The organism is Thiobacillus denitrificans (genome assembly GCF_001530125.1).
GTDB lineage: Bacteria > Pseudomonadota > Gammaproteobacteria > Burkholderiales > Thiobacillaceae > Thiobacillus > Thiobacillus denitrificans_C.
The window spans coordinates 1-42,132 of sequence record NZ_LDUG01000033.1; the positions used below are offsets into that span (position 1 = coordinate 1).

The window sequence follows — 42,132 nt, forward strand, 5'->3', positions numbered from 1 at the left end:
CGGTGCGATGGCATTTCACGCATTGGTGACACTCTCCATCGGCGCGGTGCTGGTGGACCCCACCCATTTCCATCAATATCAGGAAGTGGCGCGCGCCGCCTCCGAAGCCAAACACATGGCCAAACGCGTCGACGGCAGCAGCCTGTTCATCGACCAGCGCCGCATGCCCTTCGGGCGCACGCTGGCCGCTGAAGAAGAAGAACAACAACTCGCAGCCTTATGAGGCACGCGCGATGCGCGCGCGTTTCAAGATTCAACCCGCCCCGATAGCCCGTATCTGATTCCAATCATGCCGAGCCCTGCCAGCAGCATCAACCAGGCATGGGGCTCGGGAACCGGCGCCATGGCCGTTTCGATCCATGGGATATAGGATGCCACCACGGTGCCGCCACCAATGGCGCCAAACAACACATTGCTGCCGGGCAGGCCTGTCGTGCTGCCGTTGAAGGCGGCGATGCCGGCGATCTTCCACACACCGTTGTCGTTGACGAAAACCGGGCTGCCGGAATCGCCGCCGGCGAACTGGGCTTCGAGCGTTTCACCGAGCGTGAGATTGGCCGCGATGGCCCCACCGAACACATTGCTGGAGGCATCCGCCCCGTCGAAATCGAGCAGGAAGATTTCCTGGGCCGATCCGCCGTCGTCGTCCGCCAGCAATCCATCGACCTGGTTCTGCCCCACCCGCTTGACGGCAGCATTGGCGCCGCTGGTGACGCCGTTCACGCCATCGCCCCCACCGCCGTAGCCCACCAGCGTCACGGTCCTGCTTACCAGCGCGCCGCCATACAAGCCGTAAACCGGCACGCTCGCATCGACCGGCGCGGCGAGCCGGATCAGGGCCAGGTCGTCGTGCCACATGCCGTCCGCCCCCGGCGTGGTTCCCGTAAATCCAGGAAACACGGTGATGGATTCGGCAGCGTAAACCTGGCTGCCCGCTTCCGCGTTCAGCATGAATGACACCTTGCCGGCCGGCGCGGCGCCGACCACGTGCGCTGCGGTCAACACGTAGCGGCTGCCAATCAGCGCCCCGGAAAACGTGCTGCCGTTGACGCTGACCGCGCCCACCCCGGCCCAGGGCGAAGCGGCGACATTGGCATCGGCCGGACCGCCGACAATGGCATGCGCCGGCAGCGTGACGAACAGCGCGAGACCGGCTGCTATAAAGGGTTTCATGGCAGATTTTCCTGAGTGCATGAATCCGTCTGGATGCCTCGCACGTGTTGCCTTGGGGAAGCCCTGAACAAGTCGTCACCCCGGCGGTGCGTGGTTGTTACAGCTTTAGCTGTTTACAACAACGGCCTGCCCCTTGCGGGTGAAAGCCGGGGTCCAGGTTCTTGATTTCACTGGATTCCGGCTTCCGCCGGAATGACAAATGTGGACTTGTTCAGGGCTTCCTTAGGCGAGGCGTCGCCACCTTGCACGGCGAAGTGGCGATTCCCTGGAATAAAAAAGCGGGCCGGTAGACAGGCTCGCAAACGGGTTCGACGATAAAACATGTCCAAACCCTCGGAGAAAAACGATGTACGCGCACCCGTGAGCCGCATGACAGCAATCGAATGCTAACCAGACAATATGAAGCCAGTCGTGCTGGCGTCCTTCCCCTGCATGAGCCGATTGGCTCATGCAGGGGAAGGACGCCAAAGAAGCGGCTCCCGAAGGAGCCGCAACGGAGTTTGCAGGAGAGACGTCCTGCTGCAATTGCCCTGGTGGGGGTGTGCTTATGCCTGGCGGCGGCGCAACACCGTGAAGCCGACCAGGCCCAGGCCGGCGAGCATCATGGCGTAGGTTTTGGCTTCGGGAACCGGAACAGCCTGCAGGACGCCGCCATAGCTGCCGCCCAGGGTGCCGGTGACGTTACCGGAAACGACGAACTTGTAGTCCAGCGCGGCAGGCAGGTTGGCGAACACCGACAGGGTGTAATCGGTCAGCGAAGTCTGGAAATCGCTGGCGATGATGTTGTTCAGACTGTCCTTGAACGCCACCATGAAATTTTCGATGGCGAATTCCTGACCGTCGAACTGCGGAATGTCGAGGTTGATGGTGACGGCAGTGCCGGCAGTAGCCGACTCGGGCATGATGTCGAAAATGTATTCGTCGCTGAAGGCAGCGCCAGCGGCGAACGAATTGCCGATGTTGACGGTTAGACCGGTCAGGTTCCCGATATCGCCTGGACCGACGGCGGCGGCGGACCCCACCGCTCCGGCCAGCGCGCACGCCAGCATGGTTTGAACAAGTTTCATATAAACCTCCAAAATAAAAGTCAGCAAGCAGGTGCATCCAACAGCGCGTGGTGTAACTGACAACCGGCTGTCTACACATACAACGCTTCTCCCAAAGCTGCGCAGACCCGGATGCTTGCCACACCCGCCTCGCGACGGGTGTAGCTTTTTCAGTACGCTCGCAGTGTCGCGCATCGATGTTGCAGGAGTTGGTGTTCATGGCGTGCCTGGCATGGCACGTTCGGGCCACATACCCGATCGTCGCCGGAACATTCGGACCATGTAAATTCAGCGCCGCTGTCATACGCCGCTCACCTTGCTGCGCGAGGATGGGAACTTCCTGGCCAAAAGGGGAATGCCATGAACACGCACGACACGACGACACTGGAAGCGCAGGCCGATTTGCTGGCCGAAGAAGCGTTGCACGAACTCGGCGACATACCGCTCGACGAGCCTGACGAATATGCCGAGCAATGCGATTACGCGGGCTGCTACCCGTGGCTGGAGGACGTCATCTGCGCCCATCCGTACGAGCGTCCGGTCCACCCGGTTCTTCACGACGAGGCTGCGGACCTGGAAGCGGATTTTTACTGCTGACCACGCTGCCACCGCACCTGCGTGCCTTGCCCACACAGGCGCAGTAGCCGACCCTCTGTCGGGTTTTTTTACATCGCGCCCGGCATCCGGCCCGGCTCGGCTCGCGCCTGAACCCGATCTTTCGATAAACCCGATTCATATCAATCGCCTGCCGCCGTCAGGCCGGCGCCAGGAACGATCCTTGCGTGCGCTTCCGGTTGTTGCCGTCGTCCCTTACGTCAACACCAAAAAAAGACCCGCCGTGAGGCGGGCCAAAGATGCGCGTGAACGCATTCGGTGAAACTTGCCCCCGGCATCGCTCGAACGAGCGATGCCGTTCAGGGGTGGCTCACGCCTCAAGGCTGGCGACTCAGCGCGCCATTATTGGTTTCATTGATGACGGCACGATTTATTTCGATGTGGCCCGCCGGCGCGCGGCGGCAAAGCCGACCAGACCCAGACCGGCCAGCATCATGGCGTAGGTTTCCGCCTCGGGAACCGCCTGAACGTACAGGCCGGACGAACTCAGCAGGCTCGCCCCTTCGGGCAGTACCAGGCTGTTGTCCAGGGAGGCCAGGCTGAAATCCGCCATGCCGCCATTCGAGGCGCTGACATCGAGCGTGGCCGTCAGCTGGAAAGGCGTGCCGTAGGCAAAGGCGAACTCGCCTTCAATGTCCTGCGACAGCGTCGATTTGCCGTTGCCCGACAGGCTGGAAGTCTGGCTGAACAGGGTTTGGCTCTGGTCGGCTTCGCTGCAGGCGTTGTACCAGGAATAGCAATACGTGCCGGTCGAGTAGCCGATATTCAGGCTGTAGCCTGCCGATCCGTTCTTGGCCGACACCATCATGCCGTCCAGCACGGACGCGAAACTTGCCGAGCCGAGGCCGGTTCCGCCGGATATCACGAACCAGTCGCTCCAGGTCGAAGTGGCGTTGGCGGAACTGCTGCCATAGTTGTAGCCATAGCCATTGCTGCCCGGAACCCATTTTGTTTCCGCATGCGCCTTGAGCTGGGCGACTTCCGCCGAAGCCTCGGCGTGGTAGCCGTAGCCTTTGCGATTCAGTTCCAACTCCACTATCGAGCCATCCGGGCTTGAATCGTATTCGCTGAAATAGCCGCTGCTCGCGCCTGCCGAGTAGTTCATGCTGCCGCTCACGTTCGATGATGCGTAAGGGGTGTTCAGGGAAGCAGCAGGTGGTTGGATGACAGCGTAAGGGTCCCGCAGTTCGAGTCTGACACCGGGGTTCTGGATGAGTCTGACACCGGGGTTCTGGATGCTGATCGAACCTGCGCCTCCAAAATAACCTGAGTTTCCGTTACCTGCTGTGAGTGTAACGCTTGCCTGGGCACCGGCACTGGCCATCACCATTCCTGCCAGGAGCAGGGATTGACGGACGCCGACCTGTTTTGCTGCTTTCACGCGCTTCATGATTTTCCTTTATTTAAAGTGATACGAGAGGGTTATTGGGCACAATAATGCCAAGCCGGCTCTGTGCAGCCGGCCCCTTCGCTGCTCTCCGCACATTTAGGGCACTTCTATAAATGCCGGTTTTGTCATTGCGAGCGAAGCGCGGCAATCCAGCGCATTGATTAAGCGGATATTTCTGGATCGCCGCGTCGCTACGCTCCTCGCGATGACAATTGATAGAAGTGCCCTTTATTGTTTTCAGGCGATGCGACGGCGCGCGGCGGCAAAGCCCACCAGGCCCAGACCGGCCAGCATCATGGCGTAGGTTTCCGCCTCGGGCACCGGTGTCACGGCCACCATGCCGGGGGTCAGGCCAACGAATTTTTTCTCCACGAACGCCAGCGAAGACGTTGCGCCTGTCGAGACCAGCAGCAGGTTTTCCACCGTCACGTTGATCGCCTGAACGCTGTCCCACGCGGACAGGTCGGTCGATGCCAGCGCAGTCCAGTTGTGCGTGGGCACGCCCATCTGGCTGAACGAAGCGGCGGGCAGAATGCTGGAGGTCACGTCGGTCAGCGGATTCGCGATATCGAAAACCCGGATCTGGCCGGCGACATCGGCCATGCTGCCCGAGCCGAGCAACAGATAGTCGCCCTTCTCGACCAGATCAAGCGTGGTGAACGTCCAGCCCGCATGCGCCGATACCTGGATATTGATGGTTTCGTTGGTCAGCGCGAAACCTGCGCCGTTCAGCGATTTGGCCTCGAAATCGACCGGGGTGAAATACAGCGTGTCGCCTGACACGCTGGCCGGCCCGAACAGGCCCAGCAACGCATCGTCAAAACTGAAATCGATGGTATTGCCCGCCAAGGTGACGGAAGCTGCGAGAGCAGCTCCGGAGAGAGTCTGGCTCAGCAGGAAAATGCCGGCCACCAGGGGTTTTACGCGCTTCATGGATTGCTCCTTGATTGAAATGGATGTTCGAAAACCGCTCAGCCTGGCGGCGGTTGCAACTGCCGGTTCGCTGGACGCAATCGCGCCCAAGCCAACAAGACTCAGCGCACGCCAATTGGAATCTGCAAAAAAAACGCAGCGCCGTACTGGCGTGCGCATGAGATATCGCGGGGCTGTTGCCCAGCGAAACAGAAATGGAGGGGGCATGGGAGATACCCCTTCCTGGCGCCCAGACACCGACGCCCACTGCTATTCACGCGCACTGCTTGTTACTTTATTTTGTGCAGCTTGTCGGGCCGGGATGCCGGTTCTTTCGTCCAGCCTGCCCTGCCCTGCTGCTTATCAACCACGTGTTATTCGCCTTGCGGCCAGTCTGTTCCCGCCTGCGTCTCAAGATCGGACACAGGCTCACCCACACGACGAAACGGAATCTGCAATAGGAAATGCGGCGCAGCACCGTTTCGGCGTGCGCATGAGATATCGTTGAAAAATCCAACGAAAACAGGAGATGACAATCCCTGTGAGAGGGCTTGTCCGGACATCCGACTGCCGATGTCCACTGCTTTTCACGCGCACTGCTTGTTGCTTTATTTTGTACAGCTTTTGTAATCCGTCGCGGGCTTCGAATCTAGTGTTCGGATGCTTCCTCGACTGTGGGGAATCTTATCGGGCCAATATGTCAGGGCTTCGTGTTGAAGTGTGGCCTGCGATGAGCTTATCGGCTCATATGACGGTGAGCCGGGGATCAGGCAAGCCGTGCCGCATCACAGCGAGCAGGCCCGCGCCCAGCAACAGCAGCGCCCATGGCGGCATCGGCACATCGCCGTCATTGACGCCGCTGGCCGAATTCACGCTGAAGGTCTGCATGACCGAGGGCGCGGCGCTGTACTGGCTGTCGCCCGGCTGGGTAGCTTCGAGCGTGCAGAGCCCCGCCGTCAGCAGGGTGACGGTATTGCCGCTGACGCTGCATACCGTGGACGTCAGCGAAGCGATGCTCACCGGCAATCCGGAACTGGCGGTGGCGGCCACGCTGAACGATGGGTCTCCCAGCGTTCGATCGGCGATGGCGGGAAAATTGATCGTTTGCGCGAGCGGGGTGACGCTGAAACTCTGCGTTACCGTGGGGGCGGCAGCATAGCTGGCATTGCCGGGCTGGTTGGCCGCGATCGTGCAGGTTCCGGAGGCGATCAAACTGGCCACATCACCCGAAACCGTGCATACCGTTTGCGTCTGGCTGCTGAACGTCACCGCCAACCCCGAGCTGGCCGTGGCGCTCAGGCTGAATGCCGAGTTCACGGGCATGTCGCTGATCGGATCGAAACTGATGGTTTGCGCTTGCAACAGCGTCCAGGCGAGCTTGATCGCCCCGCTCGCGCCCGACTTGCCGTCGACCGCGATGCGGTAGGTCGTCCCGGCCGTGGCCGCGAAGCTGAGGCCGCTGGCGTTGCCCGCCGAGCCATCGTTGTCGTTCGAGGCAACCGCGGCGAGCACCGACACGCCGCTGCCGGTATACACCGCCAGTACGGTATCGAAGCCGCTGCCGTGCGTGTCGAAGCTGGCCGTGCCGGACGCCCCCGGCGTCCACTGCCACCACACCGATTTGCCGCCACTGGCGCCCGCGTGAGGGGGCTCGCCCGACTCCTGCGTCGCATTCAGGTTCCAGCCTGCGGCCGTGCCGTTGTTGCCATCCAGCACAGCGGCCTGCGCGAACGCATCGTTGAGCGGCGGGCCTTGGGCGGCGAGCAGGTCGACACGCGGCTTGACGATGCCGTTGCGCGCATCCGTGACGGCCTTTCCGCTACCAGTGAGGCGACTCAGCCGGCCCGTCGCGGTATCGCCTGGAAACGCCTGCGCCAGCACCGCGACCGCGCCGGCGACCACGGGCGCCGACAGCGAGGTGCCGGCGACCGTGGCGCCGGTCACCGTGGTCAGCGCGCCGGGCGCGAGCAGGGTCAGAAAAGAGGCGCTATTGGAAAAACACGCCACCTTGTCGGCTGCCGTGACGCTGTCGGTACAATCCGGCTCCGGTCCGGTCCAGGTGAGCGCGCCCACGTTGGCATCGTAAACCGCGCCCACGGATACGGCTTCCGGGGTGCAGGCGGGGCTGGCGATGCCGTCGCTGAAACCGTCGTTGCCGCTGGAGACGATGCTCAGGATGCCGGCAGTGCGGGCGTCGATAAAAGGCTGACGATAGGGATTCTGGGCCTTGACGCTGCACGCGGTAGTGTATTTGATCCCGTCGCCCAGACTCATGTTGATGGCCACGATGTTGTAGAGCGCGCGGTTGCCGATGACCCAGTCGATGCCCTCGATGATATCGACGCTGCTGGCCGAATTGCCGCTGAACACGTCGATCGCCACGATGCCCGCGCCGGGCGCGACTGCCGTCGCGACGCCCGCCACCCAGGTGCCATGGCCGTTGGCATCGCGGGCATTGTCCTCGGGCGCGGTATCGAGCGCCGCCACCACGCGGCATCCGGCCGGCACGCCGGGCGCGGTGCAGGCGCCGAATTCGCTGCGCGTGTAATCGACGCCCGTATCGAGCACAGCCACCGCGGCGCCGCTGCCGGTGCGGCCCATGATCTGGCTCACCGGGGGCTGGCCGATCAGCGGCAGGCTTTCGGCCAGATGCGGATAAAGCCGGGTGTCCTCGAACACGGCCACCACCTCCTCGCGCGCCAGCAGCCGCAACAGCGCATCGGCGTCGCGGAAGCGCAGGAACGCCATGGGGATGTGCCGATAGTCCCGGCGCAGTTCCGTATCCCCCTCTGGCAATGCCGACAGCACCCGCGCCTTGAGCGCGCGATAGCGTTCGGCGCGCAGGGCGGTCGCCGTCGCGTCCTCGGCCTTGAGCGCGCGCCGGCTCAGATGGCGTTCAAGCTCGGCATCGATCGCGGCATCCCTGAACAGCACGAGCAATTCGCGCACCTCGCCCGCCTGCACCCTGCGCCAGGTTTCCGGCGCGATCTTGTCAGCGACGGCAGCCGGAACCGCGTCCGCCTGCGCCTGCCGGTATGGCATGAGCGCGATCGCCGCGAGCGTCAGCAGGAAAGCGAAACGAAACAGGGCCGCAGCCAGGCCCGTCCGCTTATCCGAAAAAGTACGCGCATCCATCCGGCCGCAGGCTAACCGGCCTTGATGACAGCCATGCGTCCTGCGGCATAAGCCGGCCAGGCCTTAGGGAAAGTCAAGTTTGTCATTGCGAGGAGCGTAGCGACGCGGCAATCCAGAATGTGTGATGAATCAATGCTCTGGATTGCCGCGCTTCGCCCGCAATGACAAGAATAGGGACTTGTTCAGGATTTCCTTAGCTGCGGTGGGATTCGAACGGCTTGTGCAACAGCGCTGCCGCGAAGGCCATCGCGAGGCTCAGGGCAAAACGCCCGCCTCCATTCATCACGTGCGTCCAGTCGACCCGCATCGAAGCTGCATCCGCGCCGGGATCGAGCGAGTAGCTCAGCAAGTCACTAATCGAGCTGGCCAGCACCAGCGGGACATCGAGCGCTTCCAGCACGAACAGGAAAGGCAGGCTCAGCAGCAGCCTCAGCAGGCGCGCACGCCAGTTCGGAAGCGGCCAGGCCAGTGCCGAAGCGACCAGCACGATCGGATGGATGAGCGCGGCATACATGGGCGTAGAAGCGTTCACCGTCAAGCCGGCTGGCAGTATATGACCCTGCACCAGCAGCGCGCGTTCGGCCATCACCTGGGTGTCGAATACGTATTCATGGCCGAGCGCGATGCCCAGATACACCACGCCAAAATCCGGCAGCGCCCCATCCAGTACGCGTTGATACACGGGCAGCCAGAAAACGGCGTAATGCCAGCCCCACGCCCAGGCCGCCCACAGCAAGACGGGCAGCCAGATCAGCAGGCGCAGGATGATGCCTGATGCGACGTCCCGCCCGGCACTCATGGCACGCGCGGCGTCTCGCGTCCCAGGAAGGCGAGAAAGAAAACCAGGCAGGCCGCCACCAGCAGCACCGGCAGTACCGTGCCGTGCAATATCCCGAACCAGACGCGATCGTGCAGGAAGGCGTGCCAAAGCATCACGATGCGCACCTGATTGAGCGCAAACACCAGCAGCGCGCCCGCAGCCAGGCCGAACAGGCGCGTGCGCCAGGCAAAGGGATAGGCGATGAAGGCCGCCGCCAGGAGGAACAGGGTTTCCATCCCTTCGCAACCGTTGAGGATATTGAGCCGCCCCGCCGCGGCCACCAGCCGGTGCCCTTCGGCATGCACCTGAAATACCGGCCACAACCGGTCGATGATCCATGCGGCCGGACGGACGGTGAGCTCGTCGATGAACACGTGCTCGACTGCGGTGTCCCGCCCCCTCTCCCATGCGTATTGCAGGGCGAAAAAAACGGCCAGGAAAACCAGCAGCACACGCCAGGGCTCACGCCGCCGCACTTGCGCGCGCGACTCGGCCTCGACGATTTCGGAATGGCTTGGGGGATGCATGAAGGCAATACCCGTGTTGTCGCCTTGTGTGGCGGTATCGCCGCCGGTGGAACCGGCAGCCAGCATGATCGTCCCCTGCCGGCAGGGTCCGAATGAAATCACTGCCCGTACCGCGTGGACTGTCGCCCACCCGCTTGCCAACACAGTGATTTTCATTCGTCACGCCGGCGAAGGCCGGTGTGACGACTGATGACGTTCAACTGGAATCCTGCTTTTTTAAATCCGCCGGCGCACGGCCGGCGATCCCATTCAACGTGCAAACAAATTCGCTTTCACAATGCGCGGCTCGATGCGAAACACGCTCGGGTCGCGCGGATTGACGAACACCTCGACCCAGTGAACGTTCTGGGCGCCGAAGTTTTCCACGCGCGTGACGTTTTCCAGCATCCGGCTGCCCGACGGCTTGACCGGCCCGGCGAGCGGCTTGTCGACACGGAAGTAGTGGCTGTCGCCATGCGCCAGCAACACCGGCTTGCCGAATGCCACGGCATGCTGGGTGATGCGATCGAGCACCTTGTTGAATCCCTGCCGTTTCAGGTCGGCGGCAGGCAAATCAAAATTGGGGTTGGCCTGCATCGCGATCATCACGCCGGCAGAATTGCGCGCGGCAGCCTGCGCGAACACCTCGTCGATCCACGCCAGCGCGGCTGTTTCGCGGGCCTGGACTTCTGCCAGGCGGTCGGGACGCGGCGCATCGTAGCTGTCGGCCGGGTCGATCTGGTTCCACGGGTCGAGGCCGTTGTTGCTGCCGACCACGTGCAGCGTCGCCATCATGGCCCCGTGGAATTCCCACATCATGTTTTCGACATAATGTTCAAAGCCCGCCATCGTTGCCTGGGTGCGCACCGGAAAAGCATTCTGGCCGCTCGTCATGCCGGGAACCGGATAATAGATTTCGCGGAATCTGGTCAGGCGTTCGGTCGGCAGGTAGTTGCCGTTGTTGGTGCGGTGGCAGTCCGTCCAGTCGTTGTCGCCGGGCGTCACGATCACGCCATCCTGGAGCGTCTGGAACTGGTCGAAGCGTTTTTGCAGCAACGCGTCGTCGCAGCGCTCGCTGCCCGCCTTGACGTCGCCGGTATGCACGACAAAACGCACGTGCGGCGCCGCATTGATGCTCGCGATCACGTGATCGAACTTCGGCTCGACCGCGCTTCCGTAGGGCACATCGCCGATCAGTGCGAAGGAAGCCGAACCATGCCGAAAGTCGTCTGCGCCGGCATGCGTACCCAGCGTCAGCAACAAGGTGGCAGCCAGCATACTGAGGGATTTTTTCATCATTGAAGCGCTCCAGAGTGGATAAAAATGAACCTTCTGGAGATTACCGGTGTCATGTTATTGGAGTGTGTCCCACCCAGGGCATCCACCTGATCCATTCGGCTCATAGGAAAACACTGAACAAGCCGTCACCCCCGGTGAATACTCAGAGGGCACAAGAGCCGGGGTCCAGCCATATGATTTGACTGGATTCCGGCGTGCGCCGGAATGACCGAACACTTTACAATCCGGCTGAACCCATGCCCATCGCCATGCCGCCGATCACCCTCTCCCTCATCCTGCTCAATGTCCTGATCTATGCGCTCGGGCTGACTACCGGCCCTGAGATCATCCGCGTATTTGCCCTGTGGCCGCCGGGGTCGGGGAATGCCTTCCATGTCTGGCAGCTTCTCACCTACAGCTTTCTGCACGGCTCGCTGCTGCACCTTGGATTCAACATGGTCGCCATCTGGATGTTCGGCGCCGCGCTGGAAAAGCGCTGGAACGACCTGCGCTACCTGCTGACCTACCTGCTCAGCGTCGTCGTCGCCGCCATGACGCAGATCGCCGTCAGCGGCTACTTCCTGCACGCGGCCGGCCCCGTCATCGGCGCCTCCGGCGGCGTGTTTGGCCTGTTGCTGGCCTACGCGATGTATTTCCCAAACCGGGTGATCAGTTTCATTTTTCTGCCTTTTATCCGGATTCCGGCACGCACGTTTGTGCTGGGCTACGGCGCCGTCGAACTCTTGCTCGGCGTCACCAACACCGCCGCCGGCATCGCCCATTTCGCCCACCTCGGCGGGCTGTTCGGCGGCTGGCTGGGGGTGCAGTATTTCCGCGGGCGCGGGCTGTTCGGAAAACGCTGACGGGCAGCAGCAAGCTGAGCACCCATCCTGTCTGGATCAACATCATTCCACTCGAATTTGCATGACGCCGGGTTTCCCTGTTATGCCCCTGAACCATTTTCAGGCGTAGGGCGGGAATACTTTCCCGCCACCATGGCGGGGTTTCCCCTGTCAGACCACCTCGAAATTGGACATCATGCCCATATCCTCATGCTCCAGCTTGTGGCAATGCATGACATACAGTCCGCGATAGGCGTCGAAGCGGATGAGCACGTCCACGGTTTCGCCATCCAGCAGCAGCACCGTGTCCTTCCATCCGCGTTCCCACGGAAGCACCCGGCCGCGGCCGCCGGTGCGTGACACAACCTGGAACGAAGCGCCATGGACATGCACCGGATGCGGCGCATTCCCGCCGGTCTTGAAGCGCCAGCGTTCGGTTTGGCCAAGCGGCACCTGGAAATCGATGCGATGCATGTCGTACACGCGGCCATTGATGCGGCTCATGCCGTCGAAGCTGAATTCCCGGGTCAGCACCGGATCGGCGAGCGCGGTAATCGTGGACAAAGCGCCGACGGGAATCTCGCCCGCGACCGTGACCGCGCGCGCGACCGCGAACTCCAGCAGGTCCCAGCCGGCGCTCAGGCAGCGAAGCATCACCCTGTCGTCCACCGCGAGATCGCGGAAATCGACGAGAATATCCAGCCGTTCACCCGGGCCGAATTCGAGCTCAACGACCGAAGCGGGCGCCGTGTCGAGCAGGCCGCCATCATTGCCGATCACAACGAAGGGCGCGCCGTTGCTCAAGGCGAGACGGAACACCCGCGCGTTCGCGCCGTTCAGCACGCGGAAACGGTAGATCGCGGTATCGACCACCAACTGCGGGTTGAGGGTGCCGTTGACGAGCGGCGTTTTCCCCAGAAACCCCGAGGATTTGGCGGTATACGTCAGATTTCCAGAACTGTCGAAATTCGCGTCCCGCAAGATCAGCGGTACTTCATGGAGACCAGATGGCAGGTTGAGCGCGGCTTCTTCGGCGTCGTTGACGATGAAGGCGCCCGCGAGCCCCAGCGCCACCTGCTCGCCCGTCTTCATATGCGGATGCGGGTGATACCAGTTGAGGCAGGCCCGCTGCTCGACGGGGAACTGGTAAGCATAGCTTGCGCCCGGCATGACGGCATCCACCGGATGGCCATCCGCGGCCGGCGGCACGATCATGCCGTGCCAGTGGATGGTGGTTTCGGCGGCAAGGCCGTTGGTGAACGCGATATCGGCCACGTCGCCATTGTTCGCCCGGAACGTCGGGCCGGGGAAGAATCCGTTGTAGGCAAGCACGGATGACAGCTTGCCGCCGCCAAGGTTGACGCTTGCAGGCGCCGCGGTCAGCGCCGCGCCGCCCGGCGCGATTGTCGGCGGAATGCGCAGCGGATTGCGGGCCGTCTGGCTGCCGCCACTGTTCCCGCCCTTTGCCGCGAGCGCGAACGGCGCGATGCCGGCGGACAGAAGGCCCGCCGCCAGCGCCGTCGTCCGCATGAACGTGCGGCGATTATTGTCGAAGGGTTTGTCCGCCATATCACGTATTCTTTTTCCGCCAGATTGCTTCATGAGGTCTCCATCACGCCTGGTTTTTGATGACGGCTTCCATTAAGGCTGTGCATCAGGCTTTCTTTTAAATCACCGCCCGAACAGCAATTGCCATGTCGCACCGAGAATGAACAGCGTATTCGTTACCAGATAACGCTTCCACAAGCGCCCCGGCTCCGACGCCAGGCGATGCAGCCATTCCAGTCCGTTGTCGCGCATCCAGGCCGGCGCCCGCCGCATCGTACCGGCGTGGAAATCGAACGCCGCGCCAACACCGATCAACACCGCATTAATTTTGCTGCGATGCTCGGCGATCCAGCGTTCCTGCTTGGGGCAGCCCAGGCCGACGAACACGATGCCGGCGCCGCTGGCATTGATCCGGTCCACCGCCGCTGCGTCTTCCTCCGGGGTCAGTGCACGGAACAGCGGCGCTTCCATCGTGATGCGCAAGCCCGGAAACGCCTCCAGCAAGCGCTGTTCCAGCTGCCCTAGCGTCGCCTCGGTGCTGCCGTAGCAATAAACCGGCAGACGGGCAGCCGCTGCACGCTCGCACAGCGCCCACATCAGATCCGGCCCGCTGATGCGCGGCTGCCCGTCAAACCCCTGACGCCGCAGCATCCACGCCACCGGCGCACCGTCCGGCGTCGCCATGTCCGAAGCATTGATGATTTTGCGATAAGCTGCGTCACGCCACGCGCTCACCACCACATGCACATTACAGATCGTCACGTAGCGGCTTTCACGCGCATGCGCCCAGCCGAGAACTCGAGCAGTCGCAGCTTCCCACGAGAGTGCGTCGATTTGCGCGTTCAGCACCTTCCCCGTAGTGCGCCCCCGGCTTTGCAGCGTCTTGATGCCGGAGTCCCCCGGCCATGCAACCTCGAAATGGTGTGGAGCCTCCGTCTCGTCTCTGACATCCAGGCTGTGCACCCAATCTTCTGACAGTGTTTTCTCAATATTCATCATTCTTCACTGCTCCCAATTTCTTCACAAATTCGCGCAGAATGGCGATGTCGACCTCAGACGAATCATCGTTTTTGCCATCGCGGTGCGCGCCTAAAACCTGGTTGCGATCTGTGCTGCGTCGCTTGATGCCACGCCCTTGGGGAGGGCAGCCTGTGCGTCCCTGTCCGGATCTGACAGAGCACAAACCAGGCGGGAAGACGATAAGCGGGGAAACTCGCTCGTTATCTCGTTATTGAGCAGAATGAAGATTAGCGACAGATTGTTACCCGCTCGCACAAGTGAAACCCAACCTGCCTGAGCCATATGGCTCATAGGGCGTTCATGGATTGCGGGAACGTCGAACTGTGCCGATCATCTGCCTTGCATGTAATGCAAAGGCTCTTTCACCGTTATGTATTGACTGCATGGTTGCCGTAGGTCGGGAGAGCATGGTTGTTGCTGCTTTAGCGGCTTTACAACTACGACCTCCTTCTTGCGAGGGATACTTTCCCGACGCAATGGGCGGAGGTGTGCGGGGGTGTCGGGAAAGTATTCCCGACCTACGGATAGCGTGTGATTCCAGGGCGTTTGCCAAGGAACAACGCATAACGGTGAAAGTGCCTATCGCAGCCGGCGCGTTCGCATGACCCGTTCGGTTCAGGGGACGGGGAGCGCAACCCGCTTGTCTGTCACGCGGCTTACGCTCACTTGTTTGCCGGAAAGGCAGGATTGGGGTCGTGGTGCAGGCACACGTGCCCGCTGGCTATCCGCCTGTGTGGCGTGGCGATGGATGACTTGAAGCTGGGGGCCTGCGATTTGAAGCTGGCCGGCTGGCGGTCAGCGAGTCCACTCAACGAGCAAACACATTCGCTTTCACGATCCGCGGCTCGACGCGGAACACACTGGAATCACGCGGACTGACGCACACCTCGACCCAGTGAACATTCTGGGCGCCGAAATTGTCCACCCGCGTGACGTTTTCCCGTATCCGGTTGCCAGACGGCTTGACCGGTCCAGCGAACGGCCTGTCTACGTGGAAATAGGGGCTGTCGGCCGGGTCAATCGGATAGTTGATGTCGCGGAATCCGGCCAGGCAGCCGGTCGGCAGATCGTTGCCGTTGTTGGGGCGATGACAGTCCGTCCAGTCGTTGTCGCCGGACGTCACGATCACGCTACCCTGAAGCGTCTGGAACGGGTTGAAGCGTTTTTGCAGCAACGCGTCGTTGCAACGCCCGCTGCCTGCCCTACCCCTGCCGCACCGGCCATGCGCGCCGGGCAATTTCATGGCTTATCCCTATCCCTGCAAGCACGCCCAGCGCATCGGCCACCCAGTCATCCAGGCCTGGCTGACGTCCCGGCAAGGCAAACTGATGCCACTCGTCCCAGCCCGCCAGCAGCAACATGCCCGCCATCACCCACGGCCAGGCATGGCGGCCCGTTGCAACCAGCAACAAACCGGACAGCACCGCATACCACCCCAGATGTGCCAGTTTGTCCCACGGCGCCGGTATCAGCCCAGCAGCCTCAGGCTGGCTGTTGCCCCAGAAATACAGCGCCAGCAGAACAGCCACCAGGGCCAGGGCAAATCGATGAAAGAGCACCGCATGTTTCATGCCGTTCATTCCATGTTCAGCCCGCCGGAATCTGCGGGCAAGGCGGCGCCACCTGTTTATGGGCATGAGGGGGATCTCTAAAAATCCGTCATGCCGCACTTGATCCGGCATTCCTTGCTTGATTTGACTGGACATACGATCTTTCACATCTTTAACCCATAGAAAGCCGGAGATTCCAGCCCTTGCCCGCAGGGGGAGAACGTAACAGAAACGCTGTTAACACGGACAGCAACCAAGGGGCACAGGGACAACGAAACAGGAATTCTAGCGCTCACCGCCACCTGCACATTGCAGATCGTCAGGTAGCGGCTTTCGTGCGCATGCGCCTAGCCGAGCAGGCGATTCAGCGCGGCGTCCCACGACAAGGCATCGATGTGTGCGCCGAGTACTGAGCCGGTTGTCCGCAGAGGCCGCATCGCTCAGCCTTTAGCCAAATCCGCAGCCAGGATCGTCACTATCCGCTCTGCCGCCTTGCCATCCCACAACTCAGGTCGGCGCCCTGCCTTGCCACCGTTCAGCCCTGCATACGCATCAAGAATTTTTTGCGGCTGCGTGCCAACCAGCACATTGGTTCCCTGCTCCACCGTCACCGGGCGTTCGGTGTTTTCGCGCAGGGTGAAGCACGGCACGCCCAGTGCGGTGGTTTCTTCCTGCAGGCCGCCGCTGTCGGTCATCACCACCGCAGCGTCTTTCCACAGATTGAGAAATTCCATGTAGGCCAGCGGACCGGTCAGGGTGATCCGGTCGCCCAGGTCGATGCCGAATTTATCCAGATTGGCACGCGTGCGCGGATGCACCGGGAAGATCAGCGGCAGCGTTTCACTGATCGTACGCAGCGCACCGCCGATTCCGGCGAAGGACTTCGCCTCGTCCACATTCGACGGCCGATGCAACGTCACCACGCCGTATCGCGGCTGGGCAGCCTTGTAACCCGCCGTGGCGAAGGCGCCTGCATCCGCATGCTTGAGCTTGTCGTGCTGATACAAAAGATTGTCCACCATCACATGGCCGACAAAATGAATTTTCTCTTTCGCCTGTCCTTCGCGCAGTAAATTTTCCACCCCGCTTGGCTCGGTGACGAAAAACCAGTCCGAAATCGAGTCGGTGACGATGCGATTGATCTCCTCCGGCATTGCCATATCGCCGCTGCGCAGGCCTGCTTCCACGTGCGCCACCGGGATGTGCATCTTCTTTGCCACGATCGAGCAGGCGATGGTGGAATTCACGTCGCCCACCACCAGCACTGCATCCGGCCGCTCGGCCAGGCACAACTGCTCGAAGCCCAGCATGATCTTCGCCGTCTGCTCCGCATGCGAGCCACCGCCCGCGCCCATGAATACATCCGGCGCCGGAATGCCCAACTCCTCGAAAAACACCTCGTTCATTTCACGGTCGTAGTGCTGCCCGGTATGAACAATCTTGAAGCGCAGCCCACCGTGTTGATTCAGCGCCCGCACAATCGGCGCAATTTTCATAAAGTTGGGGCGCGCACCCGCCACCAGATAAAGCATTTTCATCGGGCCAGTCTCGTCAGTTGATTCACAATACGGTTGATAAATTCATGGAAGGAAAACTTGCCGGTAATCATCGCGCGCGAGCGTTCGCCCATGCGTTCGGTCAGGCCCGGTGTATCCAGAATCGTCGCCATCTTCTTTGCCAGTTCTTCCGGCGTGTTCTCACGCAAGCGAAAACCGTTTTCCCCATCCACCACCAGATCATCCGCGCTGCCATCGGCAAACCCCGACACAATCGGCAAGCGGTGCGCCATCGCCTCGTTGATGCCCAGCCCACCCGTGCCCGGCAACACATACATCTCCGCCGCATCGAAATACGGCCCCACGCCTTCCACGATCGATCCGGTCAGCACCACATCGTCGCGCCCCGTGCACGCCGCGCGAACCGCTGCCAAATGCTCGCCATCGCCCACCAGCACAAACACCACATCACGACGTTTCATCAAATCCAGCGCTTCAAGAATCACCTCGATGCGCTTCTCCGCCAGCACCGCACCCACAAACAAAATGATCTTGCGGTCACCGATTTCGGGATGCTTGCCGCGCACCAGCGCCTGCGCCTCGGCCTTGGGCATGAGTTCAATGCGTTCCTCGTTGATCGTGTTGTGCATCACGGTGATCTGATCCGCCCGCGCGCCATGGCTCAGCGCGTAATCACGCGCATTCGAGTGGTAAGCCATGTGGTAATCGAATTTAGGAATAAATCGCTTAAGAAGGAAACCTTTAGCAACTCCAGGGTTGTATTCATAGCCACATTGCCAAGCGACCAATTTATTAAACCCCAGTTGCTTTTTCAATCCCATCAGCTGCCAATGAGAAACATTCCCCACATGGCTCAAAACAACGACGATGTCAGGTCGAATTTCACGAACTTTGTCTATTACCCCGAAGTGACGGCGGAAAATAAAGCTACCGATTTTGTATTCGCGGAATGTGAACTTCGATTCTTTTGCGATAACGGGTTCCCCCAACCCGACGCGCCCTTTATTGGCTTGATTCGTCTCGCCAGATAACAAATAAAGATCCAGTCCTGCCGTCGGAAGCGTTTTCTCCAAGCTCTTGAATAGTTCCTGGTGGTAGTGCGCTACGCGGTCAAATATGAACAATATTTTTTTCATGATGGTTTATTGATCCAGGTGGCCAGGTTTAACAATCCAGTGGTCATATCCCCTCTCGGAAAACACGAAAGTTCCATTCCGGATGCGCTGCTCGTGTTCTGCTACTAGCGACTCATCTGTAAATCTTCGCCCAATTTGACGTGCGGGGTTTCCCCCCACGATGGCATAAGGTTCCACGCTCTTGGTTACAACCGACCCTGCAGCCACGATAGCTCCGCGCCCAACACACACCCCAGACAGCACAACAGCACCAAAACCAAGCCAGACATCAGATTCAATCGCCACTTTTTCATCGCGGTATGGACTGGGTGATTTGGCACTACCCACCCACGGCGAAAAGCGCACCGGCACCCCAACAGTACGAAAATCGTGGTCATGCCGTCCCACCAAAGCCACACGGTTGGCAATCATCACGTAATCACCGATATCGGCATTGCACTCTATGTGAACATCCTTGCCGACATAAACATTGTTGCCAATGGTTACCCGGCAAGGCGCCCATATTCTGATCCGTGCCCCCAAGTGCAAACCATGGCCATGTGTCAGCACCTTCCGGAAAGCGAGTGCCTTGATTCTGGTTTGCACCCTGCGAGCAGCCGCCAATACCATCGCTTTAATCCCCATGCGTCACCTGACCCAGCAGCGCAAAAACCCCATAGGCCCGTTTTTCCCAGGACATCGCCCCACGAACATGCTCCAGTGCTGCCCGGCTCATCGCCATGCGACCTTGCTCATCACCAGCAAAACCACGCACTGCATCCGCAAGCCCCTGTACCACTCTCTCCTCGTTCTGATTTTGAGTTGACACAACAATGGCAGTCTCAGAAGTAACCAATGTCACAGGCCCGCCAATATCCAGACAAATCACCGGCAAACCAAATGCCTGCGCTTCAAGCACCACATTGCCGCTGGAATCGTGCAGGCTTGGGAACAAGAAGCAATGCATGGTCCGATACAGTGCGAACAATTCCTGCTGCGGCACCTGGCTTACCCAGCGGATGCGGTCGTGAATGCCCGCTGCCACGGCCACCTTGCGCAATTCTGACTCAAACGGGCCTTTCCCCAGCAGCGTGAACTCGACCGACACCCCTTGAGCGATTGCCTGCGCCACGGCGCGAATTGCCAGATGCGCCCCTTTCCAACCCAGCAAGCGGCCGGCAAACAGCACGCGCAGCGGCTCGCCCGGCTGCCGCGCCCGTGCCTGAATGCCGGCGGGCGCATCGATGCCGATTTCGGGATACACGATCGCACGACGGCGAAACGGCCACGGCAACGCCTGGCGGGTGTCTTCCGTCTTAGTAAGGATCAGCTTGGACTTGGCATAGGCCGCCCACAAAAACGGATCGAACAAGGCCGTCTTATTCAGCAGCGAACGCAACAACTCTTTCAATTTTTCGCGGCCGCGTATGGAACGCTTCAATGCCAGCGGCGCATCCTCGCCGCCGCCCAACGGGCCGAAGATAAAAGGAATGCCGAGATACCCCAGAAATGACGGATGGCGAAACACGCCGTAAGTGATGTGGATCGCCAGATCGAAGCCATGATCGCGATGCAGGCGCCGTGCAACCCCCAACAGCCCGAATTGCCAAAGGGTGTAAAGCACCTGCGCGGTCGTCGAATTCAGCGGCATGGCGCGCAACCAGACCGGCCGGTAATACACCACCGCCACGTTGTCCGGCAGTTGCACGCCGCCCGCCTCCACCAGCGGCCGGCGGGTCGCGTCCGTCACCACCGTCACTTCATGGCGCTTGGCAAGCTCGGCCGCCCAGCGCCAGCCGACACCGGGCTCGCTGCCGACGTTGGGCGCAAAGGCAAAAGCGCTGAGCAGGATTTTCATGCGGCGGGCCAGTTGCTGAAGAGCGGTGAAGCGGGATTCAGAACTTGTCGCCTATGGCCAAATAGCTGCCATAGATGAACAAGGACAAGCGGCTGCCGACATAACGCGAGACCCTGCCGCTGCCGTATACCCTGACCCGCGAAAATCCGGCCATTCTTAACTTGAGCTTGAGCGTGTCGGGAAAGTGCTGCGAAACATGCGCCCCGCCCAGAATGCTGTGCCCACGCAGCTTTCGTTTTATATCGCCGGGGTTCGGCGTCGTCAGCAAGAGCCGTCCACCAATCTTCAGCACCCGAAAAATCTCTCCCAGGGTCTGATCGACATCGGCCTGATAGATATGCTCGATAAACTCGCCCGCCACCACCGCATCATAGGTTCCGTCCTCGTTCGGGATCTTGGTGGAATAGCCATGCACCCCTTGCTCGTACACATCCTTGGGCAAGCGATCCAGGCGATCACGGACGGCATCCAGGCCATAAATCTGCAGACTGTTGTCCAAGCCTTTGAGCACGCTGCCACCCCTGCCTGTGTTGCAGCCGATATCGAGCACACTGCGCGCCCCTTTGGGAAGGAATGTGTGAAACTGGCGATAGCGATCTTCCGTAAACGGATCGTGCTCGCTTTCAGGCTGCGTCAGATTCAGCGCCTCGTAGTTTTTTTCCATCCCATTCTCCCCTACCCACTTTTATTGATCGTTATGCACACCGCATATCAGCGTTTCTGACTAAATCACGCACGGCCCAGAATGACCTTGGTATATCCCCACAAAAAATGCACCGGCCATAACATCCCGCCATGGCGCCAGCACATCGTCAGCCACGAACGCCAGGGCAAGCCCTTGCGCGAAAAAATCTGCTTCAGTCGCTGTTGTAAAGGCAGCGCCTTATCGCGGTGTGTTCCTTTCAACGAATTGCGGGAACACACGCCTACATATCCGGCAGTCAACACAATACGGATGCCCAGCTTGCGCGCCCGCATCGAATAATCGGTATCGCCCATGCCATGTTCAAACACCGGATCAAGATTGCCGAGCTTGCGGGCAATGCCATCGGGAACCAACACCAAGTTTCCGTTCACTACATCCACGTCCTGTGGCTGTGGGCCTGGGTGCACGACCGTCGCCAAAAATGGCCGAATGCGGGGAGACACATACCGCGCCCCGCCATAAGTTGTCCGTCCATTCACGGGGTCACTGATCGCCCCCACCACGATTGCCTCATCGGGTGCCGCCGAATCCCGCGCGGAGAGCAACAGACTAAACGCATCGGGTTGCAGCATCGTGTCATCGTTCAGCCAAAGGTAGGCCGGAAAACCCACCTGCATGGCAGCATCAAATGCGCGGTTCATGCTGCGGTTCCAGAAATAGCTGCCATCGCCGCGAAGGATGGCAGCATCAGGCAGCAGCGACTGCACCGCCTCCGCCGTGCCGTCGGTTGAGCCATCGTCAAACAGAAAAAGTTGGTAATCGACCCCGGCGCGTTGGGCTGTTATCGCCAGGTGCTGCAGGCATTCCACAGTTATCGCGCGCCGGTTATAGCACGCCATCAGCACTGCAAGCTGCGGTGGCCGAGCGCTCATTTCACCCCCTTACCGAGCGCAACCGTGCTCTGTGGACGCGACCTTGCTGTCAAATAGCGCGCTCCACTGAAAGACACCCATGCAATCAAAATCGCGCCTGCAATGACCGCAGGCCAGAAAACTGCCACATTGCCGGGAAACGGATTCGCCAAAAACCCGCCCAGCAACATGATCTGGAAATAGAAAATCCATTTGAAGTAACCACCCTCAATCGAAAAATGACTGAGGTCGAGCGTCGTCAAATAGAAATAGAAGTAAGGCAAGAACAACAAAGCGATGAGCTGCAAGAAGACGGCTTTGTTTCTAAGCTTCATGAGCCAAAAAAACGGCACATAAAAACAGACGATTGCCGCGACAAACCAATACTCCGTCGGCCACAGCAGATGCCGCACATAATCCGTCACGCCCCACTCAAACACAGCGCCCGTTACAACCGCTGCCGTTAGCGCAACCAGCAGCACTGAAGGGTAAATACGTGCCAGCCGCCTTTGCAGCCAAGGCCAGAACACATCGCCTTTCTTCCGATAGCTGGCTGCCAGCCCAAAACCTGACAGCATGAAAAACAACGAATTACCCAGTTGGCCACCCGTAGACATGGCAGGAACAGGGTAGAGCTTGTCCAGATGCGAATTCGTGATCAACAGGACGGCGATGAAACGCAGAAATGTCGTGTCCAGCATTACGCCCCACTCCTTGTTATCCAACCATCGGGACTTCTGAAGTTTGGCTGCTTCACGGGGTCCCCCAGGCCAGGTCATCCGACACAATCAACAATGGCGCTTCATCCACCCGAATGCGCCCGCTTTGATCAACATTTGTCATGCCACCCAGCAAGGTTTCATATTGCCGCGCTTGCCATTGGGCTGGCACCATCCAGTTACGCGTTCCGGTTGTGTTCCAAACCAGGCGCGCCTTTCGCTCACCACGGTTCATTGTGCAAATCCACAATTTGTCATCAGCCGTGCGGCACTCGTTGATCGCTGCCCCGCGCAACCAGCGTTCGGTTTTGATGTAGGCATTTCCAGCTAGGGTGATAGTTCGGCCCTTGCCTTCTGTCAACGCCATGGTGGGGATATCCCACGAATACCAGAAAAAACGATCCAGGCCGCTTGCCGCCCCAAGTATCAATGCGCGCGACGCATAGGCGGCGCCTTTTTCGACGTTCAGCACTTCGCCAAACACTTCCGATCCGGTTACCTTCGCTTCTCTGTCCGGACTCTCAACCACAAAGCCCGATTCGGTGTTCCAGATTTCGACGCCGCTCAAGCCATATTGATTGACCAAATTTCGCAACGCATGAACGACACCAGGGATCTGCTCGGGCGGGGTGACATAAATGTGATAGGCGATGACATCGCTGACCTTGCCGCCTCCCGCATCCAACCAGGCCTTAAGCCGCTTCAGGCCAGGTAGCCCCGAGTCCGCCGCAGGGGAAATCAGCATGGCTTCAGGGTCCACCTCATTCAGCACACGCTTGGCGATGGCTCCCATCTCAACCATCTGTTTAGCCGTACCCGTAAATCCTGCAACCGCTCGATAGGGGTCAATCTCACGAAACCTAGGTTCGTTCCACAGTTCGTAGTATTTTATTTTTCCCTTGTAGCGGGTCGCGACTGTGCGGATGTAATTTTCCCAATCCGCCATATTCTTGGGTTCAGCCGAGGCCCCCCAGCCGTTGGGCACTTTTTCATGCGGACGGGCAGCTGCCCAGGGCGGCGTCTGGCCCAGTGTCAGCATCACTTCTACGCCGTGGGCTTGCGCACGCGCAACAGCATTGTCCAGCGACTCGAAGCGCCACATTCCTTGTTGGGGTTCCAGACCGTACCAGGTTGTCTCACCCGTAATCACGCGCCAAGTGTGAAAACGCGCTGCGGGCCAGTAAGGCGTTGTCGCGCCCCAACGGACATGCATGCCAAAATAACTGTCTGGGACGGGATGCGCACCGGATGGATTCACCACCAGCATCTGCGCCCAAGCGGGCATGACCAGCGCCAGCCATACCACTAAGCCCCATACAGGCTTTATTTTTGAGCGAAGGCCGCAACGAACCCGGTTGCCCGCCAAGATAAGCAGTTCAACTAGTGTCATCTCGTCACCCCAGAATCCTCAGGTTTTGCTGCATTGGCTGCCAGACTCAGGAACAGCACGAATACGGCAAGATGGATAAAAAACATCAGATCAAGCGCCTGATTCCTGAAGGGCGTTTCCGAGACCGAACGTACAATCAAGACAACCACTAACGCCAGCGAGACACCTCGGGTTACGGTAAAAAAACGCACCCCGAGAGTAATAAGCGTACCAACATAAATGAACAAGCCAATGACACCGAGCACACCCGATTCGCCCAGCGTCTGGAAAAACTGGTTATGCGCCATGCCGACAATATATAAGTACTGCGGCGCATATTTCAGTCGGTATTCCACATCCCACAAGCCTGGCCCATAACCAAAAATTGGGTTGTCCTGCCAGGAATGAATGGTGATCGCCCAAATATTGGTCCGGCCTGTCAGTGAAGTCAGGCTGCTATAGCTTTCTGCATTCAGGCCTTTGAACCAGCCTTCCACACCCACTCCCCCTAGCAACACTGCCCCCGCAAAGCCCACCAAAATCACCAATCCACCAATAATGGCTGGTGTGGCGGAATGGCCTGCCTTGCTGGTTTTCATCGCGGATATTTTGTAGATGAAAAAAACGCCATAGGCCAGCACTGCCCCTGCCCAGCTTGTCTTCGACTGTGTGGCCACCAGAACCGCTACACTGACGAGCCAGCCCAGTTTCCGGTATAGAGAGCGATCCGCGCCATCGGCCATATCCAGCACCAGATAAACCAGCGCGGCCATACCTAGACTGTTGGAGTGGGAAAAAATCCCATGCAAGCGAAAATCAAATCCTGGAATCAAGGTAAGCGCGGTGCCCGTTGACCAAGTGGGCGCAACAATGCCGAACAACGCACTCAAAGATATATAGGTCAGCAACACCAACTTGAACTGCCTGACGTACCACATCCAATCCGCTGAAGGCCTTGCCAGGTAGGCCAACGTGAAAATCAGCGGCGCATGCGTCATGAAATGTGAAAAGGATGGCCGGGTACCCGCCACTGCACTGATGAATGCTGGTGCAATAAGAGCCAGGTATGCGATAAACAATCCGCTGCCATGTCTTTTGTCGATCTGCTTGCCCTGAAGGTTTTTGATTATCACGATCAAGCTGAATGCGAGAATCAGATAGGTCAAACCACGCGCACCCCACAGTGCCAGAAACTGGACAAAGCCCGGGGGGACCCAAACATCCTGCAAAATTCCGTTGACCCATTCGCCGCGCGGCGTACGAATATCGGTCAGCACCGGGATGAAGCCAAGCACACCGATCAACCCACCCCATAAAATCCTTTGGTCACGCTGCCCTGTGATGCGGAACAACCCCCAAAGCATGACAATAAAGGCCAGCGGGATTATTAAGGCGACCATAAAATAGGCCGTGATGAAGGCGTACTGCATCATTCGAAAGCTAACCTTTTAATTCTCAACGCAGAATCGCCCGGCGATACAGCTTCTGCGCTGAATAAGACAAACACACTCAGCAAACACCCCATCACCTTGCGGATCCTTCGTTCAAGGCCTGCTTGTAACAACGTTCATATGCGGCGACCACCGCAGCCGGTGAAAATCTTTGCAAGGCGGCGTCTTTAGCGCGCGCAGACAAATCACACAAAGCTCTGGGTTGATTCAAAATTTCCAGGGCGGCCTGGACGATGGCTTGCGGAGAACGCACATCCACCAAGAGCCCACTTTCTCCAATCACCCAAGGTACAGCGCCGCTTGTTTCCCCGCCCACTACGGGCACACCCAAGGACATGGCCTCGGCAATCGACATGCCAAAGGTTTCTTCCAGTGATGGGTGCAGTAAAAGGTCGGACTCGGCCAGTTTGGCAAGCAAAACAGGATAAGGCTGCGGCCCCATGAAATGCACGCCATCGGTTAAGCCTTTCGCCTGCGCCCAGGATTCGGCTTTGCCGCCCGGGCCATAGTCGCTGCCCATGATGCTGAGTTCGGCGGCAGGAAAGGCACGACGCAGCGTAGCAAAGGCGCGCAGCGCAGGCTGCGGATTTTTAAGTGCCCCCCAGCCATTGAGCACCATGGCAATACGTGGACGCAAAGGATCGTATTGCCGGGTAGATGCGGCAAGATGCGCCGGGTGTGTTGGCAACGGATTGGGGACGACAGTGATCGGAACGCGCGCGTAGCTATCAAGCTTTTGTTTGAGATAGGGAGAAACAGCAGTCAGGTTCTGTGCCTGATCCAGCACACGCCGCGCCATGAAGTAACGCACCAGACGATAGGGGTCGGGGGAATGGCGCAGCACAACCTGTGGGGCGTCGTGGCAGGTTACAAGATGCGGCAAACCGCTTTCGATAGCAGCCAGGGCAAATTCGTAGCTCCAGTGGGCATGCACCAGATCGGGGGCGTCGTTCTGCATGGCCTGACTGAGGGCGACGCGCTCGTGCCTGAAGGCATCGGCCGCACGGCCCCAGCGCCCTTCGCTGTAACGGAATGCACGGGGACGTGCGGAACAATAGGTGATTTTGAAGCGATCACCACTGACGCTAACGCGCGTCGACGGTTGCATATCGGACGAAGTGGTGTAGGCGACGATGTTGTGGCCGCGTTCGAGCAGCGCACCGATCAGGGTGCCGAGCAGGGGTGCACCGTAATAACCTCGTGGCAAATCAGATACATCGCCATGTATAAAGTGGGCAATGCTATCTGTAGCTATATGGCCGGCAATTCCGATACGCATGGCTAGGCTCTGACAAGCTCCCGTTCCGGGAACAGCTCATCTTTTATGATTTGCAGCATGTCGCCATAAACCTTGTCGGCATGAAAATGGCGGCGCATATGCTCGGCGGCGGCCATGCCAAGCTCCATCCGCCGATCCACCGGCATGGAAAGTAGATACAGTGCGATATCGACTGCTTCTTTTGGTGTGTGAAACCAGTACAAACCCGGAATGCCACCAAACACCCGTTCATATCCAGACTGGTAATTGGTGAGGTGCGGCACGCCACATGCCAGGCTGATGGGCAGGCGGTCGGAAGAATACATCGGCAGGGCAGGAAATTGATCCCAGGTCACACTCATCCAGGCGCTGCGAATCTTGTCACCCTGCTCATGAAATGGAATTGGGCCGCGAGCATATGACTTGCCCTGCCAACCCGTTCCACCGCCATAAACAGCAAAGCGCTCACCCAGGCTTTGATGAAACGCGTTCGCCAGTTGCTTGCGTTGTCTGCCCCCTGGTAGATGCAAGCCCGGGATACGCTTGATGTTATGCAGATTGGCGATCATCACTGCATCCAGCGAGCGTTGCCGAGCTGGCTCCCAAGGCAGATCGAAGCGCACGCTGTCGTAGGAATGCGGTGCCAGCCTGATTTTAGGCGCGCCTGCCTTACGAACCGCCTCGGCCAAATAGCCAAGCCCGACTAGAAAAGCAAGATTGGATTCGGCCATCACCGCCTTCAAAGTAGCACTCATCGTTTTGATGAATTGTCCGTAAGCGTCACCTTCCCACACCACCAATTTGGGTTTGCTCGGGATCGCTTTAAGTTGCTTCAGGTAAGTCTGATCGACTCGATATCTGTCATTAATGTGCTGAACAAAGATCACGTCGGGCGCAAATTCGCGTGCGGTGTTCAGTAGTTCTTCCAAAGCCAGCCGGTGATCGCCCAGCACTTTGGCACGCGCCAGATACGAATAGGCTTGATATGCGCTGAGGTTACCTTCGGCAAGTGCGCGTTCAAATGCGTGGCGTGGGCCGACCTGGTCACCTTCAGCACCTTCGTTGGGCAGATAAAACAGACGCAGGGCGTGTTTCATGATCGTTCAGGTTATTAGTTAAGTTTGGAAGCGGGGATGAAACGCCCCAGACGCGGCAAGCGCCGAGCCAGCTCGCCAACAACCGGTAATCGGCTCAAGGCTTTACGGCTGACCCACGAGACGCCTACCAAGGCAACCCCGCCCGCAATGATTTCAAGCAATAGATGCAGCCAGCGTGGCACTTCAGGCGGCAGGGCATGGGCTGCCAGCCAGATCAGGCCGAACGAGCTCAGCCCGGCCAGCAGCATGACCGTCAGAATCAGTCGGAATTCATGCATCGGCGGATGCAGCAGTCGGATGATCACACCGGTCATCAAGATGAAACGCGTCCATTCGGCCAGCACAATGGCGCCGGCAATACCCAGCACGCCGTAGGGCAACAACAGGACAAACGCCGCGATCTGCAATGCCAGCACGCCGGCCTGAATGCGCAGTTTGGGTTTGAGTGCGCCCATGGCATCCAGGGTGACGCCGACCAGGTGCGACAGGTATTGCGGTGCAACAGCCAGTGCAAGAATCTGCAGGATGGGGATGGCTTCGAGCCATTTGTCGCCGAGCAGCACGCTGACGATATCGGGCGCTGCAGCGATCATGCCCAGGGTGATGGCGAACGCGTAACTTCCCAGCACCAGCACGCTGATTTGCAGGCTGGCGATTTGCCGCTGGTCGCCCAGCCGGCTGATGACGGGGAACAGGGCACGCGTGATGATGTTGGCAGGCTGCTGAACAGGCAGGTTGCTCAGAAGTGATGCACGTCCGTATATACCCGCTGCGGCGGTGCCGAAGAATTTGCCGATGATGAGCGAATCGAGACTGCCGCTCAGGAATTCAATAAAGCCGATGAGCGAGTAGCGGGCGCCAAACTTGAAGAAATGGACGCGTTGCTGTTTGTGATGACGCCAGCCGAATTCGTGGCGGCTGAACAGATAGGCCAGGGATGCGCTGAGCGTGCTTTGCGACAGGACGGCCCCCACCAGTGCCCATACGCCAAAGCCAAAATAGGCCAGGGTGATGCCGACCAGACCATAGCCCACCACATAGGCGCTGCTTTCGATGATGGCAATGTGCTTGAAGCGCATTTCGCGGCGCAGCAGGCTCAAGGACACGGCCGACAGGCCACCCAGCAGGAAGTTGACCGACAGGGCTTGAATAACTGGCGCCAGCATCGGCATGACAAAGTAATCGGCAATGAAAGGAGCAGCGACGATTGCGATGACCGTGCAGAGTGCCGAAATGCTCAGGGACACGCTGAGCGCTGCCCGAACATCGCCGTCTATGAGTTCGGGTTTTTGAATGAGGGCGGGCCCAACGCCCAATTGGGCGAAATATGTCAGAAACCGCAGCATGACATTGGCGATGGCAATCAAACCGAAGTGCACCGGATCGAGCAGGCGCGCCATGACGGCCATGAACACCAGCTGGAACAGGACGTTCACGACCGTGGACAGCCCACCCCATCCGATGCCGTGGAGGGTTTTGCTTAGGGAGCTACCCATGACGAAGCATGACCCACCCTGCAGGCGCTTCCGTTCTGCGGAGGATGGGCATCTTGGTCATGTGTTTGTCGCAAGAAAATCCCGGTAGGCCGCAGCCAGACCGCTTCGCATGTCGGTCGCAGCTTTCCACCCCATCGCATTCAGACGACCCACATCCATCAGCTTGCGCGGGGTACCGTCCGGTTTCGCGGTATCGAATTCGAGTGCGCCCGGGTAGCCCACGACACGCGCCACGGTTTCCGCAAGTTCGCGGATGGTGAGATCGTGCCCCACGCCGATGTTCATCAACGGCGGCAGGCCGTCGTTTCTGTCCTGGCCCAGAAGCGGGATGAATTGCGCATCGGGCAGGTTCATCAGATAAACGCAGGCGTCGGCCATGTCTTCGCTGTACAGGAACTCGCGTTTGGGCGTGCCGGTGCCCCAGACGGTGACCGTTGGCGCGTTGCTGACCCGGGCTTCGTGAAACCGACGAATCAGCGCAGGGATGACGTGGGAATTCTCCGGGTGGTAGTTGTCGCCGGGGCCGTACAGGTTGGTCGGCATGACGGCCAGGTACTGGGTGCCGTACTGCCGGTTGTAGCTCCAGCACATCTCGATGCCGGCGATCTTGGCCAGCGCATAGGGACGGTTGGTCGGTTCCAGCGGACCGGTCAGCAGGTGCTCCTCCTTCATCGGCTGCGGCGCGAGCTTGGGGTAGATGCAACTGGAGCCCAGAAACAGCAGGCGCTTGACCTTGTTGTTGTATGCGGCGTGGATGATGTTGGTCTGGATGGCGAGGTTGTCGCGGATGAATTCGGCTGGATAGGTGTTGTTGGCGTGAATACCGCCGACTTTGGCTGCGGCTAAAAAGACGTAGTCAGGCTTTTCCTGATCGAAGAAGGCTTCGACCGCGGCCTGGCTGGTGAGGTCGAGCTCGGCGTGGGTGCGGGTGACGAAGTTCTCGTAGCCTTTGGCGCGCAGATTGCGCATCAGGGCCGAACCGACGAGGCCGCGATGGCCGGCGATGTAGAGTTTGGCGTTCAGGTCCATGGGCTTATTCGTGGTAGTCCATGGCCTTGTAACCATGCTTTTTGACCAGTTCGTCGCGCTCGGCGGCTTTGAGGTCTTCGCGCACCATTTCGGCGACGAGCTCGGCAAAGCTGATCCTGGGGGTCCAGCCGAGTTTCTGTTTGGCCTTGCTGGGGTCACCCAGCAGGGTTTCGACTTCGGTGGGACGGAAGTAGCGCGCATCAACGGCGACAATGCATTTGCCTTTGGCGTCGTAGCCCTTTTCGTCAATGCCCTGCCCGTCCCAGCGGATGGCCATGCCGAGTTCTTTGGCGGCGGCATCAACGAAATCACGCACGCTGTATTGCACGCCGGTGGCGATGACGAAGTCTTCAGCCTGCTCCTGCTGCAACATCAGCCACTGCATTTCGACGTAGTCTTTGGCGTGGCCCCAGTCGCGGCGGGCCGACATGTTGCCCAGAAACAAGCACTCCTGCAGACCGAGCTTGATGCGGGCGAGCGCACGGGTGATCTTGCGGGTGACGAAGGTTTCGCCGCGCACCGGGGACTCGTGGTTGAACAGAATGCCGTTGCAGGCATACATGCCGTAGGCTTCACGGTAGTTGATGGTGATCCAGTAGGCGTAGAGCTTGGCACAGGCGTAGGGGCTGCGCGGGTAAAACGGCGTGGTTTCCTTCTGCGGGGTTTCCTGCACCAGGCCGAACAGTTCAGAGGTGCTCGCCTGATAGAAGCGGGTCTGCTTTTCCAGGCCGAGGATGCGGATGGCTTCGAGGATGCGCAGGGCGCCGAGGGCGTCGGAATTGGCGGTGTATTCCGGCTCTTCAAAGCTGACGGCAACGTGGCTTTGCGCGGCGAGGTTGTAGATTTCGTCGGGCTGCACCTGCTGGATGATGCGGATCAGGCTGGAGGAATCGGTGAGGTCGCCGTGGTGCAGCACGAAGCGCCGGGTTTTAACTTCGGGGCCTTCGTACAGGTGATCGATGCGATCGGTGTTGAACAGCGAGGTGCGGCGCTTGATGCCGTGGACTTCGTAGCCTTTTTCCAGCAAAAATTCGGCAAGATAAGCGCCGTCCTGGCCGGTGACGCCGGTGATGAGGGCTTTTTTTGTCATGATGGTTCCGTCTGGTTTATTTGGAAAATAACAAATCCCGATTCGGCAGTCCGTTGCGTCGGGAAGGTGTTCCCGACCTACTGTCGACCCGTGTTTCCAGGGTCATTGCAAGGAACAGTACGTAACGGTGAAAGAGTCTTTCTTGATCCTGCCCGGTATGTTCGCGTCATGAATCAAATTTTCCGGTGAGGCGCCCCCGCTCGGTATCGCGCAGGGATGCGAGCATCGCCCGAATGAAGTCGGTCTGATCTTCGTAGGCGCCCTGTTCGTCCCGATCGATCGATGAGACGCGTATCAGCATGCCGTCGGGTATCACCCCGGTAAGGGTGTAGCGCATTTGCGCGAGTTTCATGCGCAACCCGAACTGGGTCTGCTGGTCGCCCACCACCACCCAGTAAGTGATCGGTTCATTGCGCGCGCCCTGCGCTGCCACCAGGCGCTTGATCGGTAATTCGCCATATTGCGTGCTCAGCACGTCAGGCTGGGTGTCCTTGACTACCTGGAACCCCTGCGCCGGATAACACACCTCGGGACGGTGGGTCTGCATGCCTTCGCCATGGCTGCCGCCATAAGCCACCGACAGCATGATGCGCTTGCCCGCGCCGTTGACGTAGGTGCGCGACAGCGTCTGGCTGTAGGTTTCCTCAATGACTTTTTGCAGTTCGGGCGTGACCAGCAGGGTGGCGATGGTTTCGTCGATGTTCCAGTCGCCGAACCGTGCCGGAATCAGGGTTTCCAGATTGATCTGCTCACTGTCAGCAAGTTGGGCCGTGGGCTTGAGCGCCAGCGCCATGCCTGCTGCAGCAAACATGCAGACGCCGATAACGAGGTGCTTGAAGCTGATGAGTTTCATGTCTTGCCTCCAGAAACCAGGGCGCTGCGCCCAAAGTGAGAAAGTGTGCGCCCGTTCGATTGCATCCACATGAAATCAGACCTGTGCGCGGGCGCGCCGGCGGTCGGGGAAGATGAAACCCAGCACCCCGTCCAGCGCAAACAAAAACAGCAGGCCGAAAACGAACAGCATGATGCCGGCAAAGTCGTGCAGGAAACCCTGCCCTGCCTCGTCGCCCAGATGGTAGGTCACCAAGATCAGTACCATGACGCGCACCACGTTGGCGGCAAAGGCAATCGGCAGAATGGCGGCCATGATGATGAGGTTGCGCGCGGCGCTGGTGCGCTCCATCAGGTACAGATACAGCAGCCCCATGGCCGACAGGCTGAACATGGAATGCAGACCGGAGCAGGCGTCGGCCACCAGCAGTTGATACTGCCCGACGGTGAGCATGACGCCGCTGCGCGCGACGGGATAGCCGGCCATATACAGCGCCTGTTCGGCGATCACCGAAATGTATTGCTTGAGCGGGCCGGTGGCGGTATCGACCACAAAGCCCGGCAACGGGATCATGAACAGCAGGAAGAACAACGCAAACCACAAGGCGCGCGCAGCGCGCACGCCCAGGGTGACGAGCAGCGCGCCGAGGATGACCGGAATCTGCGAGCCGACTTCCATCAGCAGAATGTCCTGCGAGCGTCCCACGGCATAGGCCAGCAAGCCAAAAACCAGAAAAACCCAACCGGTTGCCGCCTCGACGCGCGTGGGAGGGACGCCGGCGCCAGCCATGAACACGGCCCGCTGCTGCCAGATCAGGAACAGGGTGACCACCAGAATGATGGGGCCGTGTGCGTATTCGTCGGTATTCCACAAACCGTGCGCCAGCATCCAGTAAGTGGGGCCGTACAGCACCAGCAAGCCGATCAGGATCGGCCACCAGGCTTTAAGGGGGGCCAGGGCGTTGAGCGTGGAGACGCGCGGGGCAAGTGTGCTCATGGTGTCAATCCAGAACGACGGCACCGACAACCTGCGCGCCGGTGTGCATGATTTTTTCTTTCAGCTCGGTCAGTGCGGCCAGGCGGCTGACGTTGCGGCGGGCGGCAATCAGCATGCCGCCCGCGCGCGCCGCAACCACCTGAAAATCCGAACTGAGCTGCGACGGCGCGGCATCCAGCAAAATGATGTCGTAGCTGGTTTCCAGCCCGGACAGCAACGCGCCAAAGCTTGGGCGCACCAGCAGTTCGGCCGGGTTGGGCGGCGGCGATCCGGCGGGCAGCACGGTCAGGGTCGGAAACGACTTGACTGCATGTGCCTGCACGGAAGGCACGCGTTCGGCCAGGATGTCGGACAATCCCATGCCGTTGCCCAGGTTGAAAATTTCATGCTGGCGCGGCTGCCGCATATTGGCGTCGATCAGCAATACCTTGCGCCCCATTTGCGCGAACAGCACCGCCAGGTTGGCGGCCAGATAGCTGGCCCCTTCGTCGGCGCGCGCGCTGACAATTCCCAGCGTTTTACGGCCATCGTTAAACCAGCGCAACAGCAATTCCGAGCGCGCCGAACGCAGGGCTTCGGCCTGCTTGCTGTAGGGTGCTATGGCGACGGTGAGGTCGGGGCTGAGGCCCGCCTCGGCGGCGGGGATATAGGGATATTCAAACTGGTGCGACAGCGCCTGCTGGATGTCGGCCTCGGCCACCAGGCCGAGTTTTTGCGCGGCCTCGCCAAAACGCAGGTTCTGCTCCTGTTGCAGTTTGAGCACGCGTTCCATGTCCTGCGGCTTGAGCTTGCCGGCATCCTGCAACAGCTTGCCGATATGGGAGTCGGCGCGGATGCTGGTGGCCGCCTCGACGATGCTGCCCTGCTCGCTGGCACTGTTGGGTAAATTCATATAAACCTCGGCTTATGCGGTGTGGGGGTACGTCAAGCCATCGCGGTACGGTTGCGATAAAACAGGCGGCGCAGGGCTTCGAACAGGCGGCCATTTTTCGACACTTCGGCCAGCACCGGAATCTCCAGCCCACCCATGATGTCCTGGCCGGAACGCACGCGCCGGTCCAGCAATTCGATCAAAAATCCCAGGCTGACGCCCAGCAGGGTGCCAAAAAACACCGCCAGCAACACATTGAACCGGACGCGCGGCTTGGACGCCTGGGTGGGCGCGATGGCCGGGTTCAGCACAGCAATGTCGGTCTGGGTGGACTGCGCTTCCATGCGGCTTTGGCCATAGCGCTGCAGGGCCGAATCGTAGATGCGCTGGGCGTTTTCGAGATCGCGCGCCAGCAGGGTGGCTTCTTCGCGCTGCTGTTTCAGTTCCAGCACGTTGGTTTTTTGCCGGGCGAAAGCACCGGAGAGTTCGTTGAAGCGCTGGCGTGCCGCGCCGGCAGTGGCGCCGACACCGCGCGACGCAGTACTGAGCTCATTGGCAAGCTTGATCTTGTAGGTGTTCACCTCGGCCTGAAGACGAATCAAGTCAGGATGGCTCGCACCCACGCGCTTGGCCAGCTCGGCCAGCTTGCCTTCACCCTGCGCCACTTGCGATTTAAGGCTTTGCACCACGGGGCTGTTGATGACTTCGGGCAGGTTGCTGCTATCGCGCGTGCGCGAGCTGGCATCGTACGACGCCGATTGCGCGGCGACCATCTGTCCGGCCAGGTCGGTCATGCGGCGGGTTTCGACGTCGAGCCGTTCTTCGGATTCGACCAGGCCTTTTTCGCGCTGATAGGCGGTGAGCTTCTGCTGGGCCTGATCGAGTTTCTCGCGCAACTGGACGATCTGCTGGTCGAACCAGGCGGCGGTCAGTTTGGCCGGCGCCACGCGCAGGTCGAGGCTGGTTTCAATGTAGGACTTGGCAAAGGCGTCGGCCACGATCTCGGCAAACCGCGGGTCGCTGCCGGTGAAGCCGATGGAAATGATGCTGGACTCGCGCGAAGGCTCGACGCTCAGCTTTTGCAGCAGCAGGGCGCCCAGCCACTGCTCGATCGAGCCCTGGCCATGGGTTGCCTGCATGAACTGTTCGCGGGTGCCGGGGTTGTTGGCCAGCTTCAGCTCGCTCACCACTTTACCGGCCACGTTCTGGCTGTTGATGATTTCGATTTGCGTGGCCATATAGCCGGGAAACATCTGCGACGGCAACATCTGGCCGGTTAAGGAATCCTTGCTCTTGGAATCGATGATCAGCGTGGTAGTCGCCGTGTACTCCTTGGGCAATAACAGGCTAACTGTCGCGGTCGCCGCGACGGTGAGCAACAGCACGCCGAGGATGATCCACTTGCGCGCATTCAGAATCAGTAGGAATTGGGTAAAAGTCATTGCGGGGATCCCTTAGAACAGGCTTTCCTTGACGTAGACCACATCGTCTTTTTTCAGTAGATCGGCCAGCTGGGTGTCCAGCTCTTGCATGCCGCCGCTGGCGTCGCGGCGCAGAATCCTGATGCCTTTCTGAGTGCCGCGTGCGGTCACGCCGCCGCCCATCGACAGGGCCTGCACCACGCTCATGTTCTGTTCCAGACGGAACGCGCCGGGACGCTGTACTTCGCCGTAGATGTAGAACATCGGCTGGCGCGCCACGTTGATGATGTCGCCGTCCTGTACCAGGACGTTGCTGGCTTCGCCGCCTGGCTTGAACAGCGCGATCACGTCGATATCGCGGTATTCGGGCTTGCCGTCGCGCGTGCGCACCAGGGTAACGGTGTCGGCGCCGTCGGCGATGATGCCGCCGGCCAGCGCCAGCGCATCGGAGACGCGGCTGACTTTTTCCAGCGCGAATTTGCCGGGCCGGTTGACCCGTCCCAGCACCGAAATCTGCTGGCTGCGGTATTGCAGCACATTGAGAGTGACGAAGGGTTCGAGGATGAAACCGCCCTTGCTCAGGCGCTGCGCGATTTCGGCTTCGCCCTGGGCGGGCGTGGCGCCGGCCAGCCTGACGTTGCCGATCAGCGGAAACGTGATGTTGCCGCTTTCGCCCACGCGCGCTTCGGTGGCGAGTTCCGGCTGGCCATACACCGTGATGCGCAACACATCGCCGGTGCCCATGCGGTAGTCGTTATCCGCGCTCCATGCGGGCGCCGCGAGCAGCAACGCGCACATCATCAAAACACTACGCCACAACCCGATCATCGTTCTCTCCATTCGGCGGCAACTGCAATGGCTGCCGCGCCCTTACTTGAAATTGTGTGCTGCATAACCAGTCGAAAACTGGCGATCCAGCGCTTGGTCTACAACCACATGGCGCACCCTGAAGGACACGTGTGCCTGCCGCGCGGCCATGCTCCTCGCAATGACGACTTGTTCATGGCCTCCTTAAAAATCTGCCCGAACACTAACAAAGGCCCCGTGAAAGTTGTAATCGTTGGCAGTCATATTGGAATCGCGACGCCCGGCCAGCAGGCCGACATCGATTATGGCCATGCGCACAGGGGCATAACGCATCGACAGCGAGCCTCCCAGGGTGTCCTCATCGCGCTGTTGAAGGCCCGGCACAACCAGTCCGGTATCGCCCTGGAAGCTGCGGTTCTCAAACGTGGCGCCTGCGCGCAGGGTGATTTTTTCGGTGGCCCGCCAGGCTGCGCCGAGGCTGGTTCCGGTGTTCAATTGATAGGTGGCGTTGAGATCGTCCGAGTTTGCGATTTCACGATAGAGCGCCCAGTTCAGAGCGGTTTTTCCGGTTGGAAAATAATCGGCCGACAGTCGCCCCGCCAAACCGGAAAAATCACGCTGTGCCAGCGTATCGTTCTCGCGTTTCACATAACCCGCTTTCGCGTGCGCAACCACCTTGCCGGTTACGTTCCAGTCGCCCAGAAGGTTGTATTCAGTCTGCGTATAGGTGCGGTCGACGAACGTGTTTGGCAAGCGGTGGGGGTATTCGCCCTCCACGCGCAGCATCTGGCCGCGCAGCTTGCTGCCCTTGGGTGTGGCATAACCCAGCGTGGCCGAAACGCTTTGATCTTCATAATCCAGCGGCGCCTGCTGCACGGTGCTGTTGGTCAACGTGGCCGCTGCCGCGCCCAGCCCCACATTCCAGCGCGGATGAAACTGCCAGTCGGCACTGGCAAACCGGTTGTCGCGGGTGATCTGGTTGTTGATACGCAGGCCCACCAGATCACTGAAGCTGCTTTGCGTGACGCTCTCGGTTGCGCCCACCTGGCCCGACCAGTGGTTGCCCAGCCGCCAGTTCCATTTCAATTGATAATCCGAGCCGTCGTAATCCAGCTGGGTGTTACGCGCAAAACGTACCTGATTTTTGCTCGCACTGGCGATGATGCGCTGGCGCCCCGGCTGCCAGTCCATATTCAGCCCGGCGCTGAGCACGCCATACTGGTCGGATCGCTGCGGCACCAATGCATATTCGCTCTCGGCGAGACGAAACAGATTGCTGTCGTAATTGCGGGTGTAGGAGACGAACGGGCGAAAGGTGTCACCCTCCTTCGCCTGCGCAGGCAGGGCCAGCAGCGCGCCCAGCACAATGCTTGCGTACGGCAGCAGATTGCTCACCAGAAACTCCACTGGCCTGTGGCCGCCACGTAAGCGCCCAGCGCGCCGTTGGTGACGGCATGCGCAATGATGGGCGCCCACAGGTTGCGCGTGCGGATATACAGCCAGCCATACGCCAGTCCGGCGATCAGCCCGGCCAGCCATTGCAGGTGTTCGACGGCAAACAGCGCGCTGGTGATGAGCAGCGCCTTCAGGCCAATCCTCGCTGGATGCAGGTTCAGAAAATCGGGCTGCTGTACCCAGCGCTGAATAAACGAACGCCAGAACAGTTCTTCCATGACCGGCACCACCAGCACGGCACCGGCAATGCGGAACGCGACCAGCATCCAGTCGAGGCGGCCAGCCTCGTCGGTGGGGTTGTAGCCTTCGCCCGGCTCGCCGAGCAGCATCCAACTGGCGTCGAGATTGACCCACAGAACCAGCACCACGACGCCCACACTGACCGACAGCAGCAGGTGCCTTACCGGCAGACCATACGACCTGAGTTCGGCGTAATGGCGCCACAGTACCGCCAGCGCCAGCGTCACCAATCCGGCCTTCACCGGATACAGCCAGCGCACGTCGAAGCCGGGCGCCCAGTCGGGCAACAGACCTTCCAGCACCAGCATGACGATATATAGCCCGAACGGCAGGCTGCGAACGAATAGGGGGAACATGGCTAAAAACGGGCGCGGTTTGTCGCCGCGCCCGTCAGATTATTTCAGGCCGGAAATCCCTTTGCTGATCGCATCGGCGTCAGCATCGGAAGCGATTTTTTCCGTCGGTGCGACGGCTGTCTGAGCAGGTGCTTCCTTGCCCGCATCGACGAACTCGCCCATATATTCGATCCTGGCAGCAGCCTTCAGCGCATCCAGCTCGTCCTTGGCCGCCTTTTGGCGTGTCTGCGTCTGCAGCAGGCGCGTGATCGCGGGCTTGGCCTGCTCCAGCGTCACCGGCTGCGCCTGCGAACCGGCAAGCACGATCACCAGCAGGCCATCCGGCGCGTTCACCACCATCGCCTGACCGTCCGGCATTTCGGCCAGTTTGGGCAGAATTGCCAGCGGCAACTGCTCGGCCGGCTTCACGCCCTGCGCCGCTTTCGCCGGCAGGTTTTCAGCCTTCAGCCATGCGGCAAAATCGTTCAGCGTTTTGGAGGCGGTCAACTGCGCGCGAATCGCGTCGTGTTTCTCTTTCGGCGCCTTGATCGAGATTTCCTGCAGGCGATACACCTTGCGCCTGGAAAACAGTTCCGGATGCGTGCTGAAATAGCCGGTCACCTCGGCTTCGCTCGGCTCGGCCGGCGTACCCAGCTTGCGGCCCATATAGGCCTCGGCCAGGATCTGGCGGCGCGCCGCATCCAGCGCCTGCACCACCGTGGGGTCGCGGTCCAGCTTGTCGGTCTGCGCCTGCTGCACCAGCACTTCCTGATCCACCAGGTTGCGCACCACCTGCAGCGAAGCTGGCCTGGATTGCTCACTATCCAGATTGGGAATGCGCTGCAGCGCATAATTCACCTGATGCACCGTCAGCTCGGTGCCGTTGACCCTGGCCGCGACCTGCGTCGGGGCTTTTTCGCCAGCAGCCGCCTCCTTCTTGCCATCGCCGCAGCCGACAACCAGTGCCGCAATCAACAACGGTATATATATCTTCCTGAAATCGCGCATTATCGTTTTCCTCTTCATCCGGATTGTTGGCCAGTATGTGGCGCGAATGTTACGAGACGGTTTCAAATTTGTAGCAATACGAGGTGCGGCCGCTGTCAATGCCCAAGCCATGTCGCGCGTTTCCGGATGTTTCATACGTTCCAGCGCAGGCCGGAACGGATGTGCAACGGATTGATCTGCTAATACGCGCTCTGGTCGCGCCAGACGACAGCAAGCGTTTTGCTTATGATCATGAGGTCGAACACGAGCGACCAGTTGCGCATGTAATCGATGTCGTACTGGACGCGGGCGCGCATCTTGTCGAGGGTTTCGGTTTCGCCACGCAGGCCGTTGACCTGCGCCCAGCCGGTGATGCCGGGTTTGACCTTGTGGCGCAGCATGTAGCCCTTGATGAGCTTGCGGTACTGCTCGTTGTGGGCAACGGCGTGGGGGCGCGGGCCGACGACGCTCATGCGACCCTGCAGGACGTTGATGAACTGCGGCAGTTCGTCGAGCGAGGTGCGGCGGATGAAGGCGCCGAAGGGGGTAATGCGGATGTCGCAGCGGCTGGCCTGGTTGATGATGCCGCCGTCCTCGCACACAGTCATGGAGCGAAATTTGTAAACAAGAATTTCCTGGCCGTCGAGGCCGTAGCGCCGCTGCTTGAAGATGACGGGGCCAGGCGAGGACAGCTTGACGCCGACGGCCAGGATGAGCAGCAGCGGCCAGATCATCAGCAGGATGAGGCTGGCGATGACAACGTCGCTGATGCGCTTTCCGATGCCGCTGACGCCGAGGGTGGGCGATTCGGTGAGGGCGACGACGGGCATGCCGTGAATGTGATCGACACGCGCCTGGATAAGGTCGGAGACGAAAATGTCCGGCACAAAATAGACCGATGCGGTGGTGTCGCGCAGGGCGTCGAGCAGGCTCAGGGTGCGCGGGTGCGCGGCCATGGGTAGAGTGATGTAGAGAAGGTCGATGCCGTTGCGGTTGACGTAGTCGGGTATGTCGATCAGCCGCCCCAGCAGTTGTTTCGGGTTGGCGAGCTGGGTGCGCTCGATTGTCCGGTCGTCGAAAAAGCCGACCACATCCACCCCCAGCGCGAGGTCGTTAGCAAAGCGCCCGCGCAATTCCGTGCCCAGATGCCCCGCGCCGACAATGAGGGCGCGGCGGCGCCCGCCTTCCAGCAGCAGTAAACGCGGCAGCAGCTTGCGTGTGATGCGATGCGCAACCCACATGGCAACAGGGGTGGCGAGCACCCACGCCAGAACCAGATCAGGCGGAAAATGATCGAGATAGCCGGTAGAATAACCGAACAGCAGGATCAGGCCGGACAAGAAGAACCAGGGTATGACGACTTCGTTCCAGAAGGCGCGCAGGGTGACTTCGGGCCATTTGCCGGGAAAGGTCAGGGTGAAGACGATCAGGGCCAGGATGGGATACGGCCCGCGGAAGGGTTCTTCGAAATACAGCGTGCAGCCGATCAGCACCAGCACAGCCACAAAAGGGTCGAGCAGGCTTTTGGTCAGCGACACAACTGAAAGCTGCTGCCGGAACAGCCACTGATTATGATTTGTCATCACTTCCTTGCATCGTGAAGATGCAAATTCCATGGCGGCCTGCGTGCAGGCGCGTTATCGTCGTCGCGTATCCGTCCAGGTCCGAGGCGTTATCCAACAAAGGCCGAAACCGGGGGGCGGGCCAGGAAATCGGATGACATCGCGCCCTGGCGATGCCGCTCTCCCCGCTAGCCCGATTCACCACAACAGCTTCCGTCCGGAACCCGTAACGCTGTCTCACTACACATCAAACGGCCGATGTGATTTCCCTGCTCGACTAGCCAGTAGAGTTCGGGATGTTGCGCTTTTTTTATGTATGTTTTTTTACAGCACACCTATGCCACCTTGCTCCCGGAAAACCGGCGAACTGCATGCGCAGCATCATGATTCGCAGCAATACAGGTTCAACTCTCGTTTCTTGCAAGGGACACTTTCCCGCCGCTGTGGCAAGCGGGTCATTGTCGGCAAGGTCCGGCTAAATACCGTCCCTGCGGGACATATGTTGTCGACCTACGACCAACTGGAATGTGAATAAGTCGTAATGGCTCGCGGACTGAAAATGGTTCAGAGGCATAAATTAAGTGGGGTATCCATACAAATGCGGCGATGCTAGCATTCTTGGATGGAGAGCCCGAAGCTGCGACATCGGCCAGTGGCCGGCAAGGATTACTCCAAGAACTACGCAGACTTTCTCGGCTGGTTCCCTGATGATGCCGCTTGCCTCGACTATCTTGATTGGCTCCGTTGGCCGGAGGCTTTTCGTGTCCAGAATGCTCTGGCAATGCGGGGTGGCGTATGAGCGATAACCGATGGTGGTGCAAGGTATGTCGGCGCCGGGTGTCTGCCACAGCAGGCACCCTCTTTCATCACACGAAAACACCCCTTACGGTATGGTTCGCGACCGCCTGGCACATGACGGCGCCGAAGAACGGGGTGTCCGCCAAGACCCTCCATCGCCTTCTTGGATTCGGCTCCTACCAGACTGCCTGGGCGATGCTTCACCGCTTCCGCTCCGCCATTGGTCACGCCGAGCATGATCGGCTGTCCGGCGATGTCGAAGTGGATGCGACCATGATTGGCGGCGTTCGGCCTGGGAAGCGCGGACGCGGGGCTGCTGGCAAGGCTCTCGTCGCAGTGGCGGTTGAACAGATGCAGCCAAAAGGATTCGGTCGGTGCCGGATTCAAGTCATCCCCAACGCCGAAACAGGCGCTCTGCGATCCTTTCTCCTGGCTCA

The 42,132-nt window shown here is 59.9% G+C and carries 37 protein-coding genes and 2 pseudogenes; 4 read left to right on the forward strand and 35 right to left on the reverse strand.

The genetic code is table 11. From position 1 onward, the window contains the following. Positions 1 to 223 (forward strand): annotated as a pseudogene (locus tag ABW22_RS11340) (GGDEF domain-containing protein); the annotation flags it as partial. 23 nt (positions 224 to 246) lie between these two features. Here ABW22_RS11340 and ABW22_RS11345 read toward each other — a convergent pair. Both ABW22_RS11345 and ABW22_RS11350 read right to left on the reverse strand, forming a co-directional pair. Next, complete coding sequence (locus ABW22_RS11345; RefSeq protein ID WP_059756513.1) at positions 247 to 1,173, reverse strand: trypsin-like serine protease; 927 nt, start codon at positions 1,171 to 1,173, stop codon at positions 247 to 249. A gap of 545 nt (positions 1,174 to 1,718) precedes the next feature. Next, complete coding sequence (locus ABW22_RS11350) at positions 1,719 to 2,240, reverse strand: FxDxF family PEP-CTERM protein (protein WP_157648613.1); 522 nt, start codon at positions 2,238 to 2,240, stop codon at positions 1,719 to 1,721. Between the two features lie 339 nt (positions 2,241 to 2,579). Here ABW22_RS11350 and ABW22_RS11355 point away from each other — a divergent pair, with 339 nt between their 5' ends. Continuing rightward, a complete protein-coding gene (locus tag ABW22_RS11355; RefSeq protein WP_059756519.1) occupies positions 2,580 to 2,816 on the forward strand; it encodes a hypothetical protein in 237 nt (78 codons plus the stop codon). A 388-nt stretch (positions 2,817 to 3,204) separates the two neighbouring features. Here the strand turns inward: ABW22_RS11355 and ABW22_RS18080 are convergent, their stop codons facing one another. The 6 genes from ABW22_RS18080 to ABW22_RS11385 form a co-directional block, all read right to left on the reverse strand. After that, positions 3,205 to 4,224 (reverse strand): PEP-CTERM sorting domain-containing protein, encoded by a 1,020-nt coding sequence (locus ABW22_RS18080; protein WP_088178782.1) that lies wholly within the window; start codon positions 4,222 to 4,224, stop codon positions 3,205 to 3,207. Between the two features lie 237 nt (positions 4,225 to 4,461). Continuing rightward, positions 4,462 to 5,157, reverse strand: a complete 696-nt coding sequence (locus tag ABW22_RS11365) for an FxDxF family PEP-CTERM protein (RefSeq protein ID WP_059756525.1) — start codon at positions 5,155 to 5,157, stop codon at positions 4,462 to 4,464. 723 nt (positions 5,158 to 5,880) lie between these two features. Then, a complete protein-coding gene (locus ABW22_RS11370; protein ID WP_059756528.1) occupies positions 5,881 to 8,271 on the reverse strand; it encodes a S8 family serine peptidase in 2,391 nt (796 codons plus the stop codon). A gap of 193 nt (positions 8,272 to 8,464) precedes the next feature. After that, complete coding sequence (locus ABW22_RS11375) at positions 8,465 to 9,070, reverse strand: hypothetical protein (RefSeq protein WP_059756531.1); 606 nt, start codon at positions 9,068 to 9,070, stop codon at positions 8,465 to 8,467. Then, positions 9,067 to 9,684: an archaeosortase/exosortase family protein gene (locus ABW22_RS11380; protein ID WP_202813946.1), complete on the reverse strand. Its 618-nt coding sequence runs from the start codon at positions 9,682 to 9,684 to the stop codon at positions 9,067 to 9,069. The genes ABW22_RS11375 and ABW22_RS11380 overlap by 4 nt, the downstream gene beginning before the upstream one ends. Before the next feature lie 183 nt (positions 9,685 to 9,867). Next, positions 9,868 to 10,896 carry a hypothetical protein gene (locus ABW22_RS11385; protein ID WP_157648614.1) on the reverse strand — a complete coding sequence of 343 codons (1,029 nt, stop codon included), beginning with the start codon at positions 10,894 to 10,896 and terminating at the stop codon, positions 9,868 to 9,870. Between the two features lie 236 nt (positions 10,897 to 11,132). Here ABW22_RS11385 and ABW22_RS11390 point away from each other — a divergent pair, with 236 nt between their 5' ends. Then, positions 11,133 to 11,738, forward strand: a complete 606-nt coding sequence (locus ABW22_RS11390; protein WP_237763324.1) for a rhomboid family intramembrane serine protease — start codon at positions 11,133 to 11,135, stop codon at positions 11,736 to 11,738. A gap of 150 nt (positions 11,739 to 11,888) precedes the next feature. Here the strand turns inward: ABW22_RS11390 and ABW22_RS11395 are convergent, their stop codons facing one another. The 27 genes from ABW22_RS11395 to ABW22_RS11525 all read right to left on the reverse strand — a co-directional run bounded on the left by ABW22_RS11395 (position 11,889) and on the right by ABW22_RS11525 (position 40,918). Then, on the reverse strand, positions 11,889 to 13,286 hold the full coding sequence (locus ABW22_RS11395) for a multicopper oxidase family protein (RefSeq protein ID WP_059756538.1): 1,398 nt from the start codon (positions 13,284 to 13,286) through the stop codon (positions 11,889 to 11,891). A 102-nt stretch (positions 13,287 to 13,388) separates the two neighbouring features. Next, positions 13,389 to 14,264 carry a WecB/TagA/CpsF family glycosyltransferase gene (locus ABW22_RS11400; protein ID WP_237763325.1) on the reverse strand — a complete coding sequence of 292 codons (876 nt, stop codon included), beginning with the start codon at positions 14,262 to 14,264 and terminating at the stop codon, positions 13,389 to 13,391. Between the two features lie 829 nt (positions 14,265 to 15,093). Then, a complete protein-coding gene (locus ABW22_RS11405) occupies positions 15,094 to 15,528 on the reverse strand; it encodes a hypothetical protein (RefSeq protein WP_157648615.1) in 435 nt (144 codons plus the stop codon). After that, on the reverse strand, positions 15,488 to 15,856 hold the full coding sequence (locus ABW22_RS11410) for a VanZ family protein (protein WP_082708781.1): 369 nt from the start codon (positions 15,854 to 15,856) through the stop codon (positions 15,488 to 15,490). Before ABW22_RS11410 ends, ABW22_RS11405 begins: the two co-directional genes overlap by 41 nt. A 419-nt stretch (positions 15,857 to 16,275) precedes the next feature. Next, the gene (gene wecB, locus ABW22_RS11415; RefSeq protein ID WP_059756549.1) at positions 16,276 to 17,373 is read right to left on the reverse strand and encodes a non-hydrolyzing UDP-N-acetylglucosamine 2-epimerase; all 1,098 of its coding nucleotides are present in this window, start codon (positions 17,371 to 17,373) and stop codon (positions 16,276 to 16,278) included. Next, entirely contained in the window at positions 17,370 to 18,488 is a 1,119-nt protein-coding gene (locus ABW22_RS16830; protein ID WP_082708762.1) for a glycosyltransferase family 4 protein, read from the reverse strand. The genes wecB and ABW22_RS16830 overlap by 4 nt, the downstream gene beginning before the upstream one ends. A gap of 6 nt (positions 18,489 to 18,494) precedes the next feature. Then, positions 18,495 to 19,112: an acyltransferase gene (locus tag ABW22_RS16835; protein ID WP_082708764.1), complete on the reverse strand. Its 618-nt coding sequence runs from the start codon at positions 19,110 to 19,112 to the stop codon at positions 18,495 to 18,497. Continuing rightward, on the reverse strand, positions 19,102 to 20,325 hold the full coding sequence (locus ABW22_RS11430; RefSeq protein WP_059756558.1) for a glycosyltransferase family 4 protein: 1,224 nt from the start codon (positions 20,323 to 20,325) through the stop codon (positions 19,102 to 19,104). The genes ABW22_RS16835 and ABW22_RS11430 overlap by 11 nt, the downstream gene beginning before the upstream one ends. Before the next feature lie 37 nt (positions 20,326 to 20,362). Further along, the gene (locus tag ABW22_RS11435; protein WP_059756562.1) at positions 20,363 to 20,989 is read right to left on the reverse strand and encodes a class I SAM-dependent methyltransferase; all 627 of its coding nucleotides are present in this window, start codon (positions 20,987 to 20,989) and stop codon (positions 20,363 to 20,365) included. A 65-nt stretch (positions 20,990 to 21,054) separates the two neighbouring features. Then, a complete protein-coding gene (locus tag ABW22_RS11440; RefSeq protein WP_162264486.1) occupies positions 21,055 to 21,870 on the reverse strand; it encodes a glycosyltransferase family 2 protein in 816 nt (271 codons plus the stop codon). A gap of 29 nt (positions 21,871 to 21,899) precedes the next feature. Further along, on the reverse strand, positions 21,900 to 22,583 hold the full coding sequence (locus ABW22_RS11445) for an acyltransferase family protein (protein WP_157648616.1): 684 nt from the start codon (positions 22,581 to 22,583) through the stop codon (positions 21,900 to 21,902). Positions 22,584 to 22,635: 52 nt separating this feature from the next. Further along, complete coding sequence (locus tag ABW22_RS11450; protein ID WP_157648617.1) at positions 22,636 to 23,991, reverse strand: endo-1,4-beta-xylanase; 1,356 nt, start codon at positions 23,989 to 23,991, stop codon at positions 22,636 to 22,638. Next, a complete protein-coding gene (locus ABW22_RS11455) occupies positions 23,988 to 25,403 on the reverse strand; it encodes an O-antigen ligase family protein (protein WP_059756574.1) in 1,416 nt (471 codons plus the stop codon). The genes ABW22_RS11450 and ABW22_RS11455 overlap by 4 nt, the downstream gene beginning before the upstream one ends. Positions 25,404 to 25,494: 91 nt before the next feature. After that, positions 25,495 to 26,700 carry a glycosyltransferase family 4 protein gene (locus ABW22_RS11460; RefSeq protein WP_082708768.1) on the reverse strand — a complete coding sequence of 402 codons (1,206 nt, stop codon included), beginning with the start codon at positions 26,698 to 26,700 and terminating at the stop codon, positions 25,495 to 25,497. 2 nt (positions 26,701 to 26,702) lie between these two features. Continuing rightward, positions 26,703 to 27,776 carry a glycosyltransferase gene (locus ABW22_RS11465; RefSeq protein WP_059756579.1) on the reverse strand — a complete coding sequence of 358 codons (1,074 nt, stop codon included), beginning with the start codon at positions 27,774 to 27,776 and terminating at the stop codon, positions 26,703 to 26,705. 14 nt (positions 27,777 to 27,790) lie between these two features. Next, entirely contained in the window at positions 27,791 to 29,272 is a 1,482-nt protein-coding gene (locus ABW22_RS11470; protein ID WP_059756582.1) for a lipopolysaccharide biosynthesis protein, read from the reverse strand. 57 nt (positions 29,273 to 29,329) lie between these two features. Next, a complete protein-coding gene (locus ABW22_RS11475; protein ID WP_059756587.1) occupies positions 29,330 to 30,301 on the reverse strand; it encodes a GDP-L-fucose synthase family protein in 972 nt (323 codons plus the stop codon). 4 nt (positions 30,302 to 30,305) lie between these two features. Beyond that, positions 30,306 to 31,391 carry a GDP-mannose 4,6-dehydratase gene (gene gmd, locus ABW22_RS11480; protein ID WP_059756590.1) on the reverse strand — a complete coding sequence of 362 codons (1,086 nt, stop codon included), beginning with the start codon at positions 31,389 to 31,391 and terminating at the stop codon, positions 30,306 to 30,308. A 166-nt stretch (positions 31,392 to 31,557) separates the two neighbouring features. After that, positions 31,558 to 32,244: an exosortase-associated protein EpsI, B-type gene (epsI, locus tag ABW22_RS11485; protein WP_059756594.1), complete on the reverse strand. Its 687-nt coding sequence runs from the start codon at positions 32,242 to 32,244 to the stop codon at positions 31,558 to 31,560. A gap of 75 nt (positions 32,245 to 32,319) precedes the next feature. Continuing rightward, entirely contained in the window at positions 32,320 to 33,219 is a 900-nt protein-coding gene (xrtB, locus tag ABW22_RS11490) for an exosortase B (protein WP_059756934.1), read from the reverse strand. 4 nt (positions 33,220 to 33,223) lie between these two features. After that, complete coding sequence (gene epsG, locus ABW22_RS11495; RefSeq protein WP_059756597.1) at positions 33,224 to 34,111, reverse strand: chain length determinant protein tyrosine kinase EpsG; 888 nt, start codon at positions 34,109 to 34,111, stop codon at positions 33,224 to 33,226. A gap of 32 nt (positions 34,112 to 34,143) precedes the next feature. Beyond that, positions 34,144 to 35,532: a chain length determinant protein EpsF gene (gene epsF, locus ABW22_RS11500; RefSeq protein ID WP_059756599.1), complete on the reverse strand. Its 1,389-nt coding sequence runs from the start codon at positions 35,530 to 35,532 to the stop codon at positions 34,144 to 34,146. Positions 35,533 to 35,544: 12 nt separating this feature from the next. Beyond that, entirely contained in the window at positions 35,545 to 36,339 is a 795-nt protein-coding gene (epsE, locus tag ABW22_RS11505) for a polysaccharide export protein EpsE (protein WP_237763326.1), read from the reverse strand. Positions 36,340 to 36,522: 183 nt separating this feature from the next. Continuing rightward, entirely contained in the window at positions 36,523 to 37,683 is a 1,161-nt protein-coding gene (epsL, locus tag ABW22_RS11510; protein WP_237763327.1) for an XrtB/PEP-CTERM-associated polysaccharide biosynthesis outer membrane protein EpsL, read from the reverse strand. Positions 37,684 to 37,709: 26 nt separating this feature from the next. After that, on the reverse strand, positions 37,710 to 38,369 hold the full coding sequence (locus ABW22_RS11515) for a CAAX prenyl protease-related protein (protein ID WP_059756605.1): 660 nt from the start codon (positions 38,367 to 38,369) through the stop codon (positions 37,710 to 37,712). A 39-nt stretch (positions 38,370 to 38,408) separates the two neighbouring features. Continuing rightward, on the reverse strand, positions 38,409 to 39,356 hold the full coding sequence (locus ABW22_RS11520) for an EpsD family peptidyl-prolyl cis-trans isomerase (protein WP_059756608.1): 948 nt from the start codon (positions 39,354 to 39,356) through the stop codon (positions 38,409 to 38,411). Between the two features lie 179 nt (positions 39,357 to 39,535). Then, on the reverse strand, positions 39,536 to 40,918 hold the full coding sequence (locus tag ABW22_RS11525) for an undecaprenyl-phosphate glucose phosphotransferase (RefSeq protein WP_059756612.1): 1,383 nt from the start codon (positions 40,916 to 40,918) through the stop codon (positions 39,536 to 39,538). A gap of 601 nt (positions 40,919 to 41,519) precedes the next feature. Here ABW22_RS11525 and ABW22_RS17330 point away from each other — a divergent pair. Next, positions 41,520 to 42,132 (forward strand): annotated as a pseudogene (locus ABW22_RS17330) (IS1595 family transposase); the annotation flags it as partial.

Coding starts and splice junctions, on each gene's coding strand:
- ABW22_RS11345 (WP_059756513.1), bottom strand. CDS start 1,173: ATGAAACCCTTTATAGCAGCCGGTCTCGCGCTGTTCGTCACGCTGCCG.
- ABW22_RS11350 (WP_157648613.1), bottom strand. CDS start 2,240: ATGAAACTTGTTCAAACCATGCTGGCGTGCGCGCTGGCCGGAGCGGTG.
- ABW22_RS11355 (WP_059756519.1), top strand. CDS start 2,580: ATGAACACGCACGACACGACGACACTGGAAGCGCAGGCCGATTTGCTG.
- ABW22_RS18080 (WP_088178782.1), bottom strand. CDS start 4,224: ATGAAGCGCGTGAAAGCAGCAAAACAGGTCGGCGTCCGTCAATCCCTG.
- ABW22_RS11365 (WP_059756525.1), bottom strand. CDS start 5,157: ATGAAGCGCGTAAAACCCCTGGTGGCCGGCATTTTCCTGCTGAGCCAG.
- ABW22_RS11370 (WP_059756528.1), bottom strand. CDS start 8,271: ATGGATGCGCGTACTTTTTCGGATAAGCGGACGGGCCTGGCTGCGGCC.
- ABW22_RS11375 (WP_059756531.1), bottom strand. CDS start 9,070: ATGAGTGCCGGGCGGGACGTCGCATCAGGCATCATCCTGCGCCTGCTG.
- ABW22_RS11380 (WP_202813946.1), bottom strand. CDS start 9,684: ATGCTGGCTGCCGGTTCCACCGGCGGCGATACCGCCACACAAGGCGAC.
- ABW22_RS11385 (WP_157648614.1), bottom strand. CDS start 10,896: ATGATGAAAAAATCCCTCAGTATGCTGGCTGCCACCTTGTTGCTGACG.
- ABW22_RS11390 (WP_237763324.1), top strand. CDS start 11,133: ATGCCCATCGCCATGCCGCCGATCACCCTCTCCCTCATCCTGCTCAAT.
- ABW22_RS11395 (WP_059756538.1), bottom strand. CDS start 13,286: ATGGCGGACAAACCCTTCGACAATAATCGCCGCACGTTCATGCGGACG.
- ABW22_RS11400 (WP_237763325.1), bottom strand. CDS start 14,264: ATGATGAATATTGAGAAAACACTGTCAGAAGATTGGGTGCACAGCCTG.
- ABW22_RS11405 (WP_157648615.1), bottom strand. CDS start 15,528: ATGAAATTGCCCGGCGCGCATGGCCGGTGCGGCAGGGGTAGGGCAGGC.
- ABW22_RS11410 (WP_082708781.1), bottom strand. CDS start 15,856: ATGAAACATGCGGTGCTCTTTCATCGATTTGCCCTGGCCCTGGTGGCT.
- wecB (WP_059756549.1), bottom strand. CDS start 17,373: ATGAAAATGCTTTATCTGGTGGCGGGTGCGCGCCCCAACTTTATGAAA.
- ABW22_RS16830 (WP_082708762.1), bottom strand. CDS start 18,488: ATGAAAAAAATATTGTTCATATTTGACCGCGTAGCGCACTACCACCAG.
- ABW22_RS16835 (WP_082708764.1), bottom strand. CDS start 19,112: ATGGGGATTAAAGCGATGGTATTGGCGGCTGCTCGCAGGGTGCAAACC.
- ABW22_RS11430 (WP_059756558.1), bottom strand. CDS start 20,325: ATGAAAATCCTGCTCAGCGCTTTTGCCTTTGCGCCCAACGTCGGCAGC.
- ABW22_RS11435 (WP_059756562.1), bottom strand. CDS start 20,989: ATGGAAAAAAACTACGAGGCGCTGAATCTGACGCAGCCTGAAAGCGAG.
- ABW22_RS11440 (WP_162264486.1), bottom strand. CDS start 21,870: ATGGCGTGCTATAACCGGCGCGCGATAACTGTGGAATGCCTGCAGCAC.
- ABW22_RS11445 (WP_157648616.1), bottom strand. CDS start 22,583: ATGCTGGACACGACATTTCTGCGTTTCATCGCCGTCCTGTTGATCACG.
- ABW22_RS11450 (WP_157648617.1), bottom strand. CDS start 23,991: ATGACACTAGTTGAACTGCTTATCTTGGCGGGCAACCGGGTTCGTTGC.
- ABW22_RS11455 (WP_059756574.1), bottom strand. CDS start 25,403: ATGATGCAGTACGCCTTCATCACGGCCTATTTTATGGTCGCCTTAATA.
- ABW22_RS11460 (WP_082708768.1), bottom strand. CDS start 26,700: ATGCGTATCGGAATTGCCGGCCATATAGCTACAGATAGCATTGCCCAC.
- ABW22_RS11465 (WP_059756579.1), bottom strand. CDS start 27,776: ATGAAACACGCCCTGCGTCTGTTTTATCTGCCCAACGAAGGTGCTGAA.
- ABW22_RS11470 (WP_059756582.1), bottom strand. CDS start 29,272: ATGGGTAGCTCCCTAAGCAAAACCCTCCACGGCATCGGATGGGGTGGG.
- ABW22_RS11475 (WP_059756587.1), bottom strand. CDS start 30,301: ATGGACCTGAACGCCAAACTCTACATCGCCGGCCATCGCGGCCTCGTC.
- gmd (WP_059756590.1), bottom strand. CDS start 31,391: ATGACAAAAAAAGCCCTCATCACCGGCGTCACCGGCCAGGACGGCGCT.
- epsI (WP_059756594.1), bottom strand. CDS start 32,244: ATGAAACTCATCAGCTTCAAGCACCTCGTTATCGGCGTCTGCATGTTT.
- xrtB (WP_059756934.1), bottom strand. CDS start 33,219: ATGAGCACACTTGCCCCGCGCGTCTCCACGCTCAACGCCCTGGCCCCC.
- epsG (WP_059756597.1), bottom strand. CDS start 34,111: ATGAATTTACCCAACAGTGCCAGCGAGCAGGGCAGCATCGTCGAGGCG.
- epsF (WP_059756599.1), bottom strand. CDS start 35,532: ATGACTTTTACCCAATTCCTACTGATTCTGAATGCGCGCAAGTGGATC.
- epsE (WP_237763326.1), bottom strand. CDS start 36,339: ATGATCGGGTTGTGGCGTAGTGTTTTGATGATGTGCGCGTTGCTGCTC.
- ABW22_RS11515 (WP_059756605.1), bottom strand. CDS start 38,369: ATGTTCCCCCTATTCGTTCGCAGCCTGCCGTTCGGGCTATATATCGTC.
- ABW22_RS11520 (WP_059756608.1), bottom strand. CDS start 39,356: ATGCGCGATTTCAGGAAGATATATATACCGTTGTTGATTGCGGCACTG.
- ABW22_RS11525 (WP_059756612.1), bottom strand. CDS start 40,918: ATGACAAATCATAATCAGTGGCTGTTCCGGCAGCAGCTTTCAGTTGTG.